Below are 57,033 nucleotides of genomic sequence, written 5' to 3' on the forward strand. Positions count from 1 at the left end.
CTTTGCCAGGCTCAAACAGTTCCGCCGCATCGCCACTCGCTTCGACCGCAAGCCCTCCCACTTCCTGGCCTTCCTCTACCTCGCATCGATTCCCTTGTGGGTGGGGTGAATGTCGATTCAGCCTAGGGCCTGTTCAAAGTCTCTGCACGCATCGCTGCGCACAGCGTCCGCCCCTGACTTTGCAGGGGCGGGCTTTTTATGGGTGTTGTGGCAGGCATCGCTGCCCCAACCGCCGCAGGTTGAGCCGACAAAGCAGCCCTGCGCGAAACATCCCCACAGGCCCGGCGGCATAGCGCCAGCGCGCCGACAATGGCCTCCAAGCGCTGCTACCATTGCGCGCCTTATGCCACAGAGCCCATCCCCATCCCAGCCCCCCTTGACGGTTACCGCCCCGGACGAACAAGCGGCAGCTCAGCCGCATTCCCCCTCCCCATCCCCCAAAAGCCCTGCTGCAGCAGAGTCCAGCTCCTGGCTGACGCGACTGCAAGGCACCGTGATGCAGCACTGGCTGGTACGCGGCGTCATGGCTTGGCTGGATGCCGACGGCATGCGCATGAGCGCGGCCATGGCCTTCTACGCCATGCTCAGCCTGGCGCCGCTGCTGGTGCTGGTGGTCGCCGGCGTGGGTTGGTGGGTTGACCGCTCCGTGGTCGAGGACACCATGATCAGCCAGGTGCAGGCTGTGGCCGGCGAACGCACCGCCGCCGTGGTACAGCAGGCGCTCAACAGCGCCACCGCGCCAGCCCAAGGGGTTATTGCCTCGCTGATTGCCTTTGGCGTGCTGCTCTCGGCAGCCACCGGCGTTTTCGTTGCCCTGCAAGATGCCCTCAAAGACATTTGGGAGCAATCGCGCGATGAAAATCAACCGTGGTGGTGGCTGCTGGTGCTGCGATTGCGCGGCGTGGGCTACATGCTGGTCGTCGGTGGCCTGCTGATGGTTTCGCTAGTGCTGACCACGGTGCTGCGCGTCATCACCCCCATGCTGGGCGATGTGCTCTCGCACCCCTGGGCGCTGCTGCTGCTCAACGAAACCATTTCCTTTCTCTTCATTGCGCTGCTGTTCGTCGGGCTGATGCGCATCAGCGATGGCAAGAAGCCTGCGATGCGCTATCTGATCCGCGCCGCGGCCATTGGCGCCATCCTGTTCACGCTGGGCAAGCACGCCATGACCGCTTACCTGGCCGGCGCCGCCGTCGTATCGGCCTATGGCGCGGCCGGCTCGCTCGTGGCCCTGCTGATGTGGCTGTACTTCTCCAGCGCCATCTTGTTGCTGGCGGCCAGCCTGGCCAAAGCCATGGCCGATGCTGACCATGTGCCACTGGAAGAGCCCAGCGACGACACCCACGCAGCCCCTGCACCACCGGCGGCCACTGCACCGGCCGCCACCTAACCTGACAGCGAAAGCGCCACATGACTGCCCCCGTCCCCTCCCCATCAAGCTTGGTACAGCCGGGCAGCACATCCGGCCTGCACATTGGCCTGCTCACTGGCGGCGGCGACTGCCCTGGCCTGAATGCCGTGATCCGCGCCGTGACCAAATCGCTGCTGCATGACGCTGGCGCACGCGTCACCGGCATCGAGCGCGGCTTTCTCGGCCTGATCGAGCGCCGCACCCGTGCGCTGGACTGGAACGCCGTCAGCGGCATCCTGCACCAGGGCGGCACCATCCTGGGCGCGCACAACGCCGCCGACCCCTTTCGCTGGGCCGGCGCTGGCGGCGCCGATGTCTCGGCCCAGGTGCTGGACTATGCGCGAGAGTTGGGCCTGGATGCGCTGGTGGTCATCGGCGGCGATGGCACCATGCACATCGCCAATCGCCTGCACAAGCTGGGCTTGCCCGTGGTGGGCGTGCCCAAGACCATCGACAACGACCTGCTGCACACCGAGCGCAGCTTTGGCTTCGACAGCGCCGTGGCCATCGTCGCCGAGGCGCTGGAGCGGCTGGAAACCACCGCCCGCAGCCACCAGCGCGTCATGATCCTGGAAACCATGGGCCGCTACACCGGCTGGATCGCCCTGGCTGGCGGCCTGGCTGGCGGCGCCGACGTCATCGTGCTGCCCGAGCTGCCCTACGACCTGCAGGCCATCTCCCGGCACTGTCAGGCGCGCGAGCAGCACCCCGGCCACACACTGATCTGCATCGCCGAAGGCGCACGCCCGGCCGATGGCGACATGACCGTGCGCACCCACCTGGCGCACAGCCCAGACCCGGTGCGCCTGGGCGGCGTGGGCGAGGCGCTGCGCGCCCAGCTGCAGCCCCTGCTGAATGCCGAAGTGCGCAGCACCCAGCTGGGCCACATCCAGCGCGGCGGCAGCCCCACGGCCTTTGACCGTGTGCTCTGCACCCGCTTCGGCCACCATGCCGCCCACATGGTGGCGCGGCGCGAATTCGGCCGCATGGTCGTGCTGCAGGGCGAGACATGCTCCAGCGTGCCCCTGGCCGAAGTGGCCCAAGGCCACCGCACCGTGCCGCTGGACCACCCCATGCTGCAGGCTGCGCGCTGCATCGGCGTGTCGCTGGGCACGGAAACCATCGCTGCCTGCCACACGCAGCTGCCCACCGCATGACACCCGCCATCGAACTTCTCAAGGCGCACGGCGTGGCGCACCAGGTGCTCAGCTACGCGCACGACAGCAAGGCCCCGTCCTACGGTCTGGAGGCGGTCGAAAAACTCGGCCTGGCGCCGCAGCAGGTGTTCAAAACCTTGCTGGCCCAGACCGAGGCTGGCGAGTTGCTGGTGGCCGTCGTGCCTGTGGCAGCCCAGCTCGATTTGAAAGCCCTGGCCCAGGCCGCTGGCTGCAAGAAGTGCGAGATGGCGCAGCCGCAGGCAGCGCAGCGCGCCACGGGCTATCTGGTGGGCGGCATCAGCCCACTGGGGCAGAAAAAGGCGCACCGCAGCTTCATCGATGCGACGGCACAGGCTCTGGATGGCCTGTACGTCAGCGCCGGGCGGCGCGGGCTGGAGATTGCCCTGGCGCCGCAGGACTTGGCCCGTCTGTGCCAGGCGCGCTTTGCCGCGCTGGCGCGCTCGGCGTGATGCCCGGTTGACGACGGTTGACGGCGGCGCTGCATCCGCTCAGGCAGCGCCAGGACGCCCGGTGCCGCGATGGCGCCTGTTGTGGCACCAGCCCCATCAACGCGCCCGCAAACGCCAGGCCGCCCACAGCAGCGCGATGCAAAATGCGGCAAAGGTCAGAAAAGACCAGTTGGCGATGGACAGCCCCAGCAGCGACCAATCCACCGCCGTGCAATCGCCCGAGCCCCGAAACAGCATCGGGATGGCTTTGCTGATTGGATAGTTCTCAACGATTCCATAAAAATCACGGCCACAGGTGACGGTCTCGGGCGGATACCACTGCATCCAGCTTTGGCGCGCCGCAACGAAAGCGCCAAAACCGCTGATCAACAAGGCTGCGCCGCCCCACAGCCAAAGCCACCAGCGCCGCCCCCACAGACTGCCCAGCAATGCCGCCAGCAGCACGCCCGTCAGCGCATAGCGCTGCACGATGCACATCGGGCATGGCTCCAACCCCACGTGGTGCTGCAGGTAAAGCGCAAAACCCAGCAGACCGGCACAGGCCAGGGCCATTACAGCCAGCAGGCGCCGTGGCGCTGCCAGCAAAAAATTCAAGGCATTCACGAATTCATCCTTTCTTCTTCATGGAGATGCTCTGCCGGTGCGGTATCGCCAGCATGCGCGTATTGTCTGCCGTCTTGGCAGGTGCTTTGCCAACGCAGGCCCTCACGCATTCGGTGCTCAAGCGGGCGCTGCAGGGCAGCCGGAATGCAGGGCAGCGAGCATCACACAATGGCCGCCAGCCACCGCAAAGGCCAACGATGCAGCAAACCACCCGATCCAGGCAATGGGTGCTGCGCGAGGGTTTTGAGTGCAGACTCTCCAAGAGTTCCCGCCACCAATTGGCGATCAGTGAATACAATGCCCGCCCCGCGCTGCCATGCCGGCCTGCCGCCCGCCCCACAAAAAATCCCCAGGCCCCGAGCCTGCTCGCCCCATGCCCGACGACACGACATCTCCGCCCGCCGCCCTGCCACCGCATGCCCTGCGTATCGATGCGCTGGACATGGACGCGCAAGGCGTAGCGCACCGCGACGATGGCAAGGTGGTGTTCGTCGAAGGGGCGCTGACCGGCGAAATCGTCACCGCCACCACCGTGCGCCGCAAAAACCAATGGGAAAAAGCCACGCTCGATGCCGTGCTGCGCGGATCCTCCCAGCGCACCACGCCGCGCTGCCCGCACTTTGGCCTGCACCAGGGCGCCTGCGGCGGCTGCAAGATGCAGCACCTGAGCCCGGCCGCGCAGCTGGCCGTCAAGCAGCGCGTGCTGGAGGACAACCTCTGGCACCTGGGCAAGGTGCGCGCCGAGCGCATTCTGCGCCCCATTCAGGGGCCGGACTGGGGCTACCGCTGGCGGGCGCGCCTGTCGGTGCGCTACGTGCAGAAAAAAGGCGTGGTGCTGGTGGGCTTTCACGAGCGCAAAAGCCGCTACATCGCCGACATGCAGGTCTGCCCCATCCTGCCGCCGCAGGTCGATGCGCTGCTGATGCCGCTGCGCGCGCTGATCGACAGCCTGGATGCGCGCGATAGCTGCCCGCAGATTGAAGTGGCCTGCGGCGATGCCGTCACCGCGCTGGTGCTGCGCCACCTGCAGCCCCTGAGCGAAGCCGACCTGCAGCGCCTGCGCGACTTCGCCGCCCAGCACCCGCCGCTGCAATGGTGGCTGCAGCCCAAGGGCCCCGATACGGTGCACCGGCTCGATGCCGACGATGGCAGCGCGCCTCTGGCCTATGCGCTGCCGGAGTTCGGCATCCGCATGCCGTTTCGGCCTACCGACTTCACCCAGGTCAACCCGCACATCAACCGCGTGCTGGTGGCCCGGGCACTGCAACTGCTGGGCGTGCAAGGGCACGAGCGCGTGATCGACTGGTTCTGCGGCCTGGGCAACTTCAGCCTGCCGCTGGCCACCCAAGCCGAACAGGTGCTGGGCATCGAGGGCAGCGACGCGCTGGTGGCGCGCGCCAGCGCCAACTGGCAGGCCAACCAGGCGCAGCGCGCTGCGCAAGGCCTGCGCCCGCTGGCGCCCACACGCTTCGTGGGCCGCAACCTGTTCCAGATGACGCCTGCGCTGCTGCAGGCCGATGGCGCGGCGCAGAAATGGCTGGTCGATCCGCCGCGCGAAGGCGCGTTTGCGCTGGCCAAGGCGCTGGCCGACATCCACCAACGCCGCCACCAACAGCACCACCAGGGCGCCAGCGCGGCGGACGCCGAAGCGGCCAGCGCCACCATTGCGGGCGATGAGCTGCCACCCGCAACCAGCAGCGCCGACTGGCAGGACGACGCCCAATGGCAGCCGCCACAGCGCATCGTCTACGTCAGCTGCAACCCAGCCACGCTGGCGCGCGATGCTGGCCTGCTGGTGCACCAGGCCGGCTACCGCTGCACCGCAGCGGGCGTGGTCAACATGTTCCCGCACACGGCCCATGTGGAAAGCATCGCCGTGTTCGATGCACTGCCGACGCGCTGAGCATCAGCGCCTTTGTCCGCATCAGCGCCCCCCAGGCCCTTGCGCTCGCGCCCAACGGCGTCACCATGCCCCACAATGCCCTCCATGAATACCCGCCAGCCCCCTGCTCCTACCCCGGCCCCATCGGCCGCCCCCTGCGCCACGGCCACCGACTCCACAACAGCGCCCATGCTCGCCAAAAGTGACGACAACCTGATCTGGCTGGACTGCGAGATGAGCGGCCTGAACCCGGAAACCGACCGCCTGCTGGAAATTGCCGTGATCGTCACCGGCCCGCAGCTGCAGCCGCGCATCGAAGGGCCTGTGCTGGTCATCCACCAAAGCGATGACGTGCTCAATGGCATGGACGCCTGGAACAAGGGCACGCACGGGCGCAGCGGCCTGACGGACAAAGTGCGCGCCTCCACCATCGACGAGGCCCAGGCCGAGGCGCAGCTGCTGCAGTTCCTGCGCCGCTACGTGGCCAAGGGCAAATCGCCCATGTGCGGCAACACCATCGGGCAGGATCGGCGTTTTCTCGTCAAATACATGCCCAAGCTGGAGGCCTTCTTCCACTACCGCAATGTCGATGTCAGCACCCTCAAGGAATTGACCCGACGCTGGCAACCGGGCATTGCCAACCAGTTCAAGAAAGCGCAAAAGCACACGGCCCTGGCCGATGTGCACGAATCCATCGACGAGCTGCAGTTCTACCGCGAGCAGGTCATGAAGATTTGAGCGCCTTCACCGCAGGCAGGGCCGCAGAGCGCAGATCGCCGCTGGCCTGATAGCCCATCCACAGGCTTTGCGCGATGCGCCGCGCCGCTGCAAGAGCCTGATCGGCCAAGCGCTCGTTGGGCTGCTCGTCCAGGGTTTGCGCGAACAGCTCCAGCCAGTGCCTGAACAGCTCCTGCGTCAAGCCCGGCAAGGCGGCGTGCTTGGGCATGGGAGCCCCGGAAAAGCGCCCGCTGCGCAACAGGATGCTGGACCAAAAGTCCATCAGCTTGGCCAGATGCTCGTCCCAATCGTCGATGTGCGCCTCAAAGATCGGCCCGAGCCGTGCATCCTGGCGCACGCGCGCGTAAAAGCGCTGCACCAGCGCATTGATTTCCTCTTCAGTGCAAATCGGTTCTGCGCGCATGGTCATGGCCGGGCTTGCTCAATACAGCTCCAGGTGCACCCGCCCCTCGCGCACCAGACGCTGCCAAGGGGTTTCATCGGTCTGCGCTGCGCCTTGCTGCGTATCGGCCAGCAACGCATCGAAAGCGGCCCCGATGGCGCGCTCCAGGTGCTGCTTGTTGCCGCAGACGTACACGTGCGCGCCCTGCGCAATCCAATCGCGCAATGTGACGGCGTGCTCCTGCAAGGCGTGCTGCACGTAGTATTTTTCCGCCCCATCGCGTGAAAAAGCCGTCACCAGCTTATGCAGCACGCCTTCGGCCTGCAGGCTCTCAAGTTCCTCGCGGTAGAGGAAGTCCTGCGCCTGGCGCTTTTCGCCAAAGAACAGGCAAGTCTGGCGCGGCTGACCACTGGCTTGCAGCTCGCGCAGCAAGCCCATCAGCGGCGCAATGCCGGTGCCGGTGCCGATCAGAATCAGCGGCGCTGCGGCATCACCGGCCAGGTGAAAGCCGGGGTTGGCGCGGCAATAAACCTGTACTGGGCCACCCTGCGTCAGCAGCCAGTGCGTGGCCATGCCCTCGCGCTGGCGGCCCTGGCGCTCATAACGGACGTGGCGGATACACAGGTCGATGTGCCCGGCCTCGCCGTGCGAGGCGATGGAGTACGCCCTGGGCAGGCGCGGCGACAGCAGCTGTGCCAGCTCCGCCAGCGGCACCTTCTCGGGCGTGCAAAAGTCCTGCAGCACATCGAGCACATCGGCGCCCCAGAGGTATTGCTCCAGCTGCTGGCGCTGGCTGAATTTGAGCAAGCCCTTGAGCGCATCGCTGCCGCCCAGGCGAGCCAGCTCGCGCAGCACGCCCTTGCTGATTTGGCGCAGCTCCTTGTCGCGCAGCAGCTCGGCGGCCTCGGGCGCGCCGTACCACTGGGCCAGCTGCGCCAGCAGTTGTGGATCGTTTTGCGCCAGCACGTGCAAGGTATCGCCGGCACGCCAGCGCATGCCGCTGCCCTCGCAAGCCAGGCGGATGTGGTAGGCGCCGGGCTCGGCATCTGGCGCGGCTTGATTGAGCTGGCGGCGCTCCAGGATGGCCGCGGCATAAGCATCGTTCTCGCCATAAGCAATCACGCGCAGCGACAATGCCAGGCCGGCCTGGGCATCGCCCTGCAGCACTTGCTCAAGCACTGGCTGCCAACGGGCGAAGAAATCCGCATAGCCGATATCGGCATCCACGCGGTTGATGATGGCCTGCGCGCCGCGCTCTTGCAGCAGCGCATCGAGCTGCTTGGTAAAGCCACAGAAATTCGGGTAGGCCGTATCGCCCAGGCCGAAGATGGCATAGCGCAGCTGTGCCAGCGCGCCGCTTTGGCGCAACTGCGCCAGAAAGCCCTCGGCATTGCCCGGTGGCTCGCCGTCGCCAAACGAGCTGGAGATGATCAACAGCAGAGCCTCGTCGCCCCAAGAGGCTTGCAGGTCCACGTCGTTGAGCGGCATGACCTGGGGCTGCAGGGCCGCCACGCAGGGCGCGGCGGCCAGCCCTTCGGCCAAGGCCTTGGCGTTGCCCGACTCAGAGCCATAGGCAATCACCACACGTTGAGCAATGGCATGCATGCAAGGGCTCGCTATTACTTGGCGTAGTACTCGTCGAATTGCTCTTTGGAGAATTCCACAGCCTCGAAGTTGTCCATCAAATCATTGATGACGCGGCGAATGCTGATGTAGGCGTTGATATTGCCCTGTGCATCGCGCAGCGGCTGCACCGTGGTGTCCACCACATACACGCCGCCGCCCTTGCCCACGTTGGGGATGATGCCCGTCCAGATGTTGCCGGCCTTGATGGTGTCCCACATTTCCTTGTAGGTCTCCTTGGGCACGGCCGGGTGGCGCACGATGCTGTGCGGCTGGCCCAGCAGCTCTTCGCGGGCATAGCCGGTGAGCTTGCAGAACAAATCGTTGGCATAGGTGATGTTGCCCTGCAGATCGGTCGTGGAGATCACGGCCACGTTTTCCAGTGCAGCCAACAGTTGTGCGGAATCCAGGGTGTTGCTCATGGTGCTTTCCTCTTTCAGAGTGGTTGAAAACATCTAACCGCAGCTGCATGCACTGGCCCGCCTCGCCCACGCCATCGGGGCCGCAGGCTGCGCAGCACATGCCCGCCGCAGTCAAAAGGTGCATTCTATATGCACCTTTTGACTGCGGCGGGCAATCTGACCCACTGCCGCGCGCGATGCACCCGGCCTGCTCGTATGATTCGCATCTGGCTGAGACGCCAACTGGGCCCAGGCCTCAGGTTCAAGAGCCTGCTCCAAGGGGGCTGGAGCGCACACGATGAGACTGACACTCAAGACCGACTATGCATTGCGCACGCTGCTGTTTCTTGGACAGCAGCAGTCGCTTGTGTCCATCGCACAGATCGCCCAAGCCCATGGCATCTCGGAGCACCACCTCATCAAAGTTGTTCATGCACTGGGGCGACTGGGTTTTGTCGACACGCTGCGCGGCAAGGGCGGAGGCATTCGGCTCGCGCCGGCCGCATTGCGAGCCACGGTCGGCCAGATCGTGCGCGCCATGGAGGACGACTTGAACCTGGTGGCCTGCTTCGGGCCGCAAAGCGAAGACAATCGCTGCTTGCTCACTGGCGGCTGCCGACTGCAAGGCGTGTTGCATTCGGCCTTGCAGGCATTCATGGCTGAGCTCGACGGCCACACCTTGGCCGATTTGCTCGGGGCTGCCGTGCCTGCCAACGCCAGCGGCACGCAGCCCATATCGATCAACAGGCTTTGGCCCGCTGCGCCAGTGGCCGCTGGCGACCATGCTCGCCAGCAAGGCAAGCCAATTGGCCCCACACCAACACCCGCGCCGTCAAGGCGCAGCCCAAAAAAACCGGACACTGGGCAAGCGCCCAATGGAGAACACACACCATGACCAGATGGCTTTGGTCTCTCAAACGCATCATGCGCGGCATGTGGTTTCGCACCACGTTGTTTTCGCTGCTGGGCATCGTCACGGCGCTGTTTGCCGCCTGGTTCCAGCACTGGATCCCCAAGGAGTGGACCGGCGTGCTGGGCGAAGGCGCTGTGGACAGCATCCTGCAAATCATGGCCGCCAGCATGCTGGCCGTGACCACCTTCTCGTTGAACATCCTCGTTTCGGCTTATGCCTCGGCCAGCAGCGCCGCCACGCCGCGCGCGACCGAGCTGCTCATCAACGACACAGCCGCCAACAATGCGCTCTCGACCTTTCTGGGCGCCTTTTTGTTCAGCATCGTGGGCATCATCACGCTGAGAACAGGCCTGTACCGCGAGGAAGGTCGGGTGCTGTTGTTCCTGGTCACCATCGGCATGATCGTGCTCATCGTCGCGACCTTGCTGCATTGGATCAACTACCTCTCCACCCTCGGGCGCATGGGCCACACCATCGCTCGGCTGGAAGAAATTGCCTGCGACGAAGTGCGCAGCTATCTGCGCGACCCATACCGCGGCGGCACGCCCTGGCAGCGGCGGGCCGAGCCCCTGCCCACCAGCGCCATTGCCCTGCAAGCGCCCAAAGCCGGCCATGTGCAATGGATCGACGTAGCCATGCTGCAAGAGCTGCTGCTCGATTACACCAAGCCAAGCAGCGCCCAAGCAGAGCAAACCGAAGCGCCTGCGGCGCAGATCTATGTGATGGTGCTGCCAGGGCAGTTCGTCGCGCCTGGCTCCACACCACTGTGCGGCGTCGTCGGCCTGCCTGTACCAAAAGATGAGCAGGCCGAGCAGGCCATGCAGGATTTTCTGGCCCGGCTGCGCGATGCCTTCACCATCGCCCCCAGCCGCACCTTCGACAGCGACCCGCGCTTTGGCCTGGTGGCCATGGCGGAGGTGGCCTCCAAAGCCTTGTCGGCCGCCGTCAACGACTGCGGCACCGCCATCGACGTTATCAACCGCAGCCTGCGCATCTTCGAACTGTGGGCGCAGCTGGAAACCCCAACCCAGCCTGCCACAGACCCATCCAGCCCAACAGGCGAGCACGAGGTGCGCTACCCCAACGTCAAAGTCCCCGTCGTTGCCTTGGAAGACGTGTTCGATGACTTCTTCCCCCCCGTCGGCCGCGATGGCGCCGCGCAGCGCGAGGTGGGTATTCGCCTGCAGAAAATGCTCATCAGCCTCTATGCTTTCGGCGGCCCTGAAATGCAGGCCCTGGCCCGCAGCCACGCCCAGCAGGCGCTGCAACGCAACCAGGCGGCCATGGACTTCCCGCCCGATCGAGAAGCCGTCGAGGCTGTGCATCGCCAGGCCTGGCCTGCGGGCCAGTGAGTGCGCGCAGGCACCCCCGTGGCCGACAGCGCCCAGCCCGCAACGCGACCGCAAACGCACGGATAATCTGCGGCCATGACGTTGAAACTTTTGGTCGGCCTGGGCAACCCCGGGCCTGAGTACGACGCCACGCGCCACAATGCCGGCTTCTGGTGGATTGATGCGCTGGCACGCGAGCACGGCGCCGCGCTGGTGCCCGAAAAAGGCTTTTTCGGCAACGCAGCCAAACTGCGCATTGGCGGGCAGCAGGTCTGGCTGCTCCAGCCCATGACCTTCATGAACCGCTCCGGCCAGTCTGTGGCAGCCCTGGCCAGGTTCTACAAAATCGCACCGCAAGAAATCCTCGTCGTACACGATGAGCTGGATTTGCTGCCCGGCCAGGCAAAGCTCAAGCGCGGCGGCGGCCATGCCGGCCACAATGGCCTCAAGGACATCCAGACTCAATTGGGCAGCCCGGACTTTTGGCGTCTGCGTTTAGGGATCGGCCACCCAGGCGTCAAATCCGAGGTAGTGCATTGGGTGCTGCGCAAGCCGCCTGTGGCCGAGCGCGACGCCATCGAAGCGGCATCCGAACGCGCGCTGCAGGCGGTGGATGAACTGCTGACCGGCCAAATGGAGCAGGCCATGCGGCGCATCCATGGCAGCAAGCCCGATGCCCCCGCAGCGCGCAAACAGGCCCCGACGGCCATGCAACCGGGCGAGGGCTGAGCCGGCAATACCAACCAACAAGAACATCCGGAGTGAGGACATGGCCAACCATGCAGACCCCAGAGACAACGCCGCGACCGAGCCGCCAGCCAAGCCGCAAAAAACCTTCTTTGGCCCGTTGGACTGGCTGCACGTAGTGCAGTGGCTGCACCACGACGGAGTGATCGCCCCCGAGGAAGCGCAGCGCACCATCGCGCGATTTTCGCGGGCGGAGAGCCTGCAAAATCCGCTGGTACGACTCTCGGCCATTGGCCTCAAGCGCGCCGAGGGCGGCGGCACGCTGGATCTGGACGACCTCAGCGAATTCATTGCACGGCGCGCCGGCATCGAGTTTCTGCGCATCGACCCGCTCAAGGCCGATGTGGGGCGCATCTCCGAAATCATGAGCGCCGCCTATGCCAGCCGTTATGGAGTGCTGCCTATCAAGGTGTTGCCTGACACCACTGTCATCGCCACCTGCGAGCCTTACGTCACCGATTGGGTGCGGGAGATCGAGCGCCAGACCCGGCGGCAGGTGCGCTTGGTCATGGTCAACCCGCTGGATCTCAAGCGCTACATCGGCGAGTTCTATGCCCTGGCCAGCTCTGTGAGCTCGGCCCAGAAAAGCGGCAGCAATACCAGCAGCCTGGCCAGCTTCGAGCAATTGGTGGAGCTGGGAAAGGCCAATCGCCAGCTCGATGCCAACGACCAAGGGGTGGTGCGCGTGGTCGAATGGCTGTGGCAGTACGCCTTCGATCAGCGCGCCAGCGACATCCACCTGGAGCCGCGCCGCGACCAGGGAGCCATTCGCTTTCGCATTGATGGCGTGCTGCACACCGTCTACCAAATGCCCATCGGGGTGTTGAATGCCATGATTGCCCGCGTCAAGCTGCTGGGGCGGCTGGACGTGGTGGAGCGGCGCAGGCCACAGGACGGGCGCATCAAGACACGCAACCCGCGCGGCGAAGAAGTGGAAATGCGCCTCTCGACGCTGCCCACCGCCTTCGGTGAAAAGATGGTCATGCGCATCTTCGACCCGGACAACGCCATCAAGAACCTGGCCGATCTGGGCTTTTCCCGCCACGATGCCCAGCGCTGGGAAGAGCTGGTGCAAAAGCCCCACGGCATCATTTTGGTCACCGGCCCGACCGGCTCGGGCAAGACCACGACGCTGTACTCCACGCTCAAGCGCGTGGCTACCGAAGAGGTCAACGTCAGCACTGTGGAAGACCCCATCGAAATGATCGAGCCGGCCTTCAACCAGACCCAGGTGCAACCGCACATCGACTTCAGCTTTGCCGAAGGCCTGCGAGCACTGATGCGCCAGGACCCGGACATCATCATGGTGGGCGAAATTCGCGACCTGGAAACCGCCGAAATGGCCATCCAGGCGGCGTTGACCGGGCACTTGGTCTTCTCCACGCTGCACACCAACGACGCGCCATCGGCCATCACCCGCCTGATGGAGCTGGGCGTGCCGGCCTACCTCATCAACGCCACGCTGCTGGGCGTGCTGGCCCAGCGTCTGGTGCGCACGCTGTGCAAGCACTGCAGACAGCCCGACGAAAATTTCGACCCAGCCTTGCTGGACGATGCCGTCAAACCCTGGAAAATCAATCTGGGCGAGAAAAAAATCACCCCCTACCGCCCCGTAGGGTGTACCGAATGCCGCATGAGCGGCTACCGCGGCCGGATGGGGCTGTATGAGCTGCTCAGCGTCAACGACAGCGTGCGCGAGCAAATCCACGCCCAGCTCAAGTTGCCCACCCTGCGGCGCGAAGCCGTGGCTGCAGGCATGCGCCCGCTGCGCCTGGGCGGGGCCCAGCGCGTCAGCGATGGCACCACCACGCTGGACGAAATTCTGCTCGCCACCCCTGCCCCGCAACAGGGTTGAAGAAGGGCTGAAAAAAAACCGCTGTAGCCCCGAGCAAAGGGCCGCAGCGGCTTGTTTTGGGCGCAGCTTGTAACTCTGCATCTGGCAGGCCCTCAAGAAGGGGCCTACCACACAACGGGCCAACCGTCAGCGCTTGCCGCGCTGCTCGTCAGCCAGCTTCTTGTGCTTTTCCGTGAACGCCTGCAAGGCCTGTTCATCCGTCTTGATCTGGCTCACGGATTTTTCCACCAGGTTGTCGCGCAAGTCGTTCATGGCTGCTTTATGCCCAGCAGCCATCAAATTGTCACGAACTTCCTCGAAAGAGAGCTTGCCTGCCTCACGCCGCGCCTCCAAACGCACGATGTGCCAACCATAACGGGTCTTGAAAGGCTCGCTGTATTCGCCTTCCTTTTTCAGCCCAGCCAGCACACTCTGGAACTCCATCACCATTTTCTTTGGATCGAAATAACCCAGCGAGCCATACAACGGCGCTGTTTCTCCATCTTCTGAGTGCTTGAACGCCAATTCGCCAAAATCAGCGCCGTCCTTGAGCTGCTGGTACAGCTCCTGAATGCGTTGCTCGGCATTGGGGCTGTCGGCAAACAACAGAATATGGCTGGCCTTGGTTTCTGCCGGGGCTTCGAAACGCTGGGGATTGGCCTTGTATTCGGCCTCGGCGTATTTGAGCAACTGCTCTTTTGATGGGGCCTGGGTTTTTTCCAACTCCTCCAGCATCAATTCCATCAGTACCTTTTGCTCGGCCAGCTTCAAGCGGGCCTGGGCCTGCGGGCTTTTGTCCAAGCCCTTGGCCTTGGCTTGTTCAGCCATTGCCGCGCGCACAAACAACGCCTTGCCGGTCACGTCCACCTTGCGCGCATCGGACAGCGCATGATTGCGCGCCGCAGGGTCAATGGCGCGGGCATCGCTTTCGATGTCCAAATCTGTGATTTGCAGCTTGGGCTCCTCACTGCGGAAAATCACTTGCTCGCTGTACGCCAAGCCGGGCAGCAATACGCCACTGATTACAACTGCAGCAACCGCCAGCGGCCGCCAGCCCGCCACATTCTGTTGGCGTTTCAGGTTGATCCTATTCATTTTGTTCCCTTGTCAAAATTTGGCGCTCACACCAATGCATCTGGCGCTTGCCGCGCCATTCGAAAATGGTGCGCAAGGATAAGCCCCTTGGGCCCATCCAGCACTAAACACCAGCTTTTAGGCATAAAAAAAGCAGGCCCGAAAGCCTGCTTTTTTGACTTGCGTCAAATTGTTTGCAAACGAGCACGCCCTGAAGGGCTTGCCCATTAGCCAACAATTAACGGGTGCTGGCGTGCGGCCAAGTGAAGCCCAGAGCCTTGCCACCAGCTTGCAGAGCTGCATAGCCGATCACAGGCAGACCCTTCGTCCCATCCTTGTTCTCCAGAGTCACACGACCCCAGCCAGCGCTGATGTTTTCAGTGGCGTAAGAGGGGTTCACGCGCTGAGTGGAGATCAGAGCGCCCAGAACGGATTGATCAGCATCTGCGTGGAAGGTCATCACGTTGACTTCACCAGCCAGACGGGGCAGATCGCCAGGCGACACCGTGGCGCGCAGCGAACGCTCGCTGTCGTCATAGTAACGCTGCCCAATCGTAGTCACCGTCACTTGAGGAACACCATCCACTTTGACCAGAGGAGCGTTCGTGGCATCGAAGTAATCGCTGCCAGGGTTGTAAACCGCTTGGCCAGCCGCATAATTAATGGCCACACCGTAGCGGCGAGTAGGCATCGACAGCACCCAGTCGGTACGGAAGTCAACACCCACCCCCACCACAAACTCGTTGACGATCGACGTCACAGCCAGACCATCGGAGAGCTCATTGGCCTGCTGAACAGCCGTCTTGCCAGCCAGGTAAGGGGTAGACAGATCAGGGAAGTCGAAGTTCTGAGCCAACACAGCGCCGCCAGTCAACAGCGGGTCGGTCGTACCAGCAGTAGCACCAGCCAGCCACGCTGCAGGCGCACGGTGCTCGTTCTGCGGAGCCACCACCAGATTGCCGTTGGCAGGAACGTTGTTGGCATCAGTAGCCACCACAGCCAACAGGTTACCCGTATTGGTGGAATCGGTGGTCACATCGGTCAGAGCCCAGTGGCCAGTGATACCAGCTGTCGGGAAGGTCAGGCCCTTGGCTTCAGCCGTAGCCTTGTCAACCAGAGCCGTCATAGCACCCTCAATCGTCAGAGGGTTGCAATCCACAGCGCCAGTCACGCCGTTGTGCTTGATGGTGTTGTACAGCGCAGAACCCGGAACAATGTCAGCAGCCGTCAGCAGCTCCACATAGCCTTCGCGCACTTCGCCCTGGTCCTTCTTGTCGTAGACGCGGCTAGTCTTGAAGGCAGTAGTAGCAACGACATCGCGGCTGGGCAGCGTGCAGCTGGAGTCAGGCAACTCGAGGTGGGTCTTTTCGCCATCGCGATACAGACGGGTACGCCACACATCGCCAGGCGACAGGAAGACGTAGAAGTCAAACACGTCGTCCGAGTTACGGGCGCCGCGGAAGCGCACCTTCACCGCCTTGCCATTCACTTCATCGGTGTTGATGATGTTCATCAGCGTGTTACGGTTGCCTTGCACGGTGTAGTAAGGCTGCAGCAGGATGTGGCCAATGCCACCGCTATTGACCACAAACTTAGTAGCCGCGTTGGTATCAGCATCCACAAAAGCAACCTGCGCACCTGCAGCACCAGCGAAGCCAGCCAGAGCAGCAGCCACACTCAGCGCAAAAACGTTCTTTTTCATGAGAGTTAGCTCCAAAAATGAAGAGGGTTTGAAAGCGTTACGACCAAGTTTCGATCACGCTGGGAAATCCTAGCATGAAGACTTGCCGTCGAAATGGCTCCACAGACTGAATTCCTTTGTTTTTGCAAAAAAACAACGAAACGCAACCGCGCGCAAGTAACCAATGCCATTCTGCGCGGCAGTCTAGTGGCTCCATCCAACGATTGCAAGCACAAATTGCTGCTCTGGCCGGCTTTGAGCCTGGCAGAGCGCCGCCCGCTGCGGGCGCTTTTTGATTGATTGAACGGATGGCAGGCTGGGCCAGCGCCCACAGCGCCACACACCGTGCAACACAGCCAGCGCCGGCTTGCACATCCACCAGCAACCGGCGCCATGTTGCCGGAGAGCAACAAAGCCATTGCTCGATAATCGCCCGGATGCATGTTTCCTCCTCAGGTGCGCACTTTGCTGCGCTGGATCACGTCCGGGCACTGGCGGCGCTGCTGGTGGTGGCCTGGCATTTTTTGCACGGCCAGCATGGGCAGCCCGTGCCGTTTGAAGGGGCGCCGGCCTGGTGGCCGCTGGCCCTGTTCGATGAAGGGCATACGGGCGTGGCGCTTTTCATGAGTTTGAGCGGCTATTTGTTTGCCCGTTTGCTGGAGGGGCGGCGGGTGGATTTCCCGCGCTTTTTGTTCAACCGTCTGCTGCGCCTGCTGCCACTGCTGTTGCTGGTGATGCTGCTAGCGGGGCTGCGCATCGTCTGGCATGGGGGCGATGCCACGGCCTATCTGCAGGCGCTGCTGCGGGGTTTTTGGCTGCCAACCTGGCCCAACGGCGGGTGGTCGATTGCGGTGGAAATGCATTTTTACCTGCTGTTGCCGCTGCTCTTGGCCTTGCAGGCGCGCTCGGTGTGGTGGCTGTGGGCCTTGCTGGCCCTGGCGCTGGCAGGGCGCGGCCTGCTGTGGGCCTTGGATGGCACGGTGCAGCACCTGGCCTATTTCACGTTGGTGGGGCGGATTGACCAGTTCTTGCTCGGCATGCTGGCTTGCCGTTGGCGCGGCCATTTGGCCGGGCGCCATGTCCTGGCTGCTGCCGTGGCTTTGGCCTTTTGCCTTTTTTATTGGTGGTTTGATGCCAGCGGCGGCTTTTACCAGCGCCCCAGTTACCCCTCACCTGGGCGGCTGTGGATTGTGCTGCCACTGATCGAGGCCCTGGCCTATGCGGTGCTGATCGCCTGGTACGAGGCCAGCGTGCGCCCCAGCATGCGCGGGCCCAGCCGCTGGCTGGCACGGGCCGGGGCGTATTCGTACTCTGTGTATTTGCTGCATTTCTTCATAGTCTTCGATGCTGCGCGCTGGGTGCATACACACATCATGGATATCAGCAATTTTTACGTGGCCTGCCTTTGGGCGCTGCTGTTTTATGGGTGGATGCTATTGCCTGCACACTGGAGCTACCGCTGGGTGGAGGCCCCTTTTCTGCGCCTGCGCGTGCCTTATATCAAGCCCGATGGGCCGTCGTCGCCCACATCCCGTGCATCGCGCCGTGGATAATCCGCCTCACTGCACAACCTTTTTGAGCTTTGCCACCGCTTTGCCATGAACACGACCCATTTTGGCTTTCAGACTGTCAATGAAGAGGAGAAGGCCGGCAAGGTCCGCCAGGTCTTCGATTCCGTCGCCCCGAAGTACGACGTCATGAACGATTTGATGTCGGCGGGCCTGCACCGCGCCTGGAAGGCCTATACCGTGCTGGTTGCCAATCTGCGCGAGGGGCAAAAGGCGCTGGACATCGCCGGCGGCACAGGCGATCTGGCCAGTGCGTTTGCCAAGAAGGTCGGGCGCAGTGGCCTGGTGGTGCACACCGACATCAACGAGGCCATGCTGCGCACCGGGCGCAACCGCTTGCTCAACCGAGGGCAAATCCTGCCGACGCTGGTGTGCGATGCCGAGCATCTGCCTTTTGCGCAGGACCAGTTCGACGTCGTCAGCGTGGCCTTCGGCCTGCGCAACATGACGCACAAAGACTTGGCGCTGCGCGAAATGCAGCGCGTGCTCAAGCCTGGCGGCAAGCTGCTGGTGCTGGAGTTTTCACGTGTGGCGCCGCCATTGCAAAAACCCTATGACTGGTATTCGTTTGCGGTACTGCCCCGGCTGGGGCAATGGATTGCGGGCGATTCTGAGAGCTACCGCTATCTGGCTGAATCCATCCGCATGCACCCCGATCAGGCCACACTCAAAGGCATGATGCACGAGGCCGGCTTTGGCCATGTGGACATTCACAACCTCACTGGCGGCATTGCTGCACTGCACGTCGGCATCAAGTGCTGATGCCTCTTGCATTGCCCGCCAACAATCGCTGCCAACACCACTCATCGGCTCAATCGCCCCAAAAACCCACGCCATGCCGCACTCTGCCTTTGCCCCCGCGCCCGCGCCCGAAGGCGCAGCCACATCCATTCCAGCTGCTGCAATTGCCGCCGCTGACGCCCAGACCAGCCCGACTCCGTCCGCTCGGGCCCAGCGGGGCAAGCCTGGTCGCAACACCGCCGCGCACGCGCTGTTGGCCGAGCTGGCGCAACGCTACCCCAAGCTGTTTGGCGAGCACCCGCTGCCGCTCAAGCGCGGCATCTTTCAGGACTTGGTGAACGCCCATCCAGAGCTGGAGGCCGAGGCTCTCAAGCAAGCGCTGGGCCTGCATACACGCTCGCAGCGCTATTTGCAGGCAGTGGCCAACAACCAGGCGCGGCGTGATTTGCAGTTGCACGCCGTCGAGCCCATGGCGGCAGAGCACAGCTTCCACGCCCTGGCCGAGCTATACCGACGCAAACAGCGCCGGGCCGCACAGGCTGCGCAGGAATCGCAACGGCCGGCCCTGCAAGAGCAGGCACGTGAATGGTTCATGCAGCGCCTGGGCAAGGCCATTGAGCGCTCAGGCCTTGCGGCACAAGCCTATGCCCAGGCCATCCAAAGCCGAGACCCAGACATCCAGGCCATGCTGCAGACTGCCATCGAACAGGCCACGTTGCAGGCTGCACGCGAGCAAGCCATGCTGGAGGCTTTCGAGGCCAGCGGCGCCGAACTCGCGCAGTTTGCCGAGATGTATGGACAAACTCTCCAGGCCACCGAGCACATGCTGATGCGCGCACGCCTGCGGCGCCTGCCCGCGCCCGATGCAGCGCCCGGCGTTGAAGCCGCGCCGCCTGCAAGCTGATTGCCCCTTGCCAGGGGGCTGCACACACGTCATCGCCGAACCACCCAGCAGGCCAAGACAAAGCCCCTTTAAAGGGGCTTTGTTTGCTCCTAAGCCAGAGCGCTGACTAAAAAGCGAAGCAAGCCAGCAGCCATCAGATTATTTCGCCACCCACAGGCGCTTGAGCTCTTCAAGCTCGGCATCGAATTGGCGGTCAATGCGGGTTTCCTCTTCGCGCTTGCCGTCGATGAAGCGCTGCTGTTCTTCAGTTTCCTTTTGGTTGGTCTGGAACTGACGGCGCAGAATGGCAGGCGCCTTTTTCATATCGCCCTGGTAAAACTCCAGCTCCTGCTGCAGGCGCTGCTTTTCTTCTGCCAGATGCTTCAGGCGCAGCTCACCGCCTTTAATCACATCGCGCAGTGTCTGTTTGGCGCTTTCGCGCGCTGCGTTGTGGGCTTTCTCGTCGGGGTAGCGCGCCATCAGCACACGCTCTCGCTGGCGCTGCTCGCGCACGCGGCGCTGCTCATCCTTGAGGGCCTGCTCGCGCGCGCGAATGACCTTGAGCTCTTCCTCGGTGTAGCTGGGTGCGCGCGTGCCCTGCTGGTGGCCGGTGACGCCATCGAGAATGCGCTGCTCACGGTCAATGCATTCGCGGATCGGCCGATCCGAGGTCAGCGTGCGGCCGTTGACCACACAGGTGTAGATACGGCTGCGCTCCTGCTGCTGCGCCGCCACCTCCTGCCACGGCAGCAGCAACATGCCCAGCGCCCAGACTGGAATGGCGGCGAGAGAATGCAATTTCTTCATGGCGTTTTGCTTGTCGTTGTGTTTTTTGCAAATGGCGCTGCGCAGGCCCACACATCCTGCGTGGCAACGCTTAAAAAGGTCTGCACGGATCGCGGCGGCGTGCGCTTCTGCGGATTCAGGCCCCTGCTTCGTTGCCCGCCGTGCCGAGATTTTGAACAGGCCCTTATACCCCGTAGCGCTGCCGGTAGGCCAGCACCGCCTCATGGTGCTGGCGCAGTTGCTGCTGCGCTGCCGTCTGGGTGCCGCATTGTTCCAGAAAACCCAGGATGTCGCCCAGCCCCGCCACGGCACACACCTGCACACCCAACTGCTGTTGCACGTATTGCACGGCGCTGTAGGGTACGTCATGGCCATTTTCGGTGGCCATTTCCTGGCGATCCAGCGCGATGGCCAGTGCATGCGGCGTGGCGCCAGCGCTGCGGATCAGGGCCATGGCCTCGCGCACGGCCGTGCCTGCGGAGATCACGTCATCGACGATCAGCACCCTCCCCTGCAGCGGCGCGCCCACCAGCGTGCCGCCTTCGCCGTGGTCCTTGGCCTCCTTGCGGTTATAGGCATAGGGCACGTTGTGGCCCAGGCGCGCCAGCTCCATGGAGACCGCTGCCGCCAGCACGATGCCCTTGTAGGCCGGGCCGAACACCATGTCGAATGCGATGCCGCTGCGCACGATGGCGTTTGCATAGAATTGCGCCAGCCGCAACAGCTTGCGGCCATCATTGAACAGGCCCGCATTGAAGAAATACGGGCTTTGCCGCCCCGCCTTGGTGGTGAACTGGCCAAAGCACAGCACACCGCTTTCGATGGCAAATTGCACGAACTCATGCGCGGCCTGCCCGGCATCGGCCTGGGCCTCGGGGGGGGAGGGGCGATTACTCATTCACTGTCCTTTGCACGCTTGCATGTCCAACGATTTGTTCCAGCTCACCAGCCTCAACCTCAATGGCATTCGCTCGGCCGTCAGCAAAGGGCTGGTGCCGTGGCTGGAGGAAAAGCGCCCGGATTGTATGTGTGTGCAGGAAGTCAAGGCGCAACTGCCCGACCTGGAAAAAGCCCAGCTGACCTGCCTGGCGGGCATGCAAGGTTACTTCCACCTGGCACAGAAAAAAGGCTATTCGGGCGTAGGCATCTACACGCGCCATACGCCCAGCGACGTGCGCTACGGCTGGGATCAGGGCGAGTTTGACGCCGAAGGGCGCTGCATCGAACTGCGCTTTGACACCCCGACGCGGCGCCTGTCCATCATCAGCGCCTACTTTCCCAGCGGCTCATCCGGCGAAGAGCGTCAGGCGGCCAAGTACCGTTTTCTCGATGGCTTCTTCCCCTATCTGAACGCCTTGCAACGGCAGCGCGAGTTCATCCTGTGCGGCGACATCAACATCGCGCACCAAGCCATTGACCTGAAAAACTGGCGCAGCAATCAGAAGAACAGCGGCTTTCTGCCCGAGGAGCGGGCCTGGATGACCAAGCTGCTGAGCGAGCGCGATGAGCACCGCGAACCGCTGGTGGACGTCTACCGCACGCTGCAGCCCGAGGCCACCGACAGCTGCTACACCTGGTGGAGCAATCGCGGCCAGGCCTACGCCAACAACGTGGGCTGGCGCCTGGACTACCACCTGGCCACGCCAGCGCTGGCCGCGCAGGCGCGCACCGAGTCGATCTACAAAGGGCAGAAGTTCTCCGACCACGCACCGCTGACCATCGGCTACGCGCTGGCGCTGTAAAAGCCTGTTCTCACATTCACCACCATGCCCAACAGCCCCCTTGCCACCGCCCTGCCCTTTACCGCCTCACGCCGCGCCGCCTTGCGCATTGGCCTGGGGCTGGGCGCCGGCCTGGCCTTGAGCGGCTGCACAGGCCCGCGCCCACCCATGTCCTCAGCAAGCCCCCTGCCCTCGCCCCACCCCCTGGCCGATCTGCCCATGCACCCAGCGCGCATCGACGGGGCCGGCTGGTTCGATTGGGAAGACCACGCCAGCGGCCAGCGCTGGCGCATCTGGTTGCAAATGCCCGAACAACCCGCCCCGCCCGAAGGCTACCCGGCGCTGGTTGTACTGGACGGCAATGCCATCTTCCCGCTGGCGGCGCAATGGGCGCGGCTGCAGCAAACGCGCCCAGTCTATGTGCGCGGCCAGCCCAGCGTCATCATCGGCATCGGCCACCCTGGCGATGCTTTGTTCGATGCCACCAGCCGCCGCCGCGACTACACCCCGCCCGCACCAGGCGTGCAGGCGCCCGAAGGCGGCGCTGATCGCTTGCTGGATTTTCTGGAGCACGTGCTGTTGGCCGACTGGGCGCAACGCCTGCCGCTGAACAGGCAGCGCCTGGGCCTGTTCGGCCATTCGCTCAGCGGGCTGTTCGTGCTGCATGCGCTGTTTACCCGCCCGGCGCTGTTTGGCCAGTATTACGCCGCCAGCCCATCGATCTGGTGGCACGACGCCTACCTGCTGCAAGAGCAGGCCCGCTTCACGCAGCGCTATGCCAGCCAGTACGGTGGCGCACAGCCCAGCGGTCAGGCTCAGGTGTTCCTTTACGCAGGCTCGCTCGAAGAGCCCAGCGCCCAAGGCCGCCCGGCCCATGCGCCGCCCACCGGCCAGCGCCACACGGTGCGCCTGCAAATCACCCGCGCGCGCGAGATGGCCCAGCAACTGGCCGCGCTGCGCTGGCCTGGGCTGCAGGCCCAGTTCCAGCTCTGGCCCGACCTGACGCACGGCGACACCATGATGCCTTCGCTGATGCAGGCCGTGGCCAACACCAGCCGCCCCGCGCAGTGGAAGGACGCCGACTACGGCCTGCAGCCGCCGCAGGCCAGCGGCGGCACCGGGCGCTGAAAGCACGGCCCCGGCCCTAAAACACCACGGGCGCCTCAAGGCGCCCGGTGCATGCTCCATCCAGTCAAACCATTACTGACTGGCCTGCTCGGCAAACCAGCGCTCGGCCAAGCGCACCCAGTAGCTGCCGCCCAGCGGGATCAGCGCATCGTTGAAGTCATAGCTGGGGTTGTGCAGCAGGCAAGGGCCCACGCCATGGCCCTCCACGCGGTGCCCGCCATCGCCATTGCCGATGAAGCAATAGGCGCCGGGCTTTTCCAGCAGCATGAAGGAGAAATCCTCCGCCCCCATCGACGGCTCTTGCACCAGGGTGTGCTCGGGGCCGAGCATGTCGTGCATGACGCGCTGCGCCAGCGCCGCCTCGGCCTCGCTGTTGACGGTGGCCGGGTAATTGCGCTCGAAAACGAACTCCACCTCGCAATCGAAAGCGCTGCCGATGTCCAGCGCCAGCTTGCGCATGCGCGCCTCGACCAGGTCCAGCACCTCGGTGCGGAAGGTGCGCACCGTGCCGTGCAACTCACAGGCATCGGGGATGACGTTGTTGGCCTCGCCGCCATGCACCATGGTCACCGACAACACGGCCGTGTCCAGCGGCTTGACGTTGCGGCTGACGATGGTCTGAAAGGCCAGCACCATCTGGCAGGCCACGGGCACCGGATCCACGGCCAGATTGGGCATTGCGGCGTGCCCGCCCTTGCCACGGATGCGCACGCAGAACTCGTTGGACGAAGCCATCACCGGCCCGGCGCCCACAGCCATGCTGCCCACCGGCATACCCGGCCAGTTGTGCATGCCAAAGACTGCATCCATCGGGAATTGCTCGAACAGGCCCTGCTGCACCATCTCCCGCGCGCCGCCGCCGCCTTCCTCGGCCGGCTGAAAGATCAAATACACCGTGCCGTCGAAATCACGGTGGCGGCCATGCGCCCAGTGCGCCGCCGCTGCCAGCAGCATGGCCGTGTGGCCATCGTGGCCGCAGGCGTGCATCTTGCCCGGCGTCTGGCTGGCGTGCTCAAAGGTGTTGAACTCTTGCATGGGCAGCGCATCCATGTCGGCGCGCAGGCCGATGGCCTTGCCGCTGGCGCCGCCATCGCGGCCGTGCACGATGCCCACCACCCCGGTCACCCCCAGGCCACGGTGCACGGGGATGCCCCACTGCGTCAGGCGCTGGGCGACCAACTCGGCCGTGCGGTGTTCTTCAAAACCCAGCTCCGGGTGGGCGTGGATGTCCTTGCGCAATGCCACCAGCTCCTGCGCCTGGTCAACGATGGAATCAATCAGCTTCATAAATCAGAGGGGTGTCTCGTGGAGTCAAGAGCCTGCTCGAAGGCTTGGCGCACGATACCACCATTGCAATGCCAGCACCGCCTGGCGGCCATTGCTGCGGCCGCAGCAGGCTCTGGCAAGATGCAACCCTTGAGTTCCCTTGCCCACCGCACCGCCACTGCACCATTTTTCAGCCATGCGACATTCCATTGCCCTGTTCCTGCTGCTCATCGTCACCATCACCTACATTGTTGCCACTGCCTTGAGTGCACAGCACCCGGCCTGGCCGTATGTGGCAGCCTTTGCCGAGGCAGGCATGGTCGGTGCGCTGGCCGATTGGTTTGCCGTCGTGGCATTGTTTCGCCATCCCATGGGCTTGCCCATTCCTCACACGGCGGTGCTGGCCAAAAACCAGCAGCGCTTGGGCACGGGCCTGGCCGATTTCCTCGACCGCAACTTCCTCAGCGGCCAGCATGTGCGCGAGCGCCTGCTCCGCTGGAATGCTGCGCCCTGGCTGGCGCAATGGCTGCAGCAACCAGACAACGCCCGCACGCTGGTGCAGCCCATGGTGGCCACGGCGCAATTTGGGCTGACGGCGCTGGACGACGAGCGCGTGCGCAGCTTCTTCACGCGCAACGTGCGCACCGCACTGCAGCAGATCGACGTCTCACACAGCAGCGCCGCAGTGCTCGATGCGCTCACCGCCGAGCAGCGCCACCAGAGCCTGCTCGACGAAATGCTGACCCAGCTGGCCGGCGTGGTCGAAAGCGACAGCGCCCAACAGCACATCACCCAGGCCATTGCGCGCGAGCTGCGCGCGCTGCGCTACCTGGCGCTGGACCAGGCCGCCGCGCGCCTGACCACGCGCAAGATCGTCGCAGCTATCGCACGCAACCTGGCCGAGATGGGCGAGTCGCCCGAGCACCCGCTGCGCCAGCGCCTGGACCGCGCCGTGCGCGACTGGATCGAGCGCCTGCGCAACGACCCGCAGCTGCAGCAAAAAGCCAACCAGGTGCGCGACGACCTGCTGCAACACCCGGCCCTGAACGAGTATCTGCAGGCGCTCTGGGGCGACCTGCTGCGCTGGCTGGAGCGCGACGTACAGGACCCGCACTCCAGCCTGCACCAGCGCCTGATCGCCGGCATCACCCACCTGGGGCGCGAGCTGCAAGACAACCCGCAAATGCAGCAATGGCTCAACGCGCAGGTGCAGGAGCTGGGCCCGCAGATCGTCGAGCGCTACCGCCCGGCCATCCGCCGCTACATCAGCGAGCGCGTCGGCCAGTGGGACACGCGCGAGCTGATCGAGGAGGTGGAAACCCACCTGGGCCGCGACCTGCAATACATCCGCATCAACGGCACGCTGGTGGGCGGCCTGGTGGGGCTGGTCATCCACACCCTCACGCAGTGGGCCATGGGCTGAGCGCCTGCCCAAAGCCGCTCGGCAAGGCCTGCTCGAATCCAGCAGGACAGTGCGCAGCGCGGCGTGCTGACCCTACGGCAAATACGGCACCAAGGCCATGACCAGCGCCACCGTGGCCACGCCCAGCATGGTGGACATGGCAATGGCGGCCGTGACTTCCTCCTCGGCCACGCGGTAGCGCATGGCGTACAGGTAAACGTTGGCGCCAATGGGCAGGCTGGCGGCCAGCACCATCACTGCAAAAGGCACGCCGGCAAAGCCCAGGGCCAGCCCCAGCAGCGCCAGCACCAGCGGGTGCAGCAGGTTTTTCATCAGCATCAGGCCCAGCGCCACGCGCCAATGGCCGCCCAGGGCCGTGCCCGCCAGGCTGATGCCCACCAGCAGCAGCGCCACCGGGCCAAAGGCCGCGCCCAGCAGCTGCAGCGGCCGGTCGATCACACCTGGCAGCTGCAGGCCGGTCTGCGCAAACAGCAGGCCGCAGAGGATGGGCAGCGGCACCGGGTGCAGCAGCGAAGCGCGGCCGGCGCGCGCCACCGTCAGCGCCAGCTTGCGCAGCCGCGCCGGCCAGTGCAGCGCAGCGGCCGCGCTGCCGCCTGCAGCGCGCTGCTGCTCGGCCAACACGGCAAATTCCAGCACCACGGTCACCATGGTCAGCATCACAAAGGCGTGCAGCGAGACCAGCGCAAACAGCGTCACCAGCCCCTGCTGGCCATAGGCCAGGCCCACCAGCGGCACGCCGATCATCAAGGTGTTGGAAAAGGTGGCCGCCAGGCCCAGCACGGCGGCGCGGCGCGTCAGCCCCAAGCGCCAAAGCACCGCGCCGAACACCAGCCACATGGCGCCGAAGTACACCAGCACCGGGCGGAAGTCGATGTCCTGCACGCGCACGCCGCTCATGGTGCGAAACAGCAGCGCCGGCGCCAGCACCAAAAACACCAGATTGGACAAATCCTTGGTGGCCGCCGCGCCCACCCAGCCCTTGCGGCCCACGCAGTAGCCCAGGGCGATCAGCAGCACCACTGGCAACAGCGCTTCGAAAACAGGATGGGTCATGGCGCAAGGATGTCGGCAGCCCTGCCGCAGCAGGGCTTGATCGTATGGCTGGGTGTGGCTCAGTCGTAGCTGATGGTGTAGATCAAATCCACCGCGCTGGTCTGGCCCGTTTGGCCGCGCGCCGTCAGCCGCCGCGTGATGTCATAGAACACGTACAGCGTGCTGGCAGCGCCTGACAGACCGGCCTCGTAGGTGATGTAGAGCTGGTCAGACAGGCGCTTGCCGATGGAGACCCCGCTCTGGCTCAGGCCCACTTCGTCAAAGCCCAGGCCACCGGCCAGGCTGTCGCCCACGCTGCCAGCGAGCAAGCCCAGCGCCGCCTGCTGCATGGCGTTGCCGCCGCCCGAACCCGCGCCCGGCGCACGCCCCAGCACGACCCAGGACAAGGCCTCGGACTCGGGCAGCGAAGGCTCGGAGTACAGCCGCACACGCGGCGCCTGCGCCGTGCCGGTGACGCGCACGCCGGCGCGCACGTCGATGTTCGGGCGCACCGCCAGCATGTCGATGGAGGGGTTGGCGTACGGGCCATTGAAGCGCACCACGCCGCGCTCCACATTCAGCGCCTGGCCCCAGGCGCGGTAACGGCCCTCGTCGGTGCGAATCTCGCCGACCACGCTCACCGGCCCCGGCCCCTTGGCAGTGCTGGTCACGGTCAGATTGCCTTCCAGACGCGTGGTGATGCCGTAGCCCTGCAACGCGAAATCGCGCCCCAGGTCAAGCTGAATGCGCAAATCCATGGGCTTGGCCGTTTTCAGCTGGCCGCGCGGTTGCTCGCCCTCTTCCTGCTCGGCCTGCTTCTCGGCCTTTTCCTCGGCCCGTTGCTTCGCGCTCTTGGGCGCGACCTGATCTTGCGGCACGCCACGGCGCACCACCAGCACGTCGTCGCCCAGCACTGGCGCTTGGGATTCGGGCAAGGTGATGGCAGCGCGATCGACCCGCACGTCGCCGCGCACGCGCAGCGCGCCATCAGCCAGCGCCGCCTGCAGCGTGCCGCTCAGGCTCATTTGCCGATCGTTGCGCACCAACACCTGCATTTGCTCCAGCTGCGCCTTCACATCCAGCGCCAGGCCCGTGCCGGCGGCCCCGGCCGCGCCGCTCCAGTCGAGCACGCCGCTGGCCACCATGCGGCCGCGCTCCACCGGCGCAGGCGTGCGGTTGCCGCTCAGGCCGGGCACGTAGGCATTGCTGCCCGTGCCGCCGTGCAGCACCAGTTCTTCGATCTGCAGGCGACTGCCCTGGAGCTGGGCCTCAAGGCGACCATCGTGCAAGTCCACCCCATCGAGCACCGAGCGCACATTGAGCTGGCGCGCCCGGATGGGCCCCTGCAACTGCGGCGCCTGCAGCGTGCCAGCCAGCCGCACGTCGGCCTCCAGCGCGCCGGCAATGCGCCAGCCCAGTGGGGCCAAGCCAGCCCAAACGCCCAAATCCTGCACCTTGGCCTGCACGCGGCCGTCCAACGGCGCATCGGCTGGCAAGGCCCAGCCGCCGCCCTGCTTGGCCAGCCGCGTCTGCACCTGCGCCTGCACGGTGCCAGCGCGCTCGGTGTCCCAATCGAGCGTGGCCTGCAACTGCTCACCCTGCGATTGCAGGCGCAGCGCCAGATTCTTGATGCCTGCGGCCACGCCGCGCCGGCGCGGTGCGTTGCTTTGCACCGTCGTGCCGGGGGCCACGGCCGCTGCGGCCTGCGCGGCCGATGGCTCGCCCAGCCACAGCTCACCGCTGCTGCGCTGCAGCGCGGCCTGCACGCGCAACTGCTGGCCCATGTCGATGTCCCAATTGCCTTGCAGCACCAGGCTGGAGTGCAGGCCCGCAGCCTGCAAGGGGCGCTGCTGCGGCAGCAGCGCATCGACCCAGCCAACCACCAGGCCGCTGAACTGGCCGCGGCTTTGCAACTGCATGGCGCCGCCTGGGCGCTGCTGCCATTGCAGCGGCTCCCAACGCAGCTGCAGCGCCTCGCCCTGGCGGGCCACCTGCGCCGGCGGCGTCAGGCTGGCCTGGCCGGCCGTGGCATCCACGCGCAGCGCCTGGCCGTTGTGCAGCTTCAGGCGCAGGCCATCGGCCACTTGCAAGCGCCAAGGCCCGGTCTGGCCGGGCAGCGTGGCGGCTGCAGCCAGTTGCTCGATGGCAATATCCCAGGCGGCGCTTGCGCCGCCCGTAGCCTGGGCTTGACTCATACGCGCGCGCGCATCCAGCACGGCCTGCGCATCGTTGGCGCGCACATCACCATGCAAGGCCAGTGTGGCGGCAGCCAGATTGCCTTCGAGCTGCAGTTGCAAGGCCCGGATGGCCAGTTGCGTGCCCGGGGCCTGGCTCGCTGGTTTGGCAGGCGTTTTCTTCTGAGTTTTGCCTTTGGCCTTGGTTTGGGCCTGCGCGGGGCTGTCGGCAGCGGGCAGCACGATGCGCAGGCCCTGGCTGTGCGCCTTGGCAGCCAGGCGCAGCTGCGGATGGGCAGCGGGCTTTTGCAGGCCTTGCAGCCACTGCTGCCAGCCGCCATTCCAATCGGCCTCGAACTGCAACGCGCCTTGGGCCTGCAGCGGCGGCAAGGCCGCACCGACCACGGGCATCCCGCGCAGCCAGGCCAGCAGTTGCTCGGCCGAGGCCACCTGCAGCGCCAGCTTGCCTGCGCCTGCGGCCTGCTGCATGGCCGTGTCGGCCTGCAGGCTCAGACCGGGCGCGCTGGCACTGAGCACGGCCTCGATGCGCTCGGCCGCAGGCAGGGCCACCTGCAGTTTGCTGGCCTCGACCTTTGCGCCCAACGCATCCAGCTGCAGCTGCTGCACGTCCAGCAGCTGCGGCTGCCAGCGGCCCTTGGCCTGGATGGTGCGCACGGCCCAGGCTGCGCCCGACCCAGCCTGGGCCGCGCCAGTGCCACGGATATCGGCCTCGAAGGCGATGTCCTGCTCCAGCTGCCCCTGGGCGGAGAACGCCCCACTCAGGCTGGGCGCTTGCGCGCTGGCCAGCTCGCCGTGCACGGCCTGCAGCGGCAGTTGCTGCAGCTCGCCTTGCACGGCCAGGGCCTGGGTTTGCGGCGCGAAGTGGCCTTGCAGTTGCAGGTGCGCCGGCCCGGCCTGGGCCGCAGTCTCCGCGCTGGCGGCAGCGGCGCCAAAGTGCGCCTGCAGGGTTTGGACGCTCCAGCGCTCGGGCGCGATCTGCAGTTGCGTCAGCAGCTGCGCCAGTGGCAGGCGCTGCCGATCCAATGGCCCAGCCTGGGCGTTGCGCAGCTCGGCGTCGATCTGCCAGGGCGATTGCAGCCAATCGGGCTGCGCGCCATGTGGTGCGCCATCTGGCGCCTGGGCCAAGGGTGTGCCTGGGGCCGGGCGCAGCTTGGCCTGGCCGCTCAGGCGCGTGTGCGGCAGGCTGGCCTGCAGGGCCTGCAGGTCAATGGCGTGCAGCGCCAGATCCAGCTCGGCCGTATTCCAGCGCTGCGGATCGGCCTGGCCACTCAGTTGCAGCCGACCGGCTGGGGCTCTGCCTTCGAGTTCCACGGTGGCCTGTTCGATGCGCACGGCCTCAGGGGCATAGTGCAGCAACGCCTGCAGGCGGCGCACAGGCAGTTGCTGCGCATCCCAGTTGCCGGGCTGGCGGTTGTCGATTTCGGCCTGCAGTTGCCAGGGCGCGGCCCACGGATCTTGCGCCTGCGCCGCCGGGGCTGGGTTTTGCGGCGCCAGCGTCAGCGTGCCGTACAAATCGGTGGCCGGGGCCTGGGCATGGAAGGCCTGGGCGTTGATGTGCGCCAACTGCACGCGGCTTTGGCCCAGCGGCAGGCGGCGCCAGGGGTGGATCTGGGCCTGCAGCTGCAATTGCGCCTGCGCTGCGGCGCTGGCGGCTGGCTTGACCGCTGGCTTGGCTGGCGTCTTGGCCGCTGTTTGGGGGGCCGAATCTGTGGCCGCCGCAGCTTGCGGGGCGCTGCTCTGCGCGGCCTTGCTCGCCTCTGCTGCCGTCTCTGCTGCCTCCACAGCCCAGGCGGCCAGCAGATCGGCCGGGGCGCTGGCGGTGGCGGCGCGCTCCTGCGCCTGCAGTTGCAATTGCAGCTGGGCATCGGGCCCGCCGGCCAGCGTGCCCTCGGCCGTCAGCAGGGCCTGCATGGTCTGCGGCGTCTGGGGCACCACGTCGTGCAGCCAGGCGCCCAGCGTGGCCTGTAGATCAAGCTGCTGGGCGTGCAGCCGCACCAGGCCCTGAGCCTGGCTTTGGCCATAGTGCAGGCTGTGCAGCTGCAACGCGTGCCAGGGCGCGTCATAGCGGTAGTGCGCGCGCAGGTCTTGCAGCACCTGGCTCTGGCTTTGGCCTGTGGCATCAACGGTTTCGATCTCCAAAGTCTGCACCTGCAGCGGCAATTGCACGCTGCGCAGCGGCAGGGCCAGAGAGTCGGGCATGACAAAGGGTTGCTGCTCAGGCGGGGGCGGCGCATCGGGCTGGGGCGTCAGGCGCACATGCAAGCGCTCGGCCTGCAGAGTGCGCACGTGCAGCGCGCGGCCCAGCAGTTCGGACAGCGTCCAGTCCAGCCGCAGATCGTCGATGTGCAGCGCCACGCCGGGCATTTGCCACTGCAACGTGCCGATCTGGCCGCCGCCGGTGATGGAGCCTTGCGCCTGGCTGTAGTCGAGCGTGTGACCGGCGGGCAGGTAGCGCTGCGCCAGCGCCAGCGCGCGCGGCAGCGAGCCATCGCGGCTGGCCCACCACCACAGCCCGCCCACCGCCAGCGCCAGCAACAGCACCAGGCCCAGCAGCAGCCACAGCAAGGCGCGCAGCCAGCGCCGGCGCGGGCGGCGCGCTGACTGGTCATGGCCAGCAGCGATCGGGGCCGCAGGCACGCGGCCCGCGGCGATGGAGGGGTCAGTGGGCGGCGCATCCGCCCGAGTGTGATCGTTCATCATTCAAGCGCCAGGCGGCGCAGCGTGGCGTGGCCCTGGGCCATGCGCCGCGCTGCGCCGCTTGTTCAGAAAGTAAAGCCCATGCGCAGGTGCAAGCGCAGCTGCTGCTTTTTCAGGCCGTAGGCGATGTCTGCCTGCATGGGGCCAACAGGGCTGTTCCAGCGGATGCCCGTGCCCAGGCCGGTGTAGAGCGCGGAGCGGCCGGAGTGATCGGCCACCGTGCCCATGTCGAGAAACACGGCATGCTCCCAATCGGCGCTGTTGCCCATGAGCGTGATGGGGCGCTGCCACTCCAGGCTGCCAATGCCCATGTAGCGCCCGCCGTAGAGCTTGCCCGCCAGCGAGCGGGTGCCGATGCTGTGATAGCTGTAGCCGCGCACCGTGGTGTCGCCGCCGGTGAGAAACAGCAGCGCTGGCGGGATTTCCACATCGTCATCGGCCAGCACCGCGCCCAGCTCGCCGCGCAGCGCCAGGCGGCTGCGACGCCCGGCGGCGTTGCGCTCGCCCATGGGCCAGAAGTACATGCCGCGCAGGTGCAGGCGCAGGAAAGGGTCTTGCGAGGGCGTCAGCGTCATGCCCAGGCCAGCCTGCGCGCCCAGGCCGTAGCCGCGCGTGGGGTTGCTGTCGTTGTTGAAGTAGCGCCCCGTCCAGGCGTAATTGGCCATCAGCGCCGAGGCGCTGCCCGGCGCATCGCCGCCTTCGAGCCGGCCCATGTCGTACTGCAGGTAGTAGCGCCGCTCGATGTGGCCCACGGACTTGCTGCGCCCGCCCACCAGCGCCAGGCTTTGGGACTTGAAGTCGCCGGCATCGGCGCGCTCCAGCGCCGCGCCCATGTACCACGACCAACCGGCGCGGTTGGGCATGGCCGTCCACTGGGTCGAAGCCTTCTGGTTCTTTGCGTCCAGCGCGATTTGGCTGAGCGCGCGCCAGCCCAGCGGCCAAAGCCGGTTGTGTGTGTGGTCGAACGACAGGCGCGGCCCGGCATCGGTGCTCAGGCCCAGGCCGAACACGGCCTTTTGCAGCTTGGCCTCGCGCAGCTGCGCGATCACCGTGGCGTTTTCGGGGTCGCTGTTTTCGGTGTCGAGCATCAGAAATGCCGACTCGAAATAACCGCTGCTGGCCAGGCGCTGCTGGGCGTCGAGCAGCACGTCCTCGCTGTAGTCTGCGCCGATGGGCAGGCGCACGATGTTGCGAATGCCCTCGGCGTCGTAGCGCTGCACGCCGGTGAGCTTGAGCTGGCCAAAGCGGTACAGGGGGCCGGCGTCATAGGCCACGTGCAGGGTGGCGCGGTTGTCATCGGCGTCAATGCGCGCCTGGCTGTGGGCGATCTGCGCCGTCGGGTAGCGCCGGCGCTGCAGCACGCGCAGCCCCTCGCTCTTGGCGCTGTCCCAGGCCGACTGCGTGAAGGCATCGCCCGGCTTGAGCGACCAGCGCCGCTCAATGCGCTCGCGCTGCGGCTGGGCCTGGGCATCGCTGGCCATGGGCTCGGCAAATTCGATGCGGTGGCTGGCCACCGTGGTCTGCGGCCCCGGATCGACCTCGATCACGATGCGGCGCGGCGCCTGCTCCTGGCCTTGCTCCACGCGCAGCTCCAGCTGTGGATTGAAATACCCCAGCGCAGCGAGCAAATCGCGCGCATTGGTATCGGCCTCGGCCATCAGCCGGTTGAACTCCAGCTCGCGCAAATCCGGGAAATGCACATAGCGTTGCAACGCCAGGTGGCGCTCCAAGTGCTTGGCAATGTCGCGCTGGCTGCTGCGCACCTGCACCGTAAAAGACAGTGGCGCCTGCGCGCCCTGTTGCAGCTCGGCATCGTCGGCGGCGGCATCGTCTGCCGCATCGGCCGCCACATCCGTAGCGCCGCCTGCGGCAGCATCGGCGGCAGGCTGGGCACTGCCTGGGGCGGCGTCCATGGTCACATCGGTCATCGCATCGGCTGCGCTGCTGCGGCGCTGGGCGACGGGTAGGCTGGAGGCACCTGCGGCAGCGCCTGCAGGCACGGCCTGGGCTGCGACACCTTCCGTCTGGGCCTGCCGCGGCTGCTCAGACAGCGCGCCACACGCTGTCAACACCAGCGCAGCGACACCTGCCAGGGGCAAGCAGGCCCAGCGCTGCACGCTGGCCTGAGCGCCCCGTGAAAAAAATATACCTTTCATGGCCCCGTATTCTGACACTGGCCACCCGGGCATGCGGCCGCGTCCGGCAAAGGGCCTGTGCGAAGGAAGTGAACCCATTGGCCAGGCGATCATGCCGACCGTCTCCCCCCGAAAACGGTCGAGAACCTGCTCAAAATCCCGGCGCGAATGGGCAAGAAGCGGTTTGGGATGGGAAGCAATGCGCAAGCCGCAGATCGCCCCAATCCGCTTGCTTGCACACCGCACAAAGATTCATGAACAGGTTCTTACGGCTTCAGCGCCTGGGCAAAGCGCTGATTGACGGCGTTCCAGTTCACCACCTGCCACCACGCCTTGAGGTAATCGGCGCGCTTGTTCTGGTAGCGCAGGTAGTAGGCATGCTCCCACACGTCATTGCCCAGCAGCGGCGTGCCGCGCACTTCGGCCACGTCCATGAGCGGGTTGTCCTGATTGGGGGTGGAGCCGATGGCCAGCTTGCCTTCTTGCACGATCAGCCAGACCCAGCCGGAGCCAAAACGGCTGCCGCCTGCGGCATTGAAGGCCTGCTGCATCTGCTGCAACGAGCCAAAGTCGCGCTCGATGGCTTGCAGCAATTGCGCCGAGGGCTGGCCGCCCTTGCCTACCGGGGCCATGCTGGCCCAGAAGAAGTCGTGGTTCCAGGCGCCGCCGCCGTTGTTGCGCACGCCAGCGGGGAACTGGGAGATCTGCGCCATCAGCTGCTCCAGGCTGAGCTGGGCCAGCTTTGTGTTTTCGGCAGCAGCGCGGTTGAGGTTGTCGTAATAGCCGCGATGGTGGCGGCCCCAGTGGATTTGCATGGTCTGGGCGTCGATGACTGGCTCCAGCGCATCGGCCGCATAAGGCAAGTCGGCATGCTTGAACGGGCCGGCCACGGCCTGGGCAGACGCCGCCACGGCGGCTTGGGCATCGGTCGACATTGTTGGCGCCTTGCCATCATCGGCGGCATGCCCGCCCTGCGAAGCCAGCAGGGCCGCTGCAGCAGCGCAGCTCAGGCTCAGGCGGCGAAGGGTGAAGGTCTGCATAAGAGTCTCCTGTGCAAAGAGGCGTGAAGGGCCTTCATGGTACGGACGATTTGCACGAAGCGCAGCGCCTCGGGCATTTGCCCCACCCACATCACGCCTTGCCCTTGAGCGTGTTATGAACTTTCCGCCCCCCGCTCGGGCTGCCACAGCCACAGCGCCAGCAAGGTGGCGGCCAGCAATGCGGCGCTGGCGCTGGCCACGGCCACAAAGGCGCGCTCGAACGCGGCGCTGGCCGCTTGCTGCAGCGCATCCGCCCAGGGCGCGGGCAAGGTTTGGGCGGCCAGGCGCGCCTCATCCAGGCTGTCGTAAATCTGCGGCAGAGCGGCGTATGCGGGCGCATCGGGCAAATGCAGGCTGGCGGCGTACACCGCCGTCATCAGGCTGCCCAGCAGCGCCACGCCCAGCAGGCCGCCCAGCTCGTAGGAGACTTCCTCCATCGACGCGGCCATGCCGGCCTTGTCCTCGGGCGCGCCGAGCATGACGGCCGATGAGGCCCCCGTCACCGCCACGCCATAGCCGCCGCCCAGCAATGCCAAGGCCACCACCAGCGGCCAGCCCATGCCCTGATAAAGCGCCAGCGTGCCCAGCAGCCCGGCCATGCACACCGCCATGCCGCCGAGGATGACGACGCGCGGCCCGCCCCGCCCGGCCAGCGCGCCCGCCAGCGGCCCGGCGACGAATGAGGCCAGGGCCATGGGCAACATGTACAGCCCGGCCTGCAAGGGGCTGAGCGCGCGCACCAGTTGCAGCCATTGGCTGAATACGAGCTGGAAACCGATGAAGGCGATGGAGCACATCAGCGCCGCTGCCACGCCGCTGCCAAGCCCAGGCAGGCGCAGCAGGGAAAAGTCGATCAACGGATGGGCGATGCGCTGCTGGCGCCGCACGAACAGCAACAGCAGCGCCAGCCCCACGGCCGCAGCCAGCGCCAGCTGCGCCCAGGGCGGGCGCAGCTGGGCAGCAGCCTGGATGGCATAGGTCAGCCCCAGCATGCCCAGCAAGGCCAGCAGCGAGCTGGGCCAATCCCACACAGCGCGAGCCTGGCCTGCGCCCTGGCGCTGGCGATCGGGGCTGATGACGGCAAAGACCAGCCCCAGGCTGAGCAGCACCGCCGGCACATTGATGAGAAAGACCGAGCCCCACCAAAACCGCGTGAGCAAAAAACCGCCCAGCACCGGCCCCAACGCCGCGCCGCCCGAAGCAACGGAGGCCCAGATGCCAATGGCCAGGCCGCGCTCGCGCTCATCGACAAACGTCAGGCGGATCAGCGCCAGCGTGGCGGGCATCATCAACGCCGCACCGCAAGCCAGTGCAGCGCGCGCGGCAATCAACGAGGCCGCGCTGGGCGAGTACGCGGCCCACACCGAGGCCAGGCCAAACAGCGCCAGCCCGGCCGCAAACACCCGCCGGTGGCCCAAGCGGTCGCCCAGCGTGCCCGTGCCCGGCAGCAGGCCGGCCACCACCAGCGGGTACATGTTGACGATCCACAGCTTTTGCGCCGCGCTGGCGCGCAGCTCGTGCGTGAGGATGGGCAAGGCGGTGTAGAGCACCGTCATGTCGATGACGATGAGCAGCAACGCGCTGGAGAGCACCGCCAGCGCCAGCCAGCGCCGCGCGTCGGGCTTGTCCGGCCCTGCGGCCGGGCCAGGGCGAAGGGGCTTGTTCATCATCGGACTCCGGGTTTCAAAAATTATGGCTGTGGCCTTGGCTCACCCACCCAGCTCACACACACTCGATCACACCACGCCCCGTTCGCGCAGCGCGGCGATGGCGGCGGCATCCAGCCCCAGCTCCTGCAGCACAGCCTCGGTGTGCTGGCCAATGGCTGGCGGGGCATGGCGGTTTTGCACGGGCGTGGCCGAGAGCTTGATCGGGCAGGCCACCTGCGGTACCTGGCCGAGCTGGGCATGGGGCAATGTGAAGGCCATGCCGCGCGCCTGCACTTGCGCATCGGCAAACACGCCCGAGAGCGTGTTGATGGGACCGCAGGGCACGGCCTTGGCCTCCAGCGCGGCAATCCACTGGGCCGTGCTGCGCTGGCGGGTGAGGGCCTGCAGCAGGGGGATGAGCGCGTCGCGATGCTGCACGCGCTGGGCGTTGCTGGCAAAGCGCGCATCGGCGGCCAACTCGGGCGCGCCCGCTTCGGCGCAAAAGCGCTGGAACTGGCCGTCGTTGCCAATGGCCAGAATCATGTGGCCGTCGGCGGTGGGGAAGTCCTGGTACGGCACGATGCTGGGGTGGGCATTGCCCAGGCGGGCCGGGTCCTGGCCGGTGGCCAGGTGGCCCAGGGCCTGATTGGCCAGGCAGGCAACCTGCACGTCCAGCAGCGCCATGTCGATGTGCTGGCCCTGGCCGCTGTGCTCGCGCCAGGCCAGCGCGGCCAGGATGGCGTTGCTGGCGTACAGGCCGGTGAGGATGTCGGTCAACGCCACGCCCACCTTCATCGGCCCGCCGCCGGGCTCGCCATCGGGGCGGCCGGTCACGCTCATCAAGCCGCCCAGGCCCTGGATGAGAAAGTCGTAGCCCGCGCGCGGCGCGTAAGGGCCAGTCTGGCCAAAGCCAGTGATGGAGCAGTAGACCAGCCGTGGGTTGAGCGCAGCCAGGCTGTCGTAGTCCAGCCCGTACTTTTTCAGCCCGCCGACCTTGTAGTTCTCCAGCAGCACGTCGGCCTTGGCGGCCAGCTGGCGCACCAGCGCCTGGCCCTGGGGCTGGGTGATGTCGATGGCGATGGAGCGCTTGTTGCGGTTGGCGCAGAGGAAATAGGAGGCGGTGTCACTGGCCTGGCCCTGCGCATCCTGCGCCCAGGGCGGCCCCCAGTGGCGCGTGTCATCGCCCTGGCCGGGACGCTCGACCTTGATGACGTCGGCGCCCAGGTCGGCCAACAATTGGCCAGCCCACGGCCCGGCCAGGATGCGCGAGAGATCGAGTACGCGGATGTGCGAGAGAGCGCCTGTCATGGTGCAGTCCTTCCTTGTTGGGCAGGAAATGAAAACGGGCGGCCTGCGCCGCCCGGAACGACCAGCGCCTACGGCAAGCGCAGGCCCGGCAGATGTCAGTTGGCAAACGCGGCAATGCCGGTGATGGCGCGACCCAGGATCAGCGCGTGTACGTCGTGCGTGCCCTCGTAGGTGTTGACCACTTCGAGGTTGACCAGATGGCGCGCCACGCCAAATTCATCGCTGATGCCGTTGCCGCCGAGCATGTCGCGCGCCATGCGGGCAATCTCCAACGCCTTGCCGCAAGAGTTGCGCTTGATGATGGAGGTGATCTCCACCGGCGCCTGGCCTGCGTCCTTGAGGCGGCCGACCTGCAGGCAGGCCTGCAAGCCGATGTGGATTTCGCTGAGCATGTCGGCGAGCTTTTTCTGCACCAGCTGATTGGCCGCCAGCGGGCGGCCGAACTGCTTGCGGTCCAGCGTGTACTGGCGCGCGGTGCGCAGGCAATCCTCGGCTGCGCCCAGCGCGCCCCAGGCGATGCCGTAGCGCGCCGAGTTCAGGCAGGTGAACGGCCCTTTGAGGCCGCGCACCTCGGGGAAGGCGTTTTCTTCGGGCACGAAAACCTCGTCCATGACGATCTCGCCGGTGATGGAGGCGCGCAGCCCCACCTTGCCGTGGATGGCCGGCGCCGACAGGCCCTTCCAACCCTTTTCCAGCACGAAGCCACGGATCTGGCCTTCGTCGTCCTTGGCCCAGACCACGAACACATCGGCGATTGGGCTGTTGGTGATCCACATCTTGTTGCCCGTGAGCGAATAGCCGCCATCGACTTTGCGGGCCCGCGTGAGCATGGAGCCCGGGTCGGAGCCGTGGTTGGGCTCGGTCAGGCCAAAGCAGCCGATCCACTCGCCGCTGGCCAGCTTGGGCAGGTACTTCTGCCGCGTGGCCTCATTGCCGAATTCGTAGATGGGCACCATCACCAGCGAGGACTGCACGCTCATCATCGAGCGGTAGCCCGAATCCACGCGCTCGACCTCGCGCGCAATCAGCCCGTAGCTGACGTAGTTCAGCCCCGCGCCGCCGTATTGCTCGGGGATGGTCGCGCCCAATAGGCCAATGGAGCCCATTTCACGGAAGATGCCCGGATCGGTCTGCTCATTGCGAAACGCCATCTGCACACGCGGCGCCAGCTGCTCCTGGCAATAGGCGCGGGCCGCGTCTCGCACCTGGCGCTCGTCCTCGCTCAGCTGTGCGTCCAGCAGCAGCGGGTCTTCCCAATTGAAAGTGGCTTTGGTGGCGGCCATGCGGTCAGTCTCCTTATCGTTCGTTGCAAAAAAATGCCGCCGGCCGGGGCGCTGCAAAGGCGCGAGGCCCAACCAACGGTTTGAAGTTTGGCATTCTAGAGCGTGTGATGCACTTTGCGCCCCCCGCGCTGGCCCCAAAACCGTGTCATCGCAAGGCGGCGCGCGCGGCCAAGGCTGGCTGCCTTGGCAAGTGAGCCAACGCGGCGAGTGCATGGTTTTGGGGTCAGCCCGAAGGGAGAGCGCCTCGGCATGCGCATTGCGGCGTTGCCGTTTCCTTGCAGCCCGTCAGGCTGCGGCGCAAACGGCGCCTTGCACTGCACACGCCGGGGTGCTCTCGCGGGGGGCGCAAAGTGCATCACACGCTCTAGAAAGCCCAAACCCGGCCCACAAACGCTTTTTGGCACCTTCTTGACGAAATCTCTTCGCCCCAGACTCAAAGTTCTGCGCAAAGCCAGCAAAAAAAGTCAGCGTGGGGGATCGACAGTGCGCAAAGACTTGCATGGCAGGCGCTGGCGCGCGCTGCCCACAGGCTTCTGCGCGACAGCGAACTGGCCAGAGCGCAGATGCAAAACAAAAATGCTTGCAAGGCATACAAGCTTGCAAGCATTTTCAACGCCGCAGATTCCGGTTCTTGACCGAAACACCGCCGCAATACTGAATCTCAATAGCCCCTGAACTTCAGCGACGCTTGCCGCCCAGGAATTGCGCGCCGAACTTGAGCACATCGCCCATGTCCAGCTTGCCGTCGCCGTTCTGATCCAGAACGGCCCCCAGCAGGCCGCCTGCAGCGCCACCGCGCTGGCGCACTTGGCTGCGCTCGCGGCCCAGCAGCGAGCCCAGTGCATCGGCAGACGAAGCCCGGCCACTGGTGATTTGGCGCCCCAGATAGCCCATGACCAAGGGCGCCAGCATCAGCAGCAGCTTGTGCACCATGGCGCTGTCCAGGCCTGTGGCCTGGCTCAGACCGCTCTCCGCCTGGGCCTTCTTGCCGCCCAGGATGTGGCCCAGAATGCCCTCGGCATTGAAGCGGCCAGAAGGTGCGGGCGCGGCAGCAGCGCCACCCGCGCCGCCGAGCAAACCGCCCAGGGCGCCAGCCATGCCCGCGCCGCCAGCGCCGCCGAGCACGGCCCCCAGCAAGCCGCTCAGATCGGGCATGCCCGCTGCCGCCTGCGGCGCAGTCGCATGGTCGCGCTCCAGCGCGCCAAACAGCGCCTGCGCGCCTTCCGGTTGGGCGGCGTTCTGGCCCAAAGCGCCAAGCAGAAATGGCACGGCTGTTTCCACAGCGCTTTGCGTCTGCTGCTCGCTCACGCCCAGCTGCTGCGCCAACTGCGCCAGCGGCATGCCGCGCAATTGGGCAAGTAGATCATCGGTGATGGAAGTGGATGGGTTCATGGCAAAACTCCTAATCATCAACAGCTTGCTTTTCAACGGGCGGCCCGCTCCTGGCGCCAGCGCAGCCATTCAGCCAGCAGCACGCCCACGACACCCAGCGTAATGGCCATGTCGGCCACATTGAAGGCGGGGAAATGCGCCCCCCGCCAATGAAAGTCCAGAAAGTCCACCACATAGCCGTGGGCAATGCGGTCGATCACATTACCAATGGCGCCGCCCAGAATCAAGGCCAGCGCCGCCGAGGCCAGGCGTTGCTGGCCATGCGCACGCAGCTGCCAAAGGATAAACAGCGCCGCCAGTGCGGCAATGGCCACGAAAAACCAGCGCTGCCAGCCGCCTTGGCCGGCCAGAAACGAAAACGCCGCCCCGGTGTTGTGGGCCCGCACGATGTTGAAGAACTGCGTCACCGGCGTGAACTCGCCCCAGCGGTAATGCTGCAGGATCCACTGCTTGCTCAGTTGGTCGAGCACCACCACCAGCAACGCCAGCGCAAGCCAGCGCCAGAACGGGCGCGCCCCGTTGGCGGGCTGCCCAGAGGAAGAAGAGACACTCATAAATTGTCCAATCGTTGGAGCCGTCGCGGGCGCCGCGTCACCACAGCCACAGCAAGGCCAGCCCCAGCAGGATGCTGATCAGGCCCAGCCCGCGCACACTGGCTTGGCTTTGCTGCGCAATCTGCTGCATCCAGCGCTGCCAGGCGCCTGGCGCCAAAAAAGGCAGCAGGCCTTCAATGATGAACACCAGCCCCAAGGCCAGCAGCAAGGTTTCGGCGTGCATAGGGTCGTTGGGTCGGGCGCGGCCGTCGCGCAAAAAGCGGCATGGCCACGCGGCGGCCAAAGAAATGTCTGCACCAATTGCAGCGGCAAAGTGTGCGCTGCGCATTCGTGCAGGCCCTCCAAAAGGGTTTTGGCAAAGGGGTCTGGGCCGGGCGCACTGCGCCGGCGCGCCACTGCCATCAGGGCCTGCGGCCCTCAGCGCCAGGAGTGCGCATGGCCTTGAAGAACTCGGACTCGTTGGGGTCGAGCACCATCACATCGCCCGGCTTGCCCAGGCTGCTGCGGTAGGCCTGCAGGCTGCGGTAGAACTGGGCGAAGTCCGGATCCTGGCTGTAAGCCCGGGCAAAGGTTTCCGTGGCGGCGCTGTCGCCTTGCGCGCGGATTTCCTGAGCCTCGCGGTAGGCTGCAGCCAGGGTCTCGGTGCGCTGGCGGTCGGCATTGGCGCGGATGCGCTCGCCCTCGGCCTGGCCTTCGGAGCGCAGGCGGTTGGCCTCGCGGGTGCGCTCGGCCTCCATGCGCTTGAAGACGGATTCGGTGATGTCCTTGGAGTAGTCAACGCGGGTGATGCGCACATCAACGATTTCGATGCCCCAAGAGAGCTTGACGCGCGCCTGACCATGCTCGTCGAGCTCCACCTTGGCCTCGGCGGCCTGAACGCCGTCTTGCGCCACAGGCTGCTCAGCGCTGGTGGCGCTGGCGGCGTCCGATGCAGGCTTGCTGCCTTCGACGGGGCTGCCGCCAACGCTTTCGGACACCTGGCGCAGCACGTCCTGCATCAGGCCACGCCGATCCTCGGAGAGCAGCTGGCGCACGGTGCGGCGGTTGACTTCCTCCTGGAAGGCGCTGCGCACCACGCGGCCCAGCTGCGCGGCGCCGGCTTCTTCAGTCCGGCCCACGCTGCGGATGTAGGCCTCGGGGTCGGTGATGCGCCAGCGCACATACCAGTCGATCACCACCCATTGCTTTTCCTCCGTCAGCGTCGGCTCCAGCGAAGGGCTCTCCAACGTCAGCAGACGCTTGTCCAGATAGTCCACCGTCTGGAACGGCGCTGGCAGCCACTTGACGTGCAGGCCCGGCTGCTTGACGACGCGGCTGATCTCACTGAGGTGGTACACCACCCCGTAGCGGCGCTCGTCCACGACGAACAGCACCGAGCTGGCCGCTGCCAGCAACAGCAGCAGCGACACCACCCAAAACCCAATTCGATTCATGATTGATTCCTCTTGCTAAGGGCTGCGTTCAGCGCGATTCCCGGGTGGGGCGGCGAGCGCCCTGCGGCGCGGCCGGGGCGTAGCCCGCGCTGGGCGCGGCGGGTGCACTGGCGGCCTCGGCGCTGGCCGTGCCTTCTGCGGCGGCCGCGTGGCTGCGCACTGCGGCGGCGGCGCTTTGCTCCATCAGCTTGTCCAGCGGCAAATAGACCAGGTTGTTGCCGCCATCGCCGCCGTCGAGCAGCACCTTGCTGCTCTTCTTGTAGATCTCCTCCATGGTCTCCAGGTACATGCGCTCGCGCGTGACGGCCGGTGCCTGGCGATAAGCGCCCAGCACGGCCGAGAAGCGCGCGGCATCGCCCTCGGATTCGGCCATCACGCGCAGGCGATAGCCCTGGGCTTCCTCCTTGATGCGCGCGGCCTCACCGACGGCGCGCGGGATGATGCGGTTGGCGTAGGCCTCGGCGTCGTTCTTGGCGCGCTCGCGCTCCTGATCGGCGCGCAGCACGTCGTCGAAGGCTGCGCGCACACTCTCGGGCGGCAGCACGCCGCTGTCCTGCATGTTGATGGCCACCACCGTCACGCCCAAGCGGTAGCGATCCACAATCTCCTGCATGATTTCGCGCACGCCAGGGGCGATTTCGGCGCGGCGGTTGGCCAGGGCCTCGTCCATGGTCATATCGCCAATGACTTCCCTCACCGCCGTCTCGGCCGCAGACACCAGGGCGCCCTGCGGGTTTTGCGCATTGAACTTCCAGTTCTCGGCATTGGTGATGCGGTATTGCACGTTAAAGCGCACCTCGACGATGTTCTCGTCCTTGGTCAGCATGGCGTGCTCGTTCAGGCCCGTGGCCGGCAGCATATTGTTCGAGCCCACGGCCAGCGGCTGGATGCGCATGTCCACAATCTCATGGCTGCCAATGGGCGAGGGCAAGCGGTAGCGCAGGCCAGCTGGCACGGTGCTCTGGTACTTGCCAAAGCGCAAGATGACTGCGTTGTGACCTTCCTGCACCACAAAAAAGCCCGAGGCCAGCCACAGGCCCAGCAGCACCACGGCCACCAGTGACACCAAGCCGCCAGAAATGCTAGGCGGCTTGAAACCGCCAGGCATGCCACCTCGCGGGCCGCCCGGCGGGCGGCGTCCGCCCTGGCCCCCCAACAGGTTGGAGAGCTTGCGGTTCAAATCCCCCATCAGCTCACTCAGATCGGGTGGCTGCTGCTGCCCGCCCCGGGGGCCGCCTTGCGGGCCTGCAGGGGGGCGAGGCGGCATCGGTGGCGGTGGGGAGGGCGGCGGCGGAGGCAAGGCATCGCCCTGATCAGCGCCCCCAGCGCCATTGCCGCCGCGCGCACCACTGCCGGACTGGCCAGCCCCCGCATCCCTGCCCCAGCCTGGGTCGTTGAGGTTCAACAGGGCGCGCAGCCGCTCCAGAAAGCGCGCCAAACCTTGGCGGCGTGGTAATGCAGTCATTCACTCAGTCTCGTTGGTTGAATCTCGTGTGGCGCGCACTGCGCATGGCCGGGCCAGAAGGCGCACGGCGCCATGCAGGGCGCCAGGCCGTGCAAGCCACCGGCTTGCGCGCAGGCCTCCGCTTGGCGGCAAAAGCCGCGATTGTGCCCAAAAAGCACAGGGCTCAGGTATTCCCCAGGCCATTACAGGGCATCGCTGCCCGAGGCTCCTGCCTGCGCATCGCCCGCCCCTTGGATGCCCTCTTCCGATGCCCGGCCATCGGCCTCGTGCGAGCCATCATCGCCCCGATACTGCAGGCACCACTGGGCCAGGGCCTGGCGCAGGCCATCGAGCCCCTGGCCGGTCTGGGCACTGATGAACACGCGCGGCACCTGCACGCCGCCCATCTCCATGGTGTCGCGCAGGCTGCGCGGCTGACGCTCGGGCGGCAGGCTGTCGATCTTGTTGAACACCAGCAGCTGCGGGATTTGCGCTGCGCCAATTTCTTCGAGCACTTTTTGCACCTGCTGCACCTGCTCGGGGAATTGCGCATTGGCCGCATCCACCACATGCAGCAGCAGGTCGGCATCGACCGCTTCTTGCAAGGTGGCTTGAAAGGCCTCGACCAGGCCGTGCGGCAAATCGCGGATGAAGCCCACCGTATCCGACAGCGACACGGCCATGCCCGCCTCTTGCAAATACAGCTGGCGGGTGGTGGTGTCCAGCGTGGCAAACAGCTGGTCGGCCGCATAGCTGCGGGCCTTGACCAGCGCATTGAACAGCGAGGACTTGCCCGCGTTGGTGTAGCCCACCAGCGAGATGCTGGGCACTTGGTTGCGCTGGCGCTGGCGGCGCTGCGTGCTGCGCTGCTTCTTGAGCTTGGCCAGGCGATCGCGCACGCGCTTGATGGCGTCGCCAATCATGCGTCGGTCCAGCTCGATCTGCGTCTCGCCCGGGCCGCCGCGCGCGCCGATGCCGCCGCGCTGGCGCTCCAGGTGCGACCAACGCCGCACCAGGCGCGTGCTCAGATACTGCAGCCGGGCCAGCTCAACCTGCAGTTTGCCTTCGTGGCTGCGGGCGCGCTGGGCAAAAATTTCCAGGATCAAAAACGTGCGGTCGTACACCGGCAGGCCAATCTCGCGCTCCAGGTTGCGCTGCTGCGCAGGGCTCAAGGCCTGGTCGAAGATGATCTCGCTGGCGCCATGGCCCATGGCCAGGGCCTTAAGCTCCTCGACCTTGCCCTTGCCGATGAACAGCGCCGCATCGGGGAATTTGCGCTTGACGACGATGCGCTCACACGGCTGCAGGCCCGCCGTCAGCGCCAGCTGCGCCAGCTCATCGAGTTCATGGTCGAAATGGGCCTCGCCAAAATCCACCCCGACCAGCACGGCCGTAGGCGTTGGCTCAGGGGTGATGGCAAACGTGTTCTTGCTCAAGACGGATCAGGTTCCTGTACGGGCATGGCGCATGCCATGCATTGGGCGGGACAAAAAACTCAGGGCCTGCTGCTGCGCAGACAGGCCCTGGGTCGAAAGCAGCGCAAACCGAAGGCCAGACTGACCAGGTGACGCATGCCTCAGGGAGGCGCTGCGCCACCGGCCTGGCCCAGGCCATCATCAGGCCTGGCCTGCTGCTTTCTTCTCTGCCGCGCCGGATTGCTCGGCCGACAGCGAGGCAAAGTTGACCGGGCGGGCCGGCACGATGGTCGAAATGGCGTGCTTGTAGACCATCTGCGTGACGGTATTGCGCAGCAGCACCACGTATTGGTCGAAGGATTCGATCTGCCCTTGCAGCTTGATGCCGTTGACCAGATAGATCGACACCGGGATGTGCTCACGGCGCAGGGCATTCAAAAAGGGATCCTGCAACAATTGGCCTTTATTGCTCACGATATAGCTCCGTGTTGAAGAGGCCTGGGCAGGCCTCCTGGGGCGGGCCTCAAGCGTTAGTCTTGAGAACCTGTTCTAAGAAGAAAACGAAAGGCGGCACCTTAACACAGTGCTGCTACTTACGTGCAAACCCGCAGGCTTTTGCGCCATTTCTTCAAGCCTGCCTTCGGAGACAGGTGCCGCAGGCGGTAAAAAAACCGCGCAGCGCAAAGCTCAGGACTTGTCCGCGTAGGGGTTGTCGCTGGTGCGCAGCTCGATGCGCAGCGGCGTGCCCTCAAGCTTGAAGGCCTTGCGGAACCAGGTTTCCAGAAAGCGCCGATAGGCCTGATCCAAATGGTCCAGCGAGTTGCCGTGGATCACGATCACCGGCGGGTTCATGCCGCCCTGGTGGGCATAACGCGGCTTGGGGCGGAACATGCCGCTCTTGCGTGGCGCCTGGTATTGCACGGCTTCTTGCAGCAAGCGCGTGAGCTTGGCCGTAGGCATTTTGCGTGTGGCCGCAGCATAGGCCGCGTCGATGGCCTTCCACAAAGGCTCCAGCCCCTGGCGCTTGAGCGCCGAGATGTGCTTGACCGGCGCAAAGCGCATGAAGCCCAGGCGCAGCTCCAGCGACCGCGCCAACTGCTCGCGCTGGTAGCGATCCAGCGCATCCCATTTGTTGATGGCCACGACCACAGCCCGCCCAGACTCCAGGATGAAGCCGGCGATGTGCGCATCCTGATCGGTCACGCCCTGCGTGGCATCGATGACCAGCACCACCACCTGCGCGCCCTCGATGGCCTGCAAGGTCTTGACCACGGAGAACTTCTCCACCGCCTCGAACACCTTGCCTTTGCGACGCAGGCCGGCGGTGTCGATCAGCTCATAGCGCTGCGCGCCGCGTTCGATGGGCACGCGAATGGCGTCGCGCGTTGTGCCCGGCATGTCGAAAGTCACCAGCCGATCCTCGCCCAACCAGGCATTGATCAGCGTGGACTTGCCAGCGTTGGGCCGGCCAGCCACAGCAATGCGGATGGGCGCGGCTTGTTCTTGGGCGTCGCCATCGGCGGCATCGCCTGGCTGCGGCTCGGGCGGCAGCTGCTCGGCGGCCAGCTCCAGCAGATCGCGCACCCCCTGACCATGCGCGGCCGAGACGGCATACACCGGCCCCAGGCCCAGCTCATAGAACTCAGACAGCTGCGCGCCGCTTTTCATGCCCTCGGCCTTGTTGGCCACCAGCAGGCAAGGCTTGCCCAGACGGCGCAGGTAGCGCGCAATTTCCTGATCCTGTCCGGCCAGGCCGGCGCGCACATCGACCAGGAACATCACCAGGTCGGCCTCGGCAATCGCCTGCTGCGTCTGGCCAGCCATCTTCTCGAAGATCGCACCTTCGGCGCTGTCCTCCAGCCCGCCAGTGTCCACGACGATGAACTGGCGCGCCCCCCAGCGCGCCGTGCCGTAGTGCCGGTCGCGCGTCAGCCCGGCGAAGTCGGCCACGATGGCATCACGCGTGCGCGTGAGACGGTTGAACAGCGTGGACTTGCCCACATTGGGCCGGCCCACCAAAGCAATGACCGGGAGCATGGCAATCGTCCTTGGTTGTTGAAGCAGGTGGCGGGCCTGCCCCCCCTCAGCCGCTCAATCGAGCTGGGCGGGGCATGGCCCTGGGCGCCGTGCGCAATCCATCGCCCGGCGTCAATCGGGCCTGAAACCGTACACCGTGCCGTTGTTGCTGATGGCAATCAGCGTATTGCCCGCATACACCGGCGCGATACGCAAGCCTGAGCGGTTGGTCTGGAAACGGTTGAGCGGGCTGCCATCACTGCCTTCGAGCAAATGCAGCCAGCCGCTGGCATCGCCCACGGCCAGCACGCGACCCAGGCGCAGCGGCGCAGTCAACTGGCGGTACTGGAGCCGGTCAGACAGCCATTGCTGATGCCCATCCTGCCGGCTCCAGGCCTGAATGCGACCTGTGGCATCGACGCTGTAGACCGTCTGTCCATCGCCATGCACCCCCACTGCGCCATTGAGGCGCTGGCTCCAACTCGTGCTGCCCGAGCGTGCATCGACGCAGCCAATGGCCGCCTGGAAGGCCTGCACGCACAGGCTGGAATCCTCGCGGCTGAAATGGCCAACCACGTCCACCAGGCGCTCGATGTCGTTGATGCCGCGCGGCACGGCCACGTTGGCCTCCCAGCGCAACGTGCCTGTATCTGGATCAATGCCGACGACGCGGCCCGAAAAGCCCGCCACCAGCGTATCGCCCACGGCCGTCAGCAGCAGGGCCTGCTGCAGCGCCAGGCTTTCTTCATCGTCCGCAGGGCGATCCCAGATCAGCGCGCCATTGTCGGCATCCAGCGCCAACAGCGCGCGCTCGGCCGTGATGACAAAAACCCGCCCGCCGGCCACCAACGGCGGCGTGAACGAACGCCCAGGCAGGGCATAGCGCCACAGCACCTGGCCGTCGCGCAAGGCCACAACCTCATTGCGCGCGCTGATGACGGCAAAGGTTTGGCCATCGCCACCGACGCCAGCCACCAGGCGCTCGCCCACGCGGGCCTGCCAGAGCTGCTCGCCCGTGGTCGGCTGCAGGCTCATCACCGTGCCCGATGCCGTGGCCAGTGTGACCGAGAGCTGGTGCACCAAGGGCTGCAGCTCAATGTTGCCCAGATTGCCAATCTGCGCCGTCCAGACCTGGCTGGCGGCAAAGCGCGCTTCGTTGGGCTCGAGCTCGCGCGGCTTGGGGGCCTTGCTGCTGCTGAACATCGCACAGGCCGCCAATTGCCCGGCCAGCGCCAGCATGGCCAGCGCGCGAGCGGCGCGGCGCACCGGCACACGCGGGAAACGCAGCGAAGAGAAAGAGAAAGCAGTCATCTCTGGACTCCAAAAATCGATACGCGCCGACCTGCCCCGGCAGCGGGCCGGCCGACTCCGGCAACCCCGGCGGCCTTTGGCGGCACAGGCAGCCTGCGGCCTACCGCTCTGCCCCAATCAGGAGCTGGCGCGGGCCGCAGCAGGCGCCTGGGCAGCAGCAGCGGGCTGCTGACCCAGCGCCGTCAGCTTGCTTTGCACGACGCTGCGGTAGTGGCTGAACGGCCCCAGCCCGTCGAAAGCGGCCTGGTAGGCGCTGATGGCCTCCTGCGTCTTGCCTTGGCCAAGCAGAATGTCGCCACGGCGGTCGTCGCGCAGTGGCCTGAATTCATAGGGGAAGCTGTGCGCATCCAGCGCGGCCAGCGCCTGCTCGCCCTGCTCCTGCTGCATCTGCACCGAAGCCTTGTGCAGCACGGCCAGGGCTTTGAAGCCCTCATCCTTGCTGTGGCGGGCCAGCCAATCAAAAGCCTGTTCGGCAGCAGCCCAATCCTGCTGTTGCACCAGGTGTTTGCCTGCCAGCAGCGTGGCCTGGCTGGCCTGGGCCGTCTTGGGGAAGCTCTGCTGCAGGGCCTGCAGGCTTTGCTGCACGACCGCCTGCTGGTTCTGCACCGTGGCCTGCAGAACCTGGTCGTACAGCACTGCGGCCTTGGCCGCCTGGCTGCGCTGCCAGTACTGGTAGCCATTGAGCCCGGCCACCACGGCCACGATGGCCAGCAGCGCGGCGCTGATCAAGTTGCCCCAGCGATCCCAGAAGTGCTTGAGGGTCGCCAGCTGTTCCTGTTCCTGTAAATCGTATTGCTGCATTGCCATTGGAATGGGGTTGGATCAAGCCCTTGCGGCGCAAGGGCGGCGGCTGTTGTGCCGCAAGCGAGGCAGCAGGCGCCTGCCTGTTGCCCAAGGGGGCTGGCGCTCACGCAGCCAGCGGCGATTGTATGCGCGCGGCCAACCCCGCCAGATCGGCCAGCGGGCACAGCTGCTGCGCCGCCGCGCCCTCCTGCCCCGGCGCGGCCCGCAAGGGCTTGAGGGCCACTTCGCCGCGCGCCAGCTCGTCGGCGCCGAAGATCAGCGCGAAGCGCGCGCCGCTGGCGTCGGCCTTTTTGAACTGGCTCTTGAAGCTGCCCATGCCCTGGGCCGAATCGGCGCTGGCGTGCATTTGCACGGCCACGCCAGCGGCGCGCAATTGGGCCAGCACGGCCATGACTTGCGGCAGGCTGGCCGCGTCGGGCACCACGGCGTAGACATCGGGCACGGCCTCGGGCGGGGTCACTCCCTCTTCCTTGAGCAGCTCCAGCACGCGCTCCACGCCCAGCGCCCAGCCCACGGCCGGGGCGGGCTTGCCGCCGATTTGCTCGATCAGGTAGTCATAACGGCCGCCGCCGCAGATGGTGCCCTGCGCGCCCAGCGATTCGGTGATGAACTCGAACACTGTGAGGTTGTAGTAGTCCAGCCCGCGCACCAGGCGCGGGTTGATGCGCCAGGGCACGCCGTTGGCGTCCAGAATGGCCTGCACGGCCTTGAAGTGCGCCAGCGAGGCTTCGCCCAGGTAGTCCATGAGCTTGGGCGCGCCTTCGGCCAGCGCCTGCATGGCGGGGTTCTTGGTGTCCAGAATGCGCAGCGGGTTGCTGTGCAGGCGGCGGCGCGCGTCTTCGTCGAGCTGCTCGGCGTGCTGCTCGAAGTAGGCGATCAGCGCGGCGCGGTGCGCGCGGCGCTCCTCGGGCTGGCCCAGGCTGTTGAGCTCCAGCCGCCAGTTGCGGATGCCCAGCTCGCGCCACAGCGCCACGGCCAGCAGGATGAGTTCGGCGTCCACCTCCGGCCCGCCAAAGCCCAGCGCCTCGGCGCCGATCTGGTGGAACTGCCGGTAGCGGCCGCGCTGCGGGCGCTCGCGCCGGAACATGGGGCCCATGTAGTACAGGCGCTTGCCGCCGTCGTAGAGCAAGTTGTGCTCCACCGTGGCACGCACCAGGCCGGCCGTGCCCTCGGGGCGCAGCGCCAGGTGCTCGGCGCGGCCGTGTTGGTCGGCGCGGTCCTCGAAGGCGTACATCTCTTTTTCGACGATGTCCGTCACCTCACCAATACCGCGCACGAACAGCGCCGTGTGCTCCATGATCGGCAGGCGCACGTTGCGGTAGGCGTGGCCCGCCATGACGCGGCGCACCGCGTCCTCCAGCCACTGCCAGCGGCTGGATTCGGGCGGCAGGATGTCGTTCATGCCTCTGACGGCTTTAAGTGCGGGGGCTTTGTCTTTGGACATGGGATTGTCGGGATACTTTATCGATCGATATTTCGGTTGCTGTGATCTGTAGTCATGGTGCATCGGCGGTGCCGGCTATCCAGTGCAGATCGGTCTGGGCCAAAGCTTTAGGGAACAGGTATTCCCCGCCAAGTACTGGTAAATCCAGCAGCTGCCAACTGGGGTTGAAGTCGGTTTGCGCTTGTACGGCGTCCAGCAGCAAAGTGGTGCAGTAAAGTGGGGAAGAGTTGCGACCGGTCAAAAGAAAGCGTTCGCCCAACCGGGCTGCAGCATGATGGGCACTGGCTATGCGCTGCGCTGCATTCATAAAGAGGGGGCGGGCCACGGCCAGACGGTCAGCCACCTCTGCGGATGCGAAAGCATCCCAGCCGGTGAAGATCACTTGATCGGGGTTTGTGGGGTCATCGTCGGTGGTCGCGTGTGCAATGAGAATGTGCGGGGTCGTTTGCACCACGATGCCGACATGGGAAAAAGCGCTGCCACTGAACGCGCGTATCCATCGGCTATCGCTCGATATGCCGCCACGAAAAATCCAATCCCCCACTTGAATGTCGCCTGGCACGGCCAGAATGGGGCCGCGAAGCACATGTGAAGCCGGAGTTGAGGCATTGAGGGTTAGCGCCAAGCTCAAAGCTGCGCCGACAACAGACGCTAACCGATGCCGCATCAGAGACGGACTTTCCACTTTCCATCGACTTTGATGGTACGGACGTTTTCTTGCTTTTCACTGTTTTTGAAGATCGCCCGCACCCGCACTTGAACCAAGTTGGGATCTCTAGGGCTGATTTCGGCGGATATGACATCGGCGCTTTTGAAGCCACCTAATTGCTCTTCAGCCTTGGCTTTGGACTCAGCAGCCTTGGCGCGCAGCTTACCTTCCACCAGCTCTGCTTCGCCAGCTTTGGCGCTGCCAGGGATGTGTACCAGCTTGACAATGGTATCGGCGTCGCCTTTGTAGGCTGCTTCAACAAATGCTTTGGCCACAGCCTCGGGCGAGCTTTGGGTGCCTGAGCAGGCGATCAACACGCATGCTGTCACCAGCATAGCCATCAGAGTAATCCCTCTTTGCAGAGTCATTGAATTCCTTCGGTTGTCTATTGTCTTAGTGGTTCAGCTCGTCGCAGTTGCGCCATAGCGGCGCTCGACGTACTCGCTGACGATGCGGTGGAACTGCTGGGCAATGTCCTCGCCCTTGAGGTGCATGGCTTTTTCGCCGTCGATGAAAACGGGGGCTGAGGGGGCTTCACCGTTACCGGGCAGGCTGATGCCGATGTCGGCGTGCTTGCTCTCGCCCGGGCCGTTGACGATGCAGCCCATGACGGCCACCTTCATGTTCTCCACGCCCGGATAGCGCGCGCGCCACAGCGGCATTTGCGCGCGCAAGAAATCGTCGATCTGCTTGGCCAGCTCCTGGAAGGTGGTGCTGGTGGTGCGCCCGCAGCCCGGGCAGGCGGTGACGCTGGGCACGAAGGTGCGCAGGCCCAGGGCCTGGAGGATCTCAGCGGCGACCACGACCTCCTGCGTGCGCGCCTCGCCCGGCTGGGGCGTGAGGCTGACGCGGATGGTGTCGCCAATGCCTTCCTGCAATAGCAGCGACAGCGCCGCAGCCGAGGCCACAGTGCCTTTGGCGCCCATGCCGGCCTCGGTCAAGCCCAGGTGCAGCGGGTAGTTGCAGCGGCGCGAGAGTTCGCGGTACACAGCCACCAAGTCCTGCACGCTGCTGACCTTGCAGGAGAGCACGATTTGCCCGGCGGCCATGCCCAGCCTTTCGGCCTTTTGCGCCGAGTCCAGGGCCGATGAGATCAGCGCCTCGTACATGACCTGGCGCGTGTCCCAGGGCTGGGCGCGCTGCAGGTTTTCATCCATCAGGCGTGCCAGCAGCTCCTGATCCAGGCTGCCCCAGTTCACGCCAATGCGCACGGGCTTGTCCCACTTCAGCGCAGCCTCGATCATCTGGCCGAACTGGATGTCGTGGCGCGCACCCTTGCCCACGTTGCCGGGGTTGATGCGGTATTTGGACAGGGCCTGGGCGCAGTCGGGAAAGTCGCTCAGCAGCTTGTGGCCGTTGAAATGGAAGTCACCCACCAGCGGCACGTGCACGCCCATGCGGTCGAGCTGCTCGCGGATGTGCGGCACGGCCTCGGCGGCTTTGTTGGTGTTGACGGTGATGCGCACCAGCTCCGAGCCGGCCTGCGCCAGTTCCTTGACCTGGATGGCCGTGGCGATGGCGTCCTCGGTGTCGGTGTTGGTCATGGACTGGATGCGCACCGGCGCGCCCCCGCCCATGGTGACAACGTGCTCGCCCCAGCGCACCTGCGCCTGCAGGGAGTGGTGCGGGCGCGGCTCGGACAGTGCAATGGGCGTGGCCTGAGCCGCATTCATCACGGCGACACCTCAAAACGCGCCACATTGCCGCGCGCAAAGGGCTGCAGGTCGAAGGGCTGGCCCTTGACGGTGACCTTGACGGCATCGGCGCGGCCAATCTCCACGCGCAGCGGCGGCTCGTTGGTGATGGCGATTTCACGCCCCTTGGGCAGCGTGCTCTGGTGCAGGATGGCGTTGGAGGCGTCGCGAATCTGGATCCACACCGACTCCTGCGCCTGGATGTGCAAGGTGTGCGCCGGCGCTGCGGCGGCGGTGGCTTCGCCCGCCCCTGCGGCAGCATTGGCAGTGGCTGGCGCAGCCGCCGAAGACGCTTGCCCAGCGGCCGTGTCGGCACCAGCCTGACCAGGGCCTGCAGGCGCGTTGGCCGGGCTGTTGTCCTCTTCGTCCGGTTTGTCCTCAGGCTCTTCCGGCGCCTGGGCGGAGCGCGGCTCAGCCCCAGCGCCAGCATTCAGGCCAGGGATGTGCAGCGGCTGGCTGCGCAGGCCGTCGGCCGTGCTTGGCGCATCCGCTGCCTCGGACATGCCCGAGACTTCGCCCGAAGTCGCCCAGCCCAGGCGCTGCTGAATCTGTGGCCAGAAAAAGACCGCCAGAGCAGCCAGCAGCAACAGTACGCCAAGCACCCAGGCCGAGCGTGGAATGCCCGCAGATGGCGGCTTGCGCTCCCCGCCCAACGCGGGTTGTTCCGTGGCCTTGAAGGCTCGGTTCAGGCCATCGGAGTCACGCGCCAGACGTGGTGCATGGGCGCTGGGGAACAATGCCATGACGGGCTGCGCATCCGCGCCCAGCAAGCGGCAGATGCTCAATGCCAGCGCGCGGGTGAAGACCATGTCGGGCAGCATGGCGTAGTCGTCGCGCTCCAGCGCCTGGAGCTTGTCCACCGGCACCTTCAGCACGGCCGCCAGCTCGGGCAGGCTGACCTCGCGCTCCATGCGGTAATAGGCCAGCAACCCGCCCGGGGTTTTGAAGGACTCGATCGAGGGCTTGTTCAAGCCAGGCATGGCCTGCCCGTCCAGCTGCGCTTCGTCCTGGGCTGCAGCCATGGCAGTTTCATCGGCTGCCGCATCGTCGGCCGACGCCGCTGTGCGGGCTGATTCGTAATCACTCATAGAAAGCCCCACGCTCATACAGGGCGAACTCGCGCGAGTTCGGGAAACGGTGCGCCAGCACGCTGCCGAGCTCGCGCACGCGGTCGCGCCGGCCCAGCGCGTTCTCTACCTTGATGCCCAGCCACAGCGTCTCGGCATTGGCCAGGTCGGAGCCATTGAGGCGGCGCAAATAGGTCTGTGCATCGGCCACGCGCCCGGCGTGATAGAGCATGCTGGCCAGGTTGTAGGCCACGATGGGGTTGTTGGGATCGACTTCATAGGCGCGCTGCAGCGTGGCCATGGCCGCGCCGGCCTTGCCAGCGCTTTGCTGGCACAGGCCCTTGGCCATGAGCGTACGCGCCGAGGCGGTATAGCCCGGCACGGCCAATACGCGATCGAAGTAGCCTTCAGCATCGGCATAGCGGCCTTGACGGCACAGGATCCAGCCGTAGTTGTGCAGTGCATCGGGGTCGTTGCCGCGCTCGCGCATGACGCGCGCGTAATCGGCCTCGGCGGCGGCAAAGTTGTGTTGATCGGCGTAGATCATGCCGCGCAGCATGTAAGCCTCGACCATGTGCGGCGCAATGGACAGCACGTGGTTGATTTCCTCCAGCGCGACGCTGCTGCGCCCGGCGCGCAGGTATTCGGAGGCCAGCTCCAGGCGCACCTTGGCCGCGCGCTGGGCATCGGGCTCGGATGCTGCGGCTGCTGCGCCCGGCGTGGCCACCGGCACGGATGAGCGCGTGTACGACGTCTGGCAGGCCGTCAGGCCCAGGGCAGCTGCCGCCAGGGCCAATGCCGCAGGCAAGCGCCAGAGAGGGTGGCGAGGTTTCATGCGTTGGTCTCCAAACGATAGGCCGGGCCTGGCGCCATGGCTGGGCCAGTTTCCGGGGCTGCCTGTACAGCGGCCTGCAAGGCAGCAGGTTGGCGCTGGCGCTGCATGCGCACCAGCGCATGGGTGCGATCCTGCACTTCGCCAGCCAGTTGGCCGCAAGCGGCGTCGATGTCGTCGCCGCGTGTCTTGCGCACGGTCGTGACGATGCCCGCCTCCAGCAGCACCTGCGCAAAAGCCTGCACTCGCTGCGGTTTCGAGCACTTCAGGCCCGAATCGGGAAACGGATTGAACGGTATCAGATTGAGCTTGCACCAGCCCGTGTCCTGGCGAGCGCCGCCTGGCGCGCCGCTCAGCAGCTCGACCAGCGCGCGGGCATGGGCATCGCTGTCGTTGACGCCATCGAGCATGCAGTATTCGAAGGTGATGAAATCACGCGGCGCGTATTGCAGGTAGCGCCGGCAGGCGGCCATCAGCTCGGCCAGCGGGTACTTGCGGTTCAGCGGCACGAGCTGGTCGCGCAGCGCATCGCTTGGCGCGTGCAGCGACACGGCCAGCGCCACGGGCACGCTTTGACTGAGGCGGTCCATCATCGGCACGATGCCCGAGGTGGATACCGTCACGCGGCGGCGCGAGAGGCCATAGGCGTTGTCATCGAGCATGGTGCGCAGCGCCGGCACCAACTGGCCATAGTTTTGCAGCGGCTCACCCATGCCCATCATCACCACGTTGGTGATGATGCGCTCATCGCGCGCAAAACGGCGGCGCAGCGTGTGCTCGGCATACCAGAGCTGGGCGATGATTTCGGCGCTGCTGAGGTTGCGGCTGAAGCCCTGGTGGCCCGTCGAACAGAAGCGGCAGCCAATCGCGCAGCCAGCTTGCGAGGACACGCACAGCGTGGAACGGTCGCGCTCGGGGATGAACACGGCCTCGACCGCATTGCCCTGGCCCACATCGAACAGCCATTTGATCGTGCCATCGCGCGAGACCTGTTCGGCCAACACCGGCAGCGCCTGCACCTGAGCCTGCTCGTGCAGTTTGGCGCGCAGCGACTTGGCCAAGTCGGACATGGCATCGAAATCGGCCACGCCGCGCTGGTGAATCCAGCGGTAGAGCTGCGTGGCGCGAAAGCGCTTTTCCCCCAATTGCGCGCACCATTGCACCAGGGCCTCATGGTCCAGCCCCAGCAGGGAAACTTTCTGCGCAACGGGAGAGCTCATTGGCTAATGTGTGTGATCCGGATGCCAGTCCTGCAGAGCCGCAAGCGCGGGCATCGGGAAGAAAAAAAACAAGCGACTGGGACAGCCCGCGCCCATGCGCGGGAGTGTCGCACATCAGCACCGCCACCGACAGGCGCCGCCGCCGTGAAAGAGCGGCGCCGCCCAAAAAAGGTTCCGGTGCGTTCTGCCAAAGCAGCCAGACGCACCGGATAGGCCATCAACGCGAATAGATGTTCAGGCCAGGGAAGAAGAAGGCCACTTCGACCTGGGCGGTCTCGGCGGCGTCCGAGCCATGCACGGCGTTGGCGTCGATGCTGTCGGCGAAATCGGCGCGGATGGTGCCGGCGTCGGCTTTCTTCGGATCGGTAGCGCCCATCAGCTCACGATTCTTGGCGATGGCGTTCTCGCCCTCGAGCACCTGCACCATGACGGGGCCGGAGACCATGAAATCCACCAGATCCTTGAAGAAGGGGCGCTCCTTGTGCACGGCGTAGAACTGCTCGGCCTCCTGGCGCGAGAGGTGCACCATGCGCGCGGCGGCGATCTTCAGGCCGGCGTTCTCGAAGCGGGCATAGATTTGACCAATGACGTTTTTC

At 65.7% G+C, this 57,033-nt stretch carries 49 protein-coding genes (1 of these 49 only partly in view); 15 read left to right on the plus strand and 34 right to left on the minus strand.

What is annotated here, in order from left to right; genetic code table 11:
* The first annotated feature begins 376 nt into the window (after window positions 1-376).
* The 3 genes from CLI93_RS13080 (at window position 377) to ybaK (ending at window position 3,038) form a co-directional block, all read left to right on the plus strand.
* Complete coding sequence (locus tag CLI93_RS13080; protein WP_172424326.1) at window positions 377-1,390, plus strand: YihY/virulence factor BrkB family protein; 1,014 nt, start codon at window positions 377-379, stop codon at window positions 1,388-1,390.
* A 77-nt stretch (window positions 1,391-1,467) separates the two neighbouring features.
* Window positions 1,468-2,568, plus strand: a complete 1,101-nt coding sequence (locus tag CLI93_RS13085) for a 6-phosphofructokinase (protein WP_095543117.1) — start codon at window positions 1,468-1,470, stop codon at window positions 2,566-2,568.
* Complete coding sequence (ybaK, locus tag CLI93_RS13090; RefSeq protein ID WP_095543109.1) at window positions 2,565-3,038, plus strand: Cys-tRNA(Pro) deacylase; 474 nt, start codon at window positions 2,565-2,567, stop codon at window positions 3,036-3,038. Before CLI93_RS13085 ends, ybaK begins: the two co-directional genes overlap by 4 nt.
* Before the next feature lie 96 nt (window positions 3,039-3,134).
* Here ybaK and CLI93_RS13095 read toward each other — a convergent pair whose 3' ends face one another.
* Complete coding sequence (locus tag CLI93_RS13095; RefSeq protein WP_420823129.1) at window positions 3,135-3,641, minus strand: disulfide bond formation protein B; 507 nt, start codon at window positions 3,639-3,641, stop codon at window positions 3,135-3,137.
* Window positions 3,642-4,014: 373 nt separating this feature from the next.
* Between CLI93_RS13095 and rlmD the strand changes: the two genes are divergently transcribed.
* Window positions 4,015-5,544, plus strand: a complete 1,530-nt coding sequence (gene rlmD / locus CLI93_RS13100) for a 23S rRNA (uracil(1939)-C(5))-methyltransferase RlmD (protein WP_095543116.1) — start codon at window positions 4,015-4,017, stop codon at window positions 5,542-5,544.
* 168 nt (window positions 5,545-5,712) lie between these two features.
* On the plus strand, window positions 5,713-6,261 hold the full coding sequence (orn, locus tag CLI93_RS13105; RefSeq protein ID WP_238945884.1) for an oligoribonuclease: 549 nt from the start codon (window positions 5,713-5,715) through the stop codon (window positions 6,259-6,261).
* On the opposite strand, the gene CLI93_RS13110 is transcribed toward orn, so the two are convergent.
* From CLI93_RS13110 to CLI93_RS13120, 3 genes are read right to left on the minus strand one after another with little or no spacing between them, the layout of a single operon-like run.
* The gene (locus CLI93_RS13110) at window positions 6,248-6,664 is read right to left on the minus strand and encodes a group III truncated hemoglobin (protein ID WP_095543114.1); all 417 of its coding nucleotides are present in this window, start codon (window positions 6,662-6,664) and stop codon (window positions 6,248-6,250) included. The genes orn and CLI93_RS13110 overlap by 14 nt on opposite strands.
* Before the next feature lie 18 nt (window positions 6,665-6,682).
* On the minus strand, window positions 6,683-8,248 hold the full coding sequence (locus tag CLI93_RS13115) for a diflavin oxidoreductase (protein ID WP_095543107.1): 1,566 nt from the start codon (window positions 8,246-8,248) through the stop codon (window positions 6,683-6,685).
* Window positions 8,249-8,262: 14 nt separating this feature from the next.
* Window positions 8,263-8,688, minus strand: coding sequence for a PAS domain-containing protein (locus CLI93_RS13120; RefSeq protein WP_095543106.1), 426 nt, complete (start codon window positions 8,686-8,688; stop codon window positions 8,263-8,265).
* Between the two features lie 277 nt (window positions 8,689-8,965).
* Here CLI93_RS13120 and CLI93_RS13125 point away from each other — a divergent pair, with 277 nt between their 5' ends.
* The 4 genes from CLI93_RS13125 (at window position 8,966) to tfpB (ending at window position 13,513) form a co-directional block, all read left to right on the plus strand.
* A complete protein-coding gene (locus tag CLI93_RS13125; RefSeq protein ID WP_095543105.1) occupies window positions 8,966-9,562 on the plus strand; it encodes an RrF2 family transcriptional regulator in 597 nt (198 codons plus the stop codon).
* Window positions 9,559-10,932 (plus strand): DUF2254 domain-containing protein, encoded by a 1,374-nt coding sequence (locus tag CLI93_RS13130; protein ID WP_095543104.1) that lies wholly within the window; start codon window positions 9,559-9,561, stop codon window positions 10,930-10,932. The genes CLI93_RS13125 and CLI93_RS13130 overlap by 4 nt, the downstream gene beginning before the upstream one ends.
* 75 nt (window positions 10,933-11,007) lie before the next feature.
* A complete protein-coding gene (gene pth, locus CLI93_RS13135; RefSeq protein ID WP_095543103.1) occupies window positions 11,008-11,640 on the plus strand; it encodes an aminoacyl-tRNA hydrolase in 633 nt (210 codons plus the stop codon).
* 40 nt (window positions 11,641-11,680) lie between these two features.
* Window positions 11,681-13,513 carry a type IV pilus assembly ATPase TfpB gene (gene tfpB, locus CLI93_RS13140; protein ID WP_095543102.1) on the plus strand — a complete coding sequence of 611 codons (1,833 nt, stop codon included), beginning with the start codon at window positions 11,681-11,683 and terminating at the stop codon, window positions 13,511-13,513.
* A 126-nt stretch (window positions 13,514-13,639) separates the two neighbouring features.
* Here tfpB and CLI93_RS13145 read toward each other — a convergent pair whose 3' ends face one another.
* Together CLI93_RS13145 and CLI93_RS13150 are read right to left on the minus strand one after the other, a co-directional pair.
* Window positions 13,640-14,587, minus strand: coding sequence for a peptidylprolyl isomerase (locus CLI93_RS13145; RefSeq protein WP_095543101.1), 948 nt, complete (start codon window positions 14,585-14,587; stop codon window positions 13,640-13,642).
* 217 nt (window positions 14,588-14,804) lie between these two features.
* On the minus strand, window positions 14,805-16,268 hold the full coding sequence (locus CLI93_RS13150; RefSeq protein ID WP_095543100.1) for a hypothetical protein: 1,464 nt from the start codon (window positions 16,266-16,268) through the stop codon (window positions 14,805-14,807).
* A 416-nt stretch (window positions 16,269-16,684) separates the two neighbouring features.
* Here CLI93_RS13150 and CLI93_RS13155 point away from each other — a divergent pair, with 416 nt between their 5' ends.
* From CLI93_RS13155 to CLI93_RS13165, 3 genes are all read left to right on the plus strand, one after another.
* Window positions 16,685-17,800: an acyltransferase family protein gene (locus tag CLI93_RS13155; protein ID WP_095543099.1), complete on the plus strand. Its 1,116-nt coding sequence runs from the start codon at window positions 16,685-16,687 to the stop codon at window positions 17,798-17,800.
* A gap of 45 nt (window positions 17,801-17,845) precedes the next feature.
* On the plus strand, window positions 17,846-18,577 hold the full coding sequence (gene ubiE / locus CLI93_RS13160; protein WP_095543098.1) for a bifunctional demethylmenaquinone methyltransferase/2-methoxy-6-polyprenyl-1,4-benzoquinol methylase UbiE: 732 nt from the start codon (window positions 17,846-17,848) through the stop codon (window positions 18,575-18,577).
* 73 nt (window positions 18,578-18,650) lie between these two features.
* Window positions 18,651-19,460 carry a ProQ/FINO family protein gene (locus CLI93_RS13165; protein ID WP_172424325.1) on the plus strand — a complete coding sequence of 270 codons (810 nt, stop codon included), beginning with the start codon at window positions 18,651-18,653 and terminating at the stop codon, window positions 19,458-19,460.
* A gap of 138 nt (window positions 19,461-19,598) precedes the next feature.
* On the opposite strand, the gene CLI93_RS13170 is transcribed toward CLI93_RS13165, so the two are convergent.
* Together CLI93_RS13170 and pyrE are read right to left on the minus strand one after the other, a co-directional pair.
* Window positions 19,599-20,246 (minus strand): DUF4124 domain-containing protein, encoded by a 648-nt coding sequence (locus CLI93_RS13170; protein ID WP_124855411.1) that lies wholly within the window; start codon window positions 20,244-20,246, stop codon window positions 19,599-19,601.
* 163 nt (window positions 20,247-20,409) lie between these two features.
* On the minus strand, window positions 20,410-21,123 hold the full coding sequence (pyrE, locus tag CLI93_RS13175) for an orotate phosphoribosyltransferase (protein WP_095543095.1): 714 nt from the start codon (window positions 21,121-21,123) through the stop codon (window positions 20,410-20,412).
* A gap of 22 nt (window positions 21,124-21,145) precedes the next feature.
* Between pyrE and CLI93_RS13180 the strand changes: the two genes are divergently transcribed.
* Together CLI93_RS13180 and CLI93_RS13185 are read left to right on the plus strand one after the other, a co-directional pair.
* Window positions 21,146-21,967, plus strand: coding sequence for an exodeoxyribonuclease III (locus CLI93_RS13180; RefSeq protein ID WP_172424324.1), 822 nt, complete (start codon window positions 21,146-21,148; stop codon window positions 21,965-21,967).
* Between the two features lie 24 nt (window positions 21,968-21,991).
* Entirely contained in the window at window positions 21,992-23,074 is a 1,083-nt protein-coding gene (locus CLI93_RS13185) for an alpha/beta hydrolase (protein WP_095543094.1), read from the plus strand.
* Window positions 23,075-23,146: 72 nt separating this feature from the next.
* Here the strand turns inward: CLI93_RS13185 and CLI93_RS13190 are convergent, their stop codons facing one another.
* Complete coding sequence (locus CLI93_RS13190; protein ID WP_095543093.1) at window positions 23,147-24,361, minus strand: M20 aminoacylase family protein; 1,215 nt, start codon at window positions 24,359-24,361, stop codon at window positions 23,147-23,149.
* A gap of 175 nt (window positions 24,362-24,536) precedes the next feature.
* Here CLI93_RS13190 and CLI93_RS13195 point away from each other — a divergent pair, with 175 nt between their 5' ends.
* Window positions 24,537-25,763, plus strand: coding sequence for a DUF445 domain-containing protein (locus CLI93_RS13195; protein ID WP_095543092.1), 1,227 nt, complete (start codon window positions 24,537-24,539; stop codon window positions 25,761-25,763).
* Window positions 25,764-25,835: 72 nt separating this feature from the next.
* Here CLI93_RS13195 and CLI93_RS13200 read toward each other — a convergent pair whose 3' ends face one another.
* The 25 genes from CLI93_RS13200 to ndk all read right to left on the minus strand — a co-directional run.
* Window positions 25,836-26,816, minus strand: coding sequence for an AEC family transporter (locus CLI93_RS13200; RefSeq protein ID WP_095540616.1), 981 nt, complete (start codon window positions 26,814-26,816; stop codon window positions 25,836-25,838).
* A 59-nt stretch (window positions 26,817-26,875) separates the two neighbouring features.
* Window positions 26,876-31,687 carry a translocation/assembly module TamB domain-containing protein gene (locus CLI93_RS13205; protein WP_143326439.1) on the minus strand — a complete coding sequence of 1,604 codons (4,812 nt, stop codon included), beginning with the start codon at window positions 31,685-31,687 and terminating at the stop codon, window positions 26,876-26,878.
* 65 nt (window positions 31,688-31,752) lie between these two features.
* Window positions 31,753-33,843 (minus strand): autotransporter assembly complex protein TamA, encoded by a 2,091-nt coding sequence (locus CLI93_RS13210; RefSeq protein WP_172424323.1) that lies wholly within the window; start codon window positions 33,841-33,843, stop codon window positions 31,753-31,755.
* 245 nt (window positions 33,844-34,088) lie between these two features.
* Entirely contained in the window at window positions 34,089-34,862 is a 774-nt protein-coding gene (locus CLI93_RS13215) for a superoxide dismutase (RefSeq protein ID WP_429001317.1), read from the minus strand.
* A 113-nt stretch (window positions 34,863-34,975) separates the two neighbouring features.
* Window positions 34,976-36,529, minus strand: a complete 1,554-nt coding sequence (locus CLI93_RS13220) for an MFS transporter (RefSeq protein ID WP_095996010.1) — start codon at window positions 36,527-36,529, stop codon at window positions 34,976-34,978.
* A gap of 69 nt (window positions 36,530-36,598) precedes the next feature.
* Window positions 36,599-37,819, minus strand: a complete 1,221-nt coding sequence (locus tag CLI93_RS13225) for a CaiB/BaiF CoA transferase family protein (protein ID WP_095543089.1) — start codon at window positions 37,817-37,819, stop codon at window positions 36,599-36,601.
* A 95-nt stretch (window positions 37,820-37,914) separates the two neighbouring features.
* A complete protein-coding gene (locus CLI93_RS13230) occupies window positions 37,915-39,102 on the minus strand; it encodes an acyl-CoA dehydrogenase (RefSeq protein WP_095543088.1) in 1,188 nt (395 codons plus the stop codon).
* A gap of 678 nt (window positions 39,103-39,780) precedes the next feature.
* The gene (locus CLI93_RS13235; RefSeq protein WP_095543087.1) at window positions 39,781-40,494 is read right to left on the minus strand and encodes a DUF937 domain-containing protein; all 714 of its coding nucleotides are present in this window, start codon (window positions 40,492-40,494) and stop codon (window positions 39,781-39,783) included.
* Window positions 40,495-40,526: 32 nt separating this feature from the next.
* Window positions 40,527-41,048, minus strand: coding sequence for a signal peptidase II (gene lspA, locus CLI93_RS13240; protein ID WP_095540743.1), 522 nt, complete (start codon window positions 41,046-41,048; stop codon window positions 40,527-40,529).
* A 37-nt stretch (window positions 41,049-41,085) separates the two neighbouring features.
* A complete protein-coding gene (locus CLI93_RS13245; RefSeq protein WP_095540742.1) occupies window positions 41,086-41,271 on the minus strand; it encodes a DUF2065 family protein in 186 nt (61 codons plus the stop codon).
* A gap of 178 nt (window positions 41,272-41,449) precedes the next feature.
* Entirely contained in the window at window positions 41,450-42,481 is a 1,032-nt protein-coding gene (hflC, locus tag CLI93_RS13250; RefSeq protein WP_095543086.1) for a protease modulator HflC, read from the minus strand.
* A gap of 28 nt (window positions 42,482-42,509) precedes the next feature.
* A complete protein-coding gene (hflK, locus tag CLI93_RS13255; protein WP_095543085.1) occupies window positions 42,510-43,946 on the minus strand; it encodes an FtsH protease activity modulator HflK in 1,437 nt (478 codons plus the stop codon).
* A 182-nt stretch (window positions 43,947-44,128) separates the two neighbouring features.
* Complete coding sequence (hflX, locus tag CLI93_RS13260; RefSeq protein ID WP_095543084.1) at window positions 44,129-45,361, minus strand: GTPase HflX; 1,233 nt, start codon at window positions 45,359-45,361, stop codon at window positions 44,129-44,131.
* A gap of 180 nt (window positions 45,362-45,541) precedes the next feature.
* Window positions 45,542-45,814, minus strand: coding sequence for an RNA chaperone Hfq (gene hfq / locus CLI93_RS13265; RefSeq protein WP_095540738.1), 273 nt, complete (start codon window positions 45,812-45,814; stop codon window positions 45,542-45,544).
* A gap of 213 nt (window positions 45,815-46,027) precedes the next feature.
* Window positions 46,028-47,377: a ribosome biogenesis GTPase Der gene (der, locus tag CLI93_RS13270; RefSeq protein ID WP_095543083.1), complete on the minus strand. Its 1,350-nt coding sequence runs from the start codon at window positions 47,375-47,377 to the stop codon at window positions 46,028-46,030.
* Between the two features lie 111 nt (window positions 47,378-47,488).
* Window positions 47,489-48,667: an outer membrane protein assembly factor BamB gene (gene bamB, locus CLI93_RS13275; protein ID WP_095543082.1), complete on the minus strand. Its 1,179-nt coding sequence runs from the start codon at window positions 48,665-48,667 to the stop codon at window positions 47,489-47,491.
* Between the two features lie 117 nt (window positions 48,668-48,784).
* Entirely contained in the window at window positions 48,785-49,474 is a 690-nt protein-coding gene (locus tag CLI93_RS13280; RefSeq protein WP_095543081.1) for a YfgM family protein, read from the minus strand.
* Window positions 49,475-49,574: 100 nt separating this feature from the next.
* Window positions 49,575-50,915, minus strand: a complete 1,341-nt coding sequence (hisS, locus tag CLI93_RS13285; protein WP_095543080.1) for a histidine--tRNA ligase — start codon at window positions 50,913-50,915, stop codon at window positions 49,575-49,577.
* 52 nt (window positions 50,916-50,967) lie between these two features.
* Window positions 50,968-51,477, minus strand: a complete 510-nt coding sequence (locus CLI93_RS13290) for a YiiX/YebB-like N1pC/P60 family cysteine hydrolase (protein WP_172424322.1) — start codon at window positions 51,475-51,477, stop codon at window positions 50,968-50,970.
* A 104-nt stretch (window positions 51,478-51,581) separates the two neighbouring features.
* The gene (locus CLI93_RS13295; RefSeq protein WP_238946664.1) at window positions 51,582-51,965 is read right to left on the minus strand and encodes a DUF4878 domain-containing protein; all 384 of its coding nucleotides are present in this window, start codon (window positions 51,963-51,965) and stop codon (window positions 51,582-51,584) included.
* Window positions 51,966-52,025: 60 nt separating this feature from the next.
* Window positions 52,026-53,297: a flavodoxin-dependent (E)-4-hydroxy-3-methylbut-2-enyl-diphosphate synthase gene (ispG, locus tag CLI93_RS13300; protein WP_095543077.1), complete on the minus strand. Its 1,272-nt coding sequence runs from the start codon at window positions 53,295-53,297 to the stop codon at window positions 52,026-52,028.
* Window positions 53,297-54,406 (minus strand): helix-turn-helix domain-containing protein, encoded by a 1,110-nt coding sequence (locus CLI93_RS13305; protein WP_172425556.1) that lies wholly within the window; start codon window positions 54,404-54,406, stop codon window positions 53,297-53,299. The genes ispG and CLI93_RS13305 overlap by 1 nt, the downstream gene beginning before the upstream one ends.
* Complete coding sequence (gene pilW / locus CLI93_RS13310) at window positions 54,399-55,220, minus strand: type IV pilus biogenesis/stability protein PilW (RefSeq protein WP_095550547.1); 822 nt, start codon at window positions 55,218-55,220, stop codon at window positions 54,399-54,401. Before pilW ends, CLI93_RS13305 begins: the two co-directional genes overlap by 8 nt.
* The gene (rlmN, locus tag CLI93_RS13315) at window positions 55,217-56,437 is read right to left on the minus strand and encodes a dual-specificity RNA methyltransferase RlmN (protein WP_095996003.1); all 1,221 of its coding nucleotides are present in this window, start codon (window positions 56,435-56,437) and stop codon (window positions 55,217-55,219) included. Before rlmN ends, pilW begins: the two co-directional genes overlap by 4 nt.
* A gap of 217 nt (window positions 56,438-56,654) precedes the next feature.
* Window positions 56,655-57,033: the 3' portion of a nucleoside-diphosphate kinase gene (gene ndk / locus CLI93_RS13320; protein ID WP_095540730.1), read on the minus strand. Its footprint extends 47 nt past the window's final position; the window shows 379 of its 426 coding nt (coding positions 48-426); the start codon falls outside the window, past its right edge — the gene reads right to left on this strand; its stop codon occupies window positions 56,655-56,657.

Source organism: Vandammella animalimorsus, from assembly GCF_002288875.1.
In the GTDB taxonomy this organism is placed as follows: Bacteria; Pseudomonadota; Gammaproteobacteria; order Burkholderiales; family Burkholderiaceae_C; genus Lampropedia; species Lampropedia animalimorsus.

Excerpts from the sequence above, each read along its gene's own strand:
- CLI93_RS13170 (WP_124855411.1), bottom strand. The coding sequence starts at position 20,246 with ATGAAGAAATTGCATTCTCTCGCCGCCATTCCAGTCTGGGCGCTGGGC.
- hflC (WP_095543086.1), bottom strand. The coding sequence starts at position 42,481 with ATGAATCGAATTGGGTTTTGGGTGGTGTCGCTGCTGCTGTTGCTGGCA.
- ubiE (WP_095543098.1), top strand. The coding sequence starts at position 17,846 with ATGAACACGACCCATTTTGGCTTTCAGACTGTCAATGAAGAGGAGAAG.
- CLI93_RS13120 (WP_095543106.1), bottom strand. The coding sequence starts at position 8,688 with ATGAGCAACACCCTGGATTCCGCACAACTGTTGGCTGCACTGGAAAAC.
- ispG (WP_095543077.1), bottom strand. The coding sequence starts at position 53,297 with ATGAATGCGGCTCAGGCCACGCCCATTGCACTGTCCGAGCCGCGCCCG.
- CLI93_RS13125 (WP_095543105.1), top strand. The coding sequence starts at position 8,966 with ATGAGACTGACACTCAAGACCGACTATGCATTGCGCACGCTGCTGTTT.
- pth (WP_095543103.1), top strand. The coding sequence starts at position 11,008 with ATGACGTTGAAACTTTTGGTCGGCCTGGGCAACCCCGGGCCTGAGTAC.
- tfpB (WP_095543102.1), top strand. The coding sequence starts at position 11,681 with ATGGCCAACCATGCAGACCCCAGAGACAACGCCGCGACCGAGCCGCCA.
- CLI93_RS13190 (WP_095543093.1), bottom strand. The coding sequence starts at position 24,361 with ATGAAGCTGATTGATTCCATCGTTGACCAGGCGCAGGAGCTGGTGGCA.
- CLI93_RS13110 (WP_095543114.1), bottom strand. The coding sequence starts at position 6,664 with ATGCGCGCAGAACCGATTTGCACTGAAGAGGAAATCAATGCGCTGGTG.
- hflK (WP_095543085.1), bottom strand. The coding sequence starts at position 43,946 with ATGACTGCATTACCACGCCGCCAAGGTTTGGCGCGCTTTCTGGAGCGG.
- CLI93_RS13225 (WP_095543089.1), bottom strand. The coding sequence starts at position 37,819 with ATGACAGGCGCTCTCTCGCACATCCGCGTACTCGATCTCTCGCGCATC.
- hisS (WP_095543080.1), bottom strand. The coding sequence starts at position 50,915 with ATGTCCAAAGACAAAGCCCCCGCACTTAAAGCCGTCAGAGGCATGAAC.
- ybaK (WP_095543109.1), top strand. The coding sequence starts at position 2,565 with ATGACACCCGCCATCGAACTTCTCAAGGCGCACGGCGTGGCGCACCAG.
- CLI93_RS13230 (WP_095543088.1), bottom strand. The coding sequence starts at position 39,102 with ATGGCCGCCACCAAAGCCACTTTCAATTGGGAAGACCCGCTGCTGCTG.
- pyrE (WP_095543095.1), bottom strand. The coding sequence starts at position 21,123 with ATGAGTAATCGCCCCTCCCCCCCCGAGGCCCAGGCCGATGCCGGGCAG.
- rlmD (WP_095543116.1), top strand. The coding sequence starts at position 4,015 with ATGCCCGACGACACGACATCTCCGCCCGCCGCCCTGCCACCGCATGCC.
- CLI93_RS13150 (WP_095543100.1), bottom strand. The coding sequence starts at position 16,268 with ATGAAAAAGAACGTTTTTGCGCTGAGTGTGGCTGCTGCTCTGGCTGGC.
- CLI93_RS13155 (WP_095543099.1), top strand. The coding sequence starts at position 16,685 with ATGCATGTTTCCTCCTCAGGTGCGCACTTTGCTGCGCTGGATCACGTC.
- CLI93_RS13195 (WP_095543092.1), top strand. The coding sequence starts at position 24,537 with ATGCGACATTCCATTGCCCTGTTCCTGCTGCTCATCGTCACCATCACC.
- der (WP_095543083.1), bottom strand. The coding sequence starts at position 47,377 with ATGCTCCCGGTCATTGCTTTGGTGGGCCGGCCCAATGTGGGCAAGTCC.
- CLI93_RS13115 (WP_095543107.1), bottom strand. The coding sequence starts at position 8,248 with ATGCATGCCATTGCTCAACGTGTGGTGATTGCCTATGGCTCTGAGTCG.
- CLI93_RS13200 (WP_095540616.1), bottom strand. The coding sequence starts at position 26,816 with ATGACCCATCCTGTTTTCGAAGCGCTGTTGCCAGTGGTGCTGCTGATC.
- CLI93_RS13215 (WP_429001317.1), bottom strand. The coding sequence starts at position 34,862 with ATGCAGACCTTCACCCTTCGCCGCCTGAGCCTGAGCTGCGCTGCTGCA.
- rlmN (WP_095996003.1), bottom strand. The coding sequence starts at position 56,437 with ATGAGCTCTCCCGTTGCGCAGAAAGTTTCCCTGCTGGGGCTGGACCAT.
- CLI93_RS13220 (WP_095996010.1), bottom strand. The coding sequence starts at position 36,529 with ATGAACAAGCCCCTTCGCCCTGGCCCGGCCGCAGGGCCGGACAAGCCC.
- CLI93_RS13145 (WP_095543101.1), bottom strand. The coding sequence starts at position 14,587 with ATGAATAGGATCAACCTGAAACGCCAACAGAATGTGGCGGGCTGGCGG.
- orn (WP_238945884.1), top strand. The coding sequence starts at position 5,713 with ATGCTCGCCAAAAGTGACGACAACCTGATCTGGCTGGACTGCGAGATG.
- CLI93_RS13245 (WP_095540742.1), bottom strand. The coding sequence starts at position 41,271 with ATGCACGCCGAAACCTTGCTGCTGGCCTTGGGGCTGGTGTTCATCATT.
- CLI93_RS13180 (WP_172424324.1), top strand. The coding sequence starts at position 21,146 with ATGTCCAACGATTTGTTCCAGCTCACCAGCCTCAACCTCAATGGCATT.
- CLI93_RS13210 (WP_172424323.1), bottom strand. The coding sequence starts at position 33,843 with ATGAAAGGTATATTTTTTTCACGGGGCGCTCAGGCCAGCGTGCAGCGC.
- CLI93_RS13305 (WP_172425556.1), bottom strand. The coding sequence starts at position 54,406 with ATGAGTGATTACGAATCAGCCCGCACAGCGGCGTCGGCCGACGATGCG.
- CLI93_RS13185 (WP_095543094.1), top strand. The coding sequence starts at position 21,992 with ATGCCCAACAGCCCCCTTGCCACCGCCCTGCCCTTTACCGCCTCACGC.
- bamB (WP_095543082.1), bottom strand. The coding sequence starts at position 48,667 with ATGACTGCTTTCTCTTTCTCTTCGCTGCGTTTCCCGCGTGTGCCGGTG.
- CLI93_RS13130 (WP_095543104.1), top strand. The coding sequence starts at position 9,559 with ATGACCAGATGGCTTTGGTCTCTCAAACGCATCATGCGCGGCATGTGG.
- lspA (WP_095540743.1), bottom strand. The coding sequence starts at position 41,048 with ATGAGTGTCTCTTCTTCCTCTGGGCAGCCCGCCAACGGGGCGCGCCCG.
- CLI93_RS13280 (WP_095543081.1), bottom strand. The coding sequence starts at position 49,474 with ATGGCAATGCAGCAATACGATTTACAGGAACAGGAACAGCTGGCGACC.
- pilW (WP_095550547.1), bottom strand. The coding sequence starts at position 55,220 with ATGAAACCTCGCCACCCTCTCTGGCGCTTGCCTGCGGCATTGGCCCTG.
- CLI93_RS13235 (WP_095543087.1), bottom strand. The coding sequence starts at position 40,494 with ATGAACCCATCCACTTCCATCACCGATGATCTACTTGCCCAATTGCGC.
- CLI93_RS13205 (WP_143326439.1), bottom strand. The coding sequence starts at position 31,687 with ATGAACGATCACACTCGGGCGGATGCGCCGCCCACTGACCCCTCCATC.
- CLI93_RS13165 (WP_172424325.1), top strand. The coding sequence starts at position 18,651 with ATGCCGCACTCTGCCTTTGCCCCCGCGCCCGCGCCCGAAGGCGCAGCC.
- CLI93_RS13295 (WP_238946664.1), bottom strand. The coding sequence starts at position 51,965 with ATGGCTATGCTGGTGACAGCATGCGTGTTGATCGCCTGCTCAGGCACC.